The organism is Burkholderia sp. AU45251 (genome assembly GCF_030482905.1).
Lineage (GTDB): Bacteria > Pseudomonadota > Gammaproteobacteria > Burkholderiales > Burkholderiaceae > Burkholderia > Burkholderia aenigmatica.
In genome coordinates, this window is record NZ_JAUJQH010000014.1 from 111,228 (window position 1) to 167,242 (window position 56,015).

At 62.9% G+C, this 56,015-nt stretch carries 52 protein-coding genes and 2 tRNA genes (2 of these 54 cut by a window edge); 26 read left to right on the plus strand and 28 right to left on the minus strand.

The genetic code is table 11. The features are described 5' to 3' along the window. From QZM67_RS25035 to earP, 3 genes are all read right to left on the minus strand, one after another. Positions 1–791, minus strand: the 5' portion of a protein-coding gene (locus tag QZM67_RS25035; RefSeq protein ID WP_301807405.1) for a sigma-54 dependent transcriptional regulator. 595 nt of this gene lie to the left of the window's left edge; the window shows 791 of its 1,386 coding nt (coding positions 1–791); its start codon is at positions 789–791; its stop codon lies beyond the left edge, outside the window. 269 nt (positions 792–1,060) lie between these two features. Next, the gene (efp, locus tag QZM67_RS25040; protein WP_011351421.1) at positions 1,061–1,618 is read right to left on the minus strand and encodes an elongation factor P; all 558 of its coding nucleotides are present in this window, start codon (positions 1,616–1,618) and stop codon (positions 1,061–1,063) included. A 126-nt stretch (positions 1,619–1,744) separates the two neighbouring features. Continuing rightward, complete coding sequence (earP, locus tag QZM67_RS25045) at positions 1,745–2,938, minus strand: elongation factor P maturation arginine rhamnosyltransferase EarP (protein ID WP_301807408.1); 1,194 nt, start codon at positions 2,936–2,938, stop codon at positions 1,745–1,747. A 76-nt stretch (positions 2,939–3,014) separates the two neighbouring features. Between earP and uvrC the strand changes: the two genes are divergently transcribed. The 5 genes from uvrC to QZM67_RS25070 all read left to right on the plus strand — a co-directional run bounded on the left by uvrC (position 3,015) and on the right by QZM67_RS25070 (position 8,246). Continuing rightward, positions 3,015–5,048, plus strand: coding sequence for an excinuclease ABC subunit UvrC (gene uvrC / locus QZM67_RS25050; RefSeq protein ID WP_301769090.1), 2,034 nt, complete (start codon positions 3,015–3,017; stop codon positions 5,046–5,048). Between the two features lie 90 nt (positions 5,049–5,138). Continuing rightward, complete coding sequence (gene pgsA, locus QZM67_RS25055; protein ID WP_011351424.1) at positions 5,139–5,726, plus strand: CDP-diacylglycerol--glycerol-3-phosphate 3-phosphatidyltransferase; 588 nt, start codon at positions 5,139–5,141, stop codon at positions 5,724–5,726. Between the two features lie 145 nt (positions 5,727–5,871). Continuing rightward, a tRNA-Gly gene (locus tag QZM67_RS25060) sits at positions 5,872–5,947 on the plus strand. A 53-nt stretch (positions 5,948–6,000) separates the two neighbouring features. Continuing rightward, a tRNA-Gly gene (locus QZM67_RS25065) sits at positions 6,001–6,076 on the plus strand. A 226-nt stretch (positions 6,077–6,302) separates the two neighbouring features. After that, on the plus strand, positions 6,303–8,246 hold the full coding sequence (locus QZM67_RS25070; RefSeq protein ID WP_009876631.1) for an integrase arm-type DNA-binding domain-containing protein: 1,944 nt from the start codon (positions 6,303–6,305) through the stop codon (positions 8,244–8,246). 37 nt (positions 8,247–8,283) lie between these two features. On the opposite strand, the gene QZM67_RS25075 is transcribed toward QZM67_RS25070, so the two are convergent. Both QZM67_RS25075 and QZM67_RS25080 read right to left on the minus strand, forming a co-directional pair. Then, positions 8,284–9,252, minus strand: a complete 969-nt coding sequence (locus QZM67_RS25075) for a Dyp-type peroxidase (RefSeq protein WP_020924940.1) — start codon at positions 9,250–9,252, stop codon at positions 8,284–8,286. A gap of 118 nt (positions 9,253–9,370) precedes the next feature. Continuing rightward, on the minus strand, positions 9,371–10,024 hold the full coding sequence (locus QZM67_RS25080; RefSeq protein WP_023106332.1) for a substrate-binding domain-containing protein: 654 nt from the start codon (positions 10,022–10,024) through the stop codon (positions 9,371–9,373). A 119-nt stretch (positions 10,025–10,143) separates the two neighbouring features. Here QZM67_RS25080 and QZM67_RS25085 point away from each other — a divergent pair, with 119 nt between their 5' ends. Further along, positions 10,144–10,437: a helix-turn-helix domain-containing protein gene (locus QZM67_RS25085; RefSeq protein ID WP_009459591.1), complete on the plus strand. Its 294-nt coding sequence runs from the start codon at positions 10,144–10,146 to the stop codon at positions 10,435–10,437. 22 nt (positions 10,438–10,459) lie between these two features. On the opposite strand, the gene QZM67_RS25090 is transcribed toward QZM67_RS25085, so the two are convergent. The 3 genes from QZM67_RS25090 to QZM67_RS25100 all read right to left on the minus strand — a co-directional run bounded on the left by QZM67_RS25090 (position 10,460) and on the right by QZM67_RS25100 (position 14,456). Beyond that, positions 10,460–11,350 carry a LysR family transcriptional regulator gene (locus tag QZM67_RS25090; RefSeq protein WP_023103878.1) on the minus strand — a complete coding sequence of 297 codons (891 nt, stop codon included), beginning with the start codon at positions 11,348–11,350 and terminating at the stop codon, positions 10,460–10,462. Positions 11,351–11,833: 483 nt separating this feature from the next. Further along, the gene (locus tag QZM67_RS25095; RefSeq protein ID WP_020924942.1) at positions 11,834–13,000 is read right to left on the minus strand and encodes a glutathione-independent formaldehyde dehydrogenase; all 1,167 of its coding nucleotides are present in this window, start codon (positions 12,998–13,000) and stop codon (positions 11,834–11,836) included. 514 nt (positions 13,001–13,514) lie between these two features. Next, positions 13,515–14,456, minus strand: coding sequence for a LysR family transcriptional regulator (locus QZM67_RS25100; RefSeq protein WP_028698648.1), 942 nt, complete (start codon positions 14,454–14,456; stop codon positions 13,515–13,517). A 448-nt stretch (positions 14,457–14,904) separates the two neighbouring features. Here QZM67_RS25100 and QZM67_RS25105 point away from each other — a divergent pair, with 448 nt between their 5' ends. The 4 genes from QZM67_RS25105 (at position 14,905) to uvrB (ending at position 20,114) form a co-directional block, all read left to right on the plus strand. After that, complete coding sequence (locus QZM67_RS25105) at positions 14,905–15,885, plus strand: IS5-like element ISPa26 family transposase (RefSeq protein WP_024086516.1); 981 nt, start codon at positions 14,905–14,907, stop codon at positions 15,883–15,885. Between the two features lie 94 nt (positions 15,886–15,979). Beyond that, positions 15,980–16,957, plus strand: a complete 978-nt coding sequence (locus QZM67_RS25110) for an IS5 family transposase (protein WP_034072818.1) — start codon at positions 15,980–15,982, stop codon at positions 16,955–16,957. 373 nt (positions 16,958–17,330) lie between these two features. Further along, positions 17,331–17,762, plus strand: coding sequence for a DUF488 family protein (locus QZM67_RS25115; RefSeq protein ID WP_023835768.1), 432 nt, complete (start codon positions 17,331–17,333; stop codon positions 17,760–17,762). 375 nt (positions 17,763–18,137) lie between these two features. After that, complete coding sequence (gene uvrB, locus QZM67_RS25120; RefSeq protein WP_028690943.1) at positions 18,138–20,114, plus strand: excinuclease ABC subunit UvrB; 1,977 nt, start codon at positions 18,138–18,140, stop codon at positions 20,112–20,114. A gap of 150 nt (positions 20,115–20,264) precedes the next feature. Here uvrB and QZM67_RS25125 read toward each other — a convergent pair whose 3' ends face one another. After that, positions 20,265–21,170 carry a LysR family transcriptional regulator gene (locus tag QZM67_RS25125; protein WP_023103881.1) on the minus strand — a complete coding sequence of 302 codons (906 nt, stop codon included), beginning with the start codon at positions 21,168–21,170 and terminating at the stop codon, positions 20,265–20,267. Positions 21,171–21,324: 154 nt separating this feature from the next. Here QZM67_RS25125 and QZM67_RS25130 point away from each other — a divergent pair, with 154 nt between their 5' ends. The 12 genes from QZM67_RS25130 (at position 21,325) to QZM67_RS25185 (ending at position 35,098) form a co-directional block, all read left to right on the plus strand. Further along, complete coding sequence (locus QZM67_RS25130; protein ID WP_023103882.1) at positions 21,325–21,732, plus strand: ketosteroid isomerase-related protein; 408 nt, start codon at positions 21,325–21,327, stop codon at positions 21,730–21,732. A 1-nt stretch (position 21,733) separates the two neighbouring features. Further along, entirely contained in the window at positions 21,734–22,342 is a 609-nt protein-coding gene (locus QZM67_RS25135) for a GNAT family N-acetyltransferase (protein WP_028690944.1), read from the plus strand. After that, complete coding sequence (locus QZM67_RS25140; RefSeq protein ID WP_028690945.1) at positions 22,339–23,229, plus strand: carbon-nitrogen hydrolase family protein; 891 nt, start codon at positions 22,339–22,341, stop codon at positions 23,227–23,229. Before QZM67_RS25135 ends, QZM67_RS25140 begins: the two co-directional genes overlap by 4 nt. Before the next feature lie 282 nt (positions 23,230–23,511). Continuing rightward, positions 23,512–23,787 carry a formaldehyde-responsive transcriptional repressor FrmR gene (gene frmR / locus QZM67_RS25145; protein WP_007182548.1) on the plus strand — a complete coding sequence of 92 codons (276 nt, stop codon included), beginning with the start codon at positions 23,512–23,514 and terminating at the stop codon, positions 23,785–23,787. Positions 23,788–23,846: 59 nt separating this feature from the next. Next, the gene (locus tag QZM67_RS25150; RefSeq protein WP_011871467.1) at positions 23,847–24,956 is read left to right on the plus strand and encodes an S-(hydroxymethyl)glutathione dehydrogenase/class III alcohol dehydrogenase; all 1,110 of its coding nucleotides are present in this window, start codon (positions 23,847–23,849) and stop codon (positions 24,954–24,956) included. A 43-nt stretch (positions 24,957–24,999) separates the two neighbouring features. Beyond that, positions 25,000–25,398, plus strand: a complete 399-nt coding sequence (locus tag QZM67_RS25155; protein ID WP_023103885.1) for a VOC family protein — start codon at positions 25,000–25,002, stop codon at positions 25,396–25,398. Positions 25,399–25,580: 182 nt separating this feature from the next. Beyond that, positions 25,581–26,915, plus strand: a complete 1,335-nt coding sequence (locus QZM67_RS25160; RefSeq protein WP_023464791.1) for a DUF3422 family protein — start codon at positions 25,581–25,583, stop codon at positions 26,913–26,915. 58 nt (positions 26,916–26,973) lie between these two features. Continuing rightward, positions 26,974–27,804, plus strand: coding sequence for an S-formylglutathione hydrolase (gene fghA, locus QZM67_RS25165; RefSeq protein ID WP_023464790.1), 831 nt, complete (start codon positions 26,974–26,976; stop codon positions 27,802–27,804). 18 nt (positions 27,805–27,822) lie between these two features. Continuing rightward, entirely contained in the window at positions 27,823–29,130 is a 1,308-nt protein-coding gene (locus tag QZM67_RS25170) for an NAD(P)/FAD-dependent oxidoreductase (protein WP_028690947.1), read from the plus strand. A 51-nt stretch (positions 29,131–29,181) separates the two neighbouring features. Continuing rightward, positions 29,182–30,495 carry a replication-associated recombination protein A gene (locus QZM67_RS25175; RefSeq protein WP_028690948.1) on the plus strand — a complete coding sequence of 438 codons (1,314 nt, stop codon included), beginning with the start codon at positions 29,182–29,184 and terminating at the stop codon, positions 30,493–30,495. 60 nt (positions 30,496–30,555) lie between these two features. After that, the gene (gene nhaA, locus QZM67_RS25180; protein ID WP_028690949.1) at positions 30,556–32,421 is read left to right on the plus strand and encodes a Na+/H+ antiporter NhaA; all 1,866 of its coding nucleotides are present in this window, start codon (positions 30,556–30,558) and stop codon (positions 32,419–32,421) included. A gap of 25 nt (positions 32,422–32,446) precedes the next feature. Continuing rightward, the gene (locus QZM67_RS25185; protein WP_028690950.1) at positions 32,447–35,098 is read left to right on the plus strand and encodes an excinuclease ABC subunit UvrA; all 2,652 of its coding nucleotides are present in this window, start codon (positions 32,447–32,449) and stop codon (positions 35,096–35,098) included. Positions 35,099–35,178: 80 nt separating this feature from the next. On the opposite strand, the gene mobH is transcribed toward QZM67_RS25185, so the two are convergent. Continuing rightward, complete coding sequence (mobH, locus tag QZM67_RS25190) at positions 35,179–37,023, minus strand: MobH family relaxase (RefSeq protein ID WP_028690951.1); 1,845 nt, start codon at positions 37,021–37,023, stop codon at positions 35,179–35,181. A 319-nt stretch (positions 37,024–37,342) separates the two neighbouring features. On the opposite strand from mobH, the gene QZM67_RS25195 reads away from it, so the two are divergent. The 3 genes from QZM67_RS25195 (at position 37,343) to QZM67_RS25205 (ending at position 39,064) form a co-directional block, all read left to right on the plus strand. Then, a complete protein-coding gene (locus tag QZM67_RS25195; RefSeq protein WP_023657212.1) occupies positions 37,343–37,969 on the plus strand; it encodes a hypothetical protein in 627 nt (208 codons plus the stop codon). Positions 37,970–37,981: 12 nt separating this feature from the next. Next, complete coding sequence (locus tag QZM67_RS25200) at positions 37,982–38,614, plus strand: RES family NAD+ phosphorylase (RefSeq protein WP_028690952.1); 633 nt, start codon at positions 37,982–37,984, stop codon at positions 38,612–38,614. Positions 38,615–38,698: 84 nt separating this feature from the next. Continuing rightward, the gene (locus tag QZM67_RS25205) at positions 38,699–39,064 is read left to right on the plus strand and encodes a DUF3742 family protein (RefSeq protein ID WP_028690953.1); all 366 of its coding nucleotides are present in this window, start codon (positions 38,699–38,701) and stop codon (positions 39,062–39,064) included. A gap of 11 nt (positions 39,065–39,075) precedes the next feature. Here the strand turns inward: QZM67_RS25205 and QZM67_RS25210 are convergent, their stop codons facing one another. From QZM67_RS25210 to QZM67_RS25285, 16 genes are all read right to left on the minus strand, one after another. Continuing rightward, entirely contained in the window at positions 39,076–40,596 is a 1,521-nt protein-coding gene (locus QZM67_RS25210; RefSeq protein ID WP_028698647.1) for a conjugal transfer protein TraG N-terminal domain-containing protein, read from the minus strand. Positions 40,597–40,611: 15 nt separating this feature from the next. After that, positions 40,612–40,968, minus strand: a complete 357-nt coding sequence (locus tag QZM67_RS25215; protein WP_017516006.1) for a hypothetical protein — start codon at positions 40,966–40,968, stop codon at positions 40,612–40,614. Further along, on the minus strand, positions 40,965–42,359 hold the full coding sequence (locus tag QZM67_RS25220; RefSeq protein ID WP_023103896.1) for an integrating conjugative element protein: 1,395 nt from the start codon (positions 42,357–42,359) through the stop codon (positions 40,965–40,967). Before QZM67_RS25220 ends, QZM67_RS25215 begins: the two co-directional genes overlap by 4 nt. Positions 42,360–42,368: 9 nt before the next feature. Continuing rightward, positions 42,369–43,316, minus strand: coding sequence for a TIGR03756 family integrating conjugative element protein (locus tag QZM67_RS25225; protein WP_023103897.1), 948 nt, complete (start codon positions 43,314–43,316; stop codon positions 42,369–42,371). Continuing rightward, positions 43,313–43,759: a TIGR03757 family integrating conjugative element protein gene (locus QZM67_RS25230; protein ID WP_017514119.1), complete on the minus strand. Its 447-nt coding sequence runs from the start codon at positions 43,757–43,759 to the stop codon at positions 43,313–43,315. The genes QZM67_RS25225 and QZM67_RS25230 overlap by 4 nt, the downstream gene beginning before the upstream one ends. A gap of 161 nt (positions 43,760–43,920) precedes the next feature. Beyond that, a complete protein-coding gene (gene radC, locus QZM67_RS25235) occupies positions 43,921–44,415 on the minus strand; it encodes a DNA repair protein RadC (RefSeq protein WP_023103898.1) in 495 nt (164 codons plus the stop codon). 178 nt (positions 44,416–44,593) lie between these two features. Then, positions 44,594–45,358, minus strand: a complete 765-nt coding sequence (locus QZM67_RS25240; protein WP_028690954.1) for a DsbA family protein — start codon at positions 45,356–45,358, stop codon at positions 44,594–44,596. A gap of 13 nt (positions 45,359–45,371) precedes the next feature. Beyond that, positions 45,372–48,251 (minus strand): conjugative transfer ATPase, encoded by a 2,880-nt coding sequence (locus QZM67_RS25245; RefSeq protein ID WP_175840909.1) that lies wholly within the window; start codon positions 48,249–48,251, stop codon positions 45,372–45,374. Then, positions 48,251–48,691, minus strand: coding sequence for a TIGR03751 family conjugal transfer lipoprotein (locus QZM67_RS25250; protein WP_034032881.1), 441 nt, complete (start codon positions 48,689–48,691; stop codon positions 48,251–48,253). Before QZM67_RS25250 ends, QZM67_RS25245 begins: the two co-directional genes overlap by 1 nt. Beyond that, positions 48,672–50,090, minus strand: a complete 1,419-nt coding sequence (locus QZM67_RS25255; protein WP_034032883.1) for a TIGR03752 family integrating conjugative element protein — start codon at positions 50,088–50,090, stop codon at positions 48,672–48,674. The genes QZM67_RS25250 and QZM67_RS25255 overlap by 20 nt, the downstream gene beginning before the upstream one ends. Beyond that, positions 50,080–51,009, minus strand: a complete 930-nt coding sequence (locus tag QZM67_RS25260; protein WP_034032886.1) for a TIGR03749 family integrating conjugative element protein — start codon at positions 51,007–51,009, stop codon at positions 50,080–50,082. Before QZM67_RS25260 ends, QZM67_RS25255 begins: the two co-directional genes overlap by 11 nt. Beyond that, complete coding sequence (locus QZM67_RS25265; RefSeq protein WP_034032889.1) at positions 51,006–51,698, minus strand: PFL_4703 family integrating conjugative element protein; 693 nt, start codon at positions 51,696–51,698, stop codon at positions 51,006–51,008. Before QZM67_RS25265 ends, QZM67_RS25260 begins: the two co-directional genes overlap by 4 nt. Continuing rightward, positions 51,695–52,105 carry a TIGR03750 family conjugal transfer protein gene (locus QZM67_RS25270; RefSeq protein ID WP_034032892.1) on the minus strand — a complete coding sequence of 137 codons (411 nt, stop codon included), beginning with the start codon at positions 52,103–52,105 and terminating at the stop codon, positions 51,695–51,697. Before QZM67_RS25270 ends, QZM67_RS25265 begins: the two co-directional genes overlap by 4 nt. A gap of 12 nt (positions 52,106–52,117) precedes the next feature. Then, a complete protein-coding gene (locus QZM67_RS25275; protein ID WP_033472245.1) occupies positions 52,118–52,477 on the minus strand; it encodes a TIGR03745 family integrating conjugative element membrane protein in 360 nt (119 codons plus the stop codon). Between the two features lie 16 nt (positions 52,478–52,493). After that, complete coding sequence (locus QZM67_RS25280) at positions 52,494–52,727, minus strand: TIGR03758 family integrating conjugative element protein (RefSeq protein ID WP_034032894.1); 234 nt, start codon at positions 52,725–52,727, stop codon at positions 52,494–52,496. Continuing rightward, the gene (locus QZM67_RS25285; protein ID WP_034032896.1) at positions 52,724–53,104 is read right to left on the minus strand and encodes an RAQPRD family integrative conjugative element protein; all 381 of its coding nucleotides are present in this window, start codon (positions 53,102–53,104) and stop codon (positions 52,724–52,726) included. Before QZM67_RS25285 ends, QZM67_RS25280 begins: the two co-directional genes overlap by 4 nt. A gap of 233 nt (positions 53,105–53,337) precedes the next feature. On the opposite strand from QZM67_RS25285, the gene QZM67_RS25290 reads away from it, so the two are divergent. Further along, on the plus strand, positions 53,338–53,706 hold the full coding sequence (locus tag QZM67_RS25290; RefSeq protein WP_175840907.1) for a hypothetical protein: 369 nt from the start codon (positions 53,338–53,340) through the stop codon (positions 53,704–53,706). Between the two features lie 28 nt (positions 53,707–53,734). Here QZM67_RS25290 and QZM67_RS25295 read toward each other — a convergent pair whose 3' ends face one another. Together QZM67_RS25295 and traD are read right to left on the minus strand one after the other, a co-directional pair. Then, positions 53,735–54,484 carry a TIGR03747 family integrating conjugative element membrane protein gene (locus tag QZM67_RS25295; protein ID WP_034032899.1) on the minus strand — a complete coding sequence of 250 codons (750 nt, stop codon included), beginning with the start codon at positions 54,482–54,484 and terminating at the stop codon, positions 53,735–53,737. Further along, positions 54,481–56,015, minus strand: the 3' portion of a protein-coding gene (gene traD / locus QZM67_RS25300; protein WP_050159445.1) for a type IV conjugative transfer system coupling protein TraD. It continues 658 nt past the right edge of the window; 1,535 of the gene's 2,193 nt are visible here — the last part of the coding sequence; the start codon falls outside the window, past its right edge; its stop codon occupies positions 54,481–54,483. The genes QZM67_RS25295 and traD overlap by 4 nt, the downstream gene beginning before the upstream one ends.

A 56,015-nucleotide genomic window follows, 5' to 3' on the forward strand; every position in this document is an offset into this window, starting at 1 on the left:
GCATGCAGCAGTGCTTCCTGCAGCACGAGCGGCAGCGCGGTGATTTCGTCGAGGAACAGCGTGCCGCCGCCGGCCTGTTCGAACAGGCCCGATTCGCGGCGCTCGGCGCCATCGAACGCGCCGCGCTCATGGCCGAACAACACGCTGTCGAGCGATGCGCCGTGGCGGCCGGCCTGCGCGATGGTCCGGCAGTCGAACGACACGAACGGCCCCTTGCGGCGCCGGCTCAGGTCGTGCAGCGTGCGCGCGGCCAGCTTCTTGCCGGTACCGGTTTCGCCCGAGAACAGCACGGCTGTTTCGGTGCGCGCGTTGTGCTCGATCATGTCGTACACGTGCTGCATCGCGTCGCTGCGGCCGACCAGCGCGCCGAAGCGGCCGAGATGGCGCAGCGAGGCGCGCAACGACTGCACTTCGTCGATCAGTTCGTACGGGCGCGGGATCCGCGCGAGCAGGCTGCGCAGGCGCGGAATGTTGATCGGCTTCAGCAGGTAGTCCCAGATACCGTGACGCAGGCCCTCGATGGCGCTTTCGACCGTCGCATTGCCCGTCAGCACGATGACGGGCAGCGAGCCGTTCGGCTGTTGCTGCGGCAGGTGCTGGAGCAGGTCGAACCCGCTGCCGTCCGGCAGGTTCAGGTCGACGAGCACGACGTCGGGAATGGAGCGGCCGAGCGCCGTGCGCGCTTCGGCGAGCGACGTGGCCGTGTCGACCGAGAAGCCGTCCGCGGCGAGCAGCGCGGTGAGGCCGGACAGACTGTTGGGATCGTCTTCGACAATCAGGGCGTGTGGCATGGTGGACGCGAGTCGAGTCAAGAGAGGCGGGCTGTCGGCCAACGGGGCCGCAACCGCATGTCAGATTAAAAACTGATTTTATGCCCCGCTGAACGCGTAACGAGCATTATTTCTCCGGCGCTATAAAACAGTTACCGATGATACAAATTGAATATCTTTACCGGTGGATTTTGTGCTTTACATGAGCCTGACGCCCGCTAGGTTGTTGGCGCCGGACAAACAAAAAGCGCCCCGAAGGGCGCTTTGTTCGATGCGGGTACTGCTGGCGATTACGCGCGGCTGCGGTATTCGTTCGTACGCGTATCGATTTCGATCTTGTCGCCGGTATTGCAGAACAGCGGCACTTGCAGTTCGAAGCCCGTTGCGAGCTTGGCGTTCTTCAGCACCTTGCCCGACGACGTGTCGCCCTTGACTGCCGGTTCCGTGTAGGTGATCTCGCGAACGAGGACCGTCGGCAGTTCGACCGAGATGGCCTTCTCGTTGTAGAACACGACTTCGCAAGCCATGCCGTCTTCAAGGTAGTTCAGCGCTTCGCCCATCATTTCCGCTTCGACTTCGAACTGGTTGTAGTCGGCGTCCATGAACACGTACATCGGATCGGCGAAGTACGAGTACGTCACTTCCTTGCGGTCGAGCACGACGACGTCGAACTTGTCGTCAGCCTTGTAAACCGCTTCCTGGCCTGCGTTCGTCAGCAGGTTCTTCATCTTCATCTTGACGACGGCGGAGTTACGGCCCGACTTGTTGTATTCGGCCTTGGCGATGACCCATGCGTCGCTGCCGATCTGCACGACGTTGCCTACGCGGAGTTCCTGTGCGGTTTTCATAAAAAACTGTCCTGATCAAATCAAATAAATAGGTGCCTGAGCGTTGCGCAACGGCTGACGGTGCAAGCGTGCGTTCCGGTGGACGCCAAAAGCGAGCGCTTGCCTGGTCAGCCGTCGGATAACCGCTTATTTTAACTGAGATTTTGCATATTCCGCCAGCTTTCCAGCGAGATCGCCGACGGCCGCGAGCGCATCGGCCCAGCGGGCCGCGTTGGCGTCCAGTACGGCACGGTGCTGCCAGAAATCGGCCCAGTCGGGCGTGCCGACGCCGTTCCAGGCATGCCAGAACCGCTCGAGTGCCGCGCGCGGCGCGTCGGCGAGGTCGGCCGACAGGTGCGCCAGCGCGGCATCGAGCTTCGGCAGGTGCACGTCGTCGGCCTGCGGGTAGATGTGCCACACGAACGGCTTGCGTGCCCACTGCGCCCGGACGAACGAATCCTCGCCGCGCACGAAATTGATGTCGGCCACCCACAGCAACGGATCGTAGTCGGCCTGGGGGACGAACGCGAGCCCGTGAGCCGTCAGGTTACCGCTGTTCGCATGCGTGCCCGCGCCGAACGACTCGACCCCGAAAAAGCGCGCGACGGCAGGCGACACGCGGCCGGCCGGCACGAGTGCGACGACCGGCGACGAGCCGTCGCGCCACTGCGCGAGCAGCGCGTCGACGGCCGGATTCTCGTAGGCGAACAGGCTGACGACCGTGGTGCCGGGGGCCGGCAGCGGGCCGCCAGTCGCGCGCCGCCACCAGGCGTCTTGCGCCGCGGCGTCGGTTTCGAAGGCCGTGCGGCGCGTATCGAGATCGTGCTCCTTCAGGACGCCGCCGGTGCCGGCCGACAGGCCGGGGAAGAAAAACGTCTTCAGCAGCGGGTAGCGCGGATGCGGCGACGGCCGCAGATGGAAATCGGCGACCCAGTCCTCAGCGCTCAGGTATTCGAGGTTGATCCACACGGGGCGACGGGCGCGGCGCGCCATCGCCGCGAGATACGCGCCGGGCAGCTCGCACGCGAACGCTTCGATCACGACATCGGCGATCTCCAGCGCGTCGCCGACTTCCGCATGCCAGTGCTCGACCACGATCGCGTCGACCGTCTGCCGCCCCGCGTCGGGATCGACCCCGGGCAGCAGGCGCGCGAACGTGCGCAGGTCGTCGACGAACAGGCGAACCTGCCAGCCGTGCTCGTGCGCGAGCTGGCGCGCGACGCGCCAGCAGACGCCGATGTCGCCGAAATTGTCGACCACCGTACAGAAGAGGTCGCAGGCGATCGGTTCGCCCGACGGGAGCGGTGCGGCGGGCAGGGGGGCAGCGGTGGTGCGTGGCATCGAAGCGGGGCGGTGAATGCTCTAAACTGGCGATTCTAATAGACCCGTTCCGCGTTACAAGGCGCCCGGATCACGCATGACATCCCCTGAAGCTTCCGATACCCCGTTCGAACCGAAGAAGATCCTGGCGCAGTTGCCGCACATGCCCGGCGTCTATCGCTATTACGACACGGCGGGCGCCGTGCTCTATGTCGGCAAGGCACGCGATCTGAAGAAGCGCGTATCGAGCTATTTCACGAAGACGCAGCTGTCGCCGCGCATCGCGATGATGGTCACGCGCATCGCGCGCATCGAGACGACCGTTACGCGTTCGGAGGCCGAGGCGCTGCTGCTCGAGAACAACCTGATCAAGGCGCTCGCGCCGCGCTACAACATCCTGTTTCGCGACGACAAGTCGTATCCGTACCTGAAGCTCACCGCGCACCGATTTCCGCGGATGGCCTACTACCGCGGCTCGGTCGACAAGCAGAACCAGTATTTCGGGCCGTTCCCGAGCGCCTGGGCCGTGCGCGAGAGCATCCAGATCCTGCAGCGCGTGTTCCAGTTGCGTACCTGCGAGGATTCGGTTTTCAACAACCGCACACGGCCGTGCCTGCTGCACCAGATCGGGCGCTGCACGGCGCCGTGCGTCGGCGCGATCTCCGACGAGGATTACGCGATCGACGTGTCGAACGCCGCGCGCTTCCTGCTCGGCCGGCAGTCCGAAGTGATGAAGGAGCTCGAGCAGAAGATGCACGCGTTCGCGGCCGAGCTGAAATTCGAGCAGGCGGCGGCCGTGCGCAACCAGATGAGCTCGCTCGCGACGGTGCTGCACCAGCAGGCGATCGAGGTCGGCAGCGACAGCGACGTCGACATCCTGGCCGTGGTCGCGCAGGGTGGGCGCGTGTGCGTGAACCTCGCGATGGTGCGTGGCGGCCGGCATCTCGGCGACAAGGCGTATTTTCCGACGCACGTCGAAAGCGCGCTGACCCTCGCCGAGGGCGGTATCGGCGACGAGTCCGAGCTGGCGGAGGCGGCCGCTGCGGCCGTCGACGTATTGCCCGACCTGCCCGCGGAAGAACCCGGCCGCACGCGCGCCGACGCGGCGGCGTCGGTCGAGGCCGAGGTGCTCGACGCGTTCATCGCGCAGCACTATCTCGGCAATCGCGTGCCGCCGGTGCTCGTCGTGAGCCATGCGCCCGCGAGCCGCGACCTGCTCGAGTTGCTGTCCGAGCAGGCCGGCCACAAGGTGTCGCTGGTGCGGCAGCCGCAGGGGCAGCGGCGCGCGTGGCTGTCGATGGCCGAACAGAATGCGCAGATCGCGCTCATGCGGCTGCTGTCGGAGCAAGGCTCGCAGCAAGCGCGCACGCGTGCGCTCGCGGAGACGCTCAGCTACGAATGCGATGATCTCGCGACGTTGCGGATCGAATGCTTCGACATCAGTCATACGATGGGCGAGGCGACGCAGGCGTCGTGCGTGGTCTACCACCATCACAAGATGCAGTCGGGCGAGTACCGCCGCTACAACATCACCGGGATCACGCCGGGCGACGACTACGCGGCGATGCGGCAGGTGCTCACGCGCCGCTACGAGAAGATGGTCGAGCAGGCCGCGCAGGCGGCTGCCGCCGACGATGCGGCCGGGATCGACGGCGAGTCGACGCGTCAGGCCGAGGCGTCGAGCCTGCTGCCGAACATCGTGCTGATCGACGGCGGCAAGGGTCAGGTCGAAATCGCGCGCCAGGTGTTCACCGAGCTCGGCCTCGACACGTCGATGCTGGTCGGCGTCGCGAAAGGCGAGGGGCGCAAGGTCGGCCTCGAGACGCTCGTGTTCGCGGACGGCCGCACGCCGCTCGAACTCGGCAAGGAGAGCGCGGCGCTGATGCTCGTCGCACAGATCCGCGACGAGGCGCACCGCTTCGCGATCACCGGCATGCGCGCGAAACGCGCGAAGGCGCGCCAGACGTCGCGGCTCGAGGAGCTCGAGGGCGTCGGCGCGAAGCGCCGGCAGCGACTGCTCGCGCGGTTCGGCGGGTTGCGCGGCGTGGTTGCCGCGAGCGTCGAGGAGCTCGCGAGCGTCGAGGGCATCTCGCACGCGCTCGCCGAGCAGATCTACAAGCAGCTTCACTGACGCGGCCGTGCGGCCGGCTGCGTTGCCAGCGTTCTTGTGGCAGGCCGGTCGACACGGCACAATTGCGAATCCTTTACTGTCCCGCATGCCATGCCGTTCAATTTCCCGATTTTCCTGACGTGGGTACGGATCGTGCTGATCCCGCTCGTCGTCGGCGTGTTCTATCTGCCGGACACGGTGATGGGCGGCGCGCACCGCAATCTCGCGGCGGCGGCGATCTTCATACTCGCGGCGCTGACCGACTGGTTCGACGGCTATCTCGCCCGCAAGTGGAACCAGACGTCTTCGTTCGGCGCATTTCTCGATCCGGTGGCGGACAAGCTGATGGTGACGGCCGCGCTGCTGATCCTCGTGCAGATTTCGCGGGTCGACGCGGCGATCGCACTCGTGATCGTCGGCCGCGAGATCGCGATTTCGGCGCTGCGCGAGTGGATGGCACAGATCGGCGCGTCGAAGAGCGTCGCGGTGAACCAGCTCGGCAAGTTCAAGACCGCCTGCCAGATGGTCGCGATTCCGATGCTGCTGTTTTACGGGCCGCTGCCGCTTGGCGTCGCGACGATCGACACGCGGGTGTGGGGCGAATGGCTGATGTATCTCGCCGCGGTGCTGACGATCTGGTCGATGCTGTACTACATGAAGCTCGCATGGCCGCAAATTCGCGAGCGCGGGGGCGCGTGACCTGCACCGCAGATTCTGCGGCGCAGGTTTTTTGGAAAAAGGGCTGGAAAAGCTCTTGACACACGAATGTGCCTTCGACATAATCTCGCTTCTCCGCTGCACGACGAAGTAAGTGTGTGACGGGGAAGCAGTAGCGCAGCAATACGCGGGAGTAGCTCAGTTGGTAGAGCGCAACCTTGCCAAGGTTGAGGTCGCGAGTTCGAGACTCGTCTCCCGCTCCAGATTTTATCTGGCAGCGTGTTGTACGGCAAAGCGCTGCAGATGCAGGACACATGCGGGAGTAGCTCAGTTGGTAGAGCGCAACCTTGCCAAGGTTGAGGTCGCGAGTTCGAGACTCGTCTCCCGCTCCAAATTTTGATCCACAGACTTCTACTGGGGTCTGTAGGTCATTGAAAAAAGGAGCTTCGGCTCCTTTTTTCATTCCAGCGAGTGCCACGGAAATCCACCCACAGCTACCGTTTTTGAGTGACCAAATAAGGCACAAGAATACGGGTGGGTCGGCTACCGGATAGTTGCTGGGGCTGAGCGGGGACCATGACGAGCATAGGGCCTAAGTCATTACTTAGGAGTCTCGAAATGGCGCTCTCTGATCTGACCGTCCGGCAGGCGAAGACCACCGGAAAACGCTACACCCTCTCCGACAACGACTGCCTGGGCCTGATGGTCTCAGCCGCAGGCGGCAAGTCATGGCAATTCCGCTACTACTGGCTGGGCAAGCAAAAGCGCCTGTGCCTGGGCGGCTATCCTGCTCTCAGCCTGCGCGAGGCCCGGATCGAGCGAGACAAGGCCCAGGCCCTGCTCGCCAGGGGGATCGATCCTCAGGTCGAGCGCGACCAGAAACGGCACGCGGCCAAGCTGGCGGGCGAATACACCTTCAAGACCGTCTTCGATGCCTGGGTCGAGCATCGCCGCAAGGAACTCAAGGAAGGCCGTCAAAGCACGCTGTCGCAGATCCTGCGCATCTTCAACAAGGACGTGTTGCCCACCCTGGGAAGAATGTCGATCTACGACATTCGCCGCCCCCAACTCCTGGGCGTCTTGGCGGCGATCGAGAAACGCAAGGCGTTCACCACCGCCGAGAAGGTCCGCACCTGGTTCAACCAGTTGTTCCGCTATGCCCTGGTCATTGCCGAGGGGTTGGAAGTCAACCCGGCCGCCGACCTGGACGTGGTGGCAGAGCCCAAGCCCCCCGTAGCCCACAATCCCTACCTGCACCTGCCCGAGATGCCCGAGTTCCTCCAGAAGCTCCGGCTCTACAACCCCCGTGGCTGGCAGACCCAGCTTGGCGTCCGGCTGCTGTTCCTGACCGGGGTGCGCACCGGCGAACTGCGATTGGCCGAACCCGAACAGTTCGACCTCGACAGGGGCTTGTGGATCATCCCACCGCAGATCGTCAAGCAGCTCCAGGATGAAATGCGCAAGGCAGGGAAGCGGCCGCAGGATGTGCCCCCCTATATCGTGCCGCTATCCCTGCAGGCCATCGAGATCGTGCGCTATCTCCTGGGGGTGATGCGGCCGGCGCAGAAGTACTTGCTGTCACACCGCAGCGAACTCAAGAAGCGCATCAGCGAGAACACCCTCAACAAGGCCGTGCAGCTCATGGGCTATGAGGGGCGCCTGACCGGCCACGGCATCCGCGGCACTATCTCGACGGCGCTCAACGAGATTGGCTACCCGAAGATTTGGGTGGACGCGCAGCTTTCCCATTCCGACCCCAACAAGGTGAGTTCGTCCTACAACCACGCCAAGTACGTTGAGCCGCGCCGTCGGATGATGCAGGACTGGGCCGATCGGCTCGACCTGCTCGAACAGGGCGAAGTGGAAGCCGCGAGCGCGCATCTGACCATCCGTATCGACGGGGTGCCGGCGATGGCAGAAGTGGAGGAAGCGGTGGATGCGACCCTCGCGATGGCCGAGCCCACTCCTCCCGGCGTCCCGCCCGTCGTGGCCACGCCTATTGTCGTAACCCCGAGCAACGGCGGCATCACGTTCCAGCGGCTGTCTCAGGTACCGCCGCCTCCGACGCATGCCCCAGAGCCGGAAGTGTCCGCGATCCAGCGCGAGCGCGAGGAAATGCTGACCATCTACGAGTCTCCAAGCAGCTTGCCGGTCCCGCTGTTCGGCAAGCTGGCCGGAAAGTCCAAGGACCAGATCAACCGCGAACTGAAAGCGGGCAAGTTGCTGTCCATCAGTTTGGGCAATCGGGGGCAGCGTGTTCCCGATTGGCAACTGGTGCCGCTCAAGCACAAGCTGGCCCAGGTGCTCATGAACCAGTGCCCGCACGCGGATTCGTGGGATCTGTACCGCATGCTGACCCAGCCGCACCCTGACCTGGGGGACCGCGCGGCCATTGATGCGGTCACGCCGACCAACGTGCCGGCGATCATCCAGGTCATCATGGGCGACTACCAGCACTATGCGGATATGCCCGAGGCCATTGCCCCGTACCCCATCCCCGAGGATGTGCGGCAAAGCGTTCGTCGGCTGGTGGATAGCGCAGTAGTTCTAGACGGAGCATAGGGCTCTCAAACCTTGCAGGGGCCTTGCGGCCCCTGCATTACGCTTGCACCGCCTCCACGAGTTCGCTCAGCGTGCGCGGTGCGGGAGCGAAGAACACGGCGCCGGTGTGCGCCGTCGAGAAATCGAGCAGGCGGTCGTGCATGCCTGGCGGATCGCCGAGGAACATGCGCTCCAGCATCTTCTGCGTCACCCACAGATGCCTGGAGTAGCCGATGAAGTAGGTGCCATATTCGCCCTGGCCGGGGCGGCCGAAGGGCATGTTGTCGCGCAGGATGTCGTGCTCGGTGCCGTCGTCGTCCACGATCGTGGCGAGGGTCTTGTGCGATTTCTGGCCGCTCGTCGCGTCGGGCAATTCGACATTGCTGACGATCTCCCGGCCGATGATCCGCTCTTGCTCGTCCTTGGCGAGCCGAGCCCACGGCTGCATTTGGTGCAGATACTTCTGCACCACCAAGTAGCTGCCGCCGGCGAACGCCTGATCTTCACTGCCGACCAGCGTCGAGGCGCCGATGTCGTGCCCGGTCGGGTTGGCCGTGCCATCGACAAAGCCAAGCAGGTCGCGGGAGTCGAAGTAGCGAAAACCGACCACCTCGTCGGCCACCGTCACGCTGCTGCCCAGTTGGTCCAGCAGCAGGCGCTCGAATTCAAAACAGAGGTCCTCGCGTTCGGCACGGATGTGAAAGAACAGGTCGCCGGGCGTGGCAGGCGCGGTGTGCTTGGCACCCTCGATGGGCACGAAGGGCCGTAGTTCCTTCGGGCGCTTCCCGGTCTGGAAACGGTCCCATAGCGCCGATCCCAGTGCAGTGATGCACGACAGCCGGCCGTTGAGATCGCGGAAGCCCACCGTTTTGATCAGGTCGTCCAGCCCGTCCAAGACGCCGGCGACCGCCTGAAGGGCCTCGTGGCCCTCGGCGACTGTCAACGTGAGAAACACCGCCGCGCGCGACAGCGGCGCATCGATGCTTTGCGAGTCAATTGGTACTCGATCCCAACCACTTCCAACCATTCGTGCCTCCAAAGACCATGTTAATTCATCATATTGCCAGAGATGGAAGCGCTATCACTGGCGCGCTAACAGGCGCGTGCCGCTGCAATTACCCGCACGCAGCCTCGGCGAGAGCGGGCTATGGGGTATTCGAGCAAGCCGCCCTGTCCCTGGCAACCAACATTGCCCTGTGCTCGAACCGCTCAGAAACAACATTGGCTCGTCCGTGGGGCCGCTGCAGATATGTCACGATCTCGTAGGGGCCGTCTGAAAGCGGTCGCATAGTGATCCCCCACGCATGGGCACGCTCAATGCGCGATTGCGCGGAGAGCCCCACTCCGTAGCCAGCGGTCACCCAAAGCGCCATCATCTCGAACGAAGTCACGTGCTGAATGCTCTGCTGGCTCAACGGAAGAAAGGACAGTCGCTGATCCAGCAGTAGGCAAGCCTCCGCCGGCCAGCGAAACACCGGATAGTCCAGAAGCTCGGCAAGCGTGATCTTCGCCTGGGCAACTAAGGGGGACCCCAGCGGCACTGCAACAGCCACGTTCTCCACCCAGAGCGGTTGGCTTTTCACGGCCGGAGCACCAGCGTTCCGAAGCGTCATTCCAGCGTCGTAGCGGCCTTCCTCAAGGCCCGTCAACAGATCATCGGCTGAGGTCTCAAAGAACGTGATGGTGACTTCTGGTTCCTCCGCGCGCTGTAGGGCAAGAAGCGTTGTGAGGCAAGAGGATGGCACTCCGGGCGCGATAGCAAGCCTGAAATGGGAAAACTGGCTGGTGGCGTCATGCATGAGGGCCCCCAATAAGCGATCTGTCCAGAAAGGCAAACCAGCGTTGCAGGAAAGAGTGAAGTTTAACGTCGTTATCTTTAACGTGGTTAATTGTGGCAGATTGTTTGACGCTTCTGCTAATGCAGAAATCAACAATTCAGCCAGGCCGTCCTTCTGGCACATCGACGTATGAATCCGAGTCGGCGTTAGCCTTCGGACAGGCCGTGCGCGCTGCGCGCGTCGCTCAAGGAGTCGCGCAAGACGAGTTCGCATCTCGGGCAAGCATTTCGCGTTCTCACATGGGTAAGATCGAGCGTGGTGAGCACGTGCCCACGCTTCCGCTCATACTGAAAATTTCTACGGCACTTGGAATAAGCGCGGCTGACCTGATGACGGCGACCGAACGCAATCTGCGTGCCGACACTGATCCCTGAGTGTCTAGCCTGCCAGGCTCCGTCAACCGTCCGAAGAGTCGCGAAGGCGAACGATAAATCGCTCCACCGAAGCCGATAAATTGCCGCCGTCGGGCCGAAGCAGGTAGGTGGTGATCACGGCAGAATCCATCGCCAAGGGGCGGATCACCACATCCGGCCGTTGGGAGATGGGAATCTTGGTCGCCGTCATGAAGCCGATGCCGTAGCCGGCGCCGACCAACGTGAGCATCATGTCCAGCGAGGACACTTCCTCGACAACATTCAGCTTGTGCTCCAACGTGTTGAGCAGCCGCTTGAGTTCGCGGCAATAGCCCTCGCATACCTGCGGGTCGCACAGGACAAGTGGATGGCCTTGAAGTTCTTGAAGTGGCACCTCCTTGTAGGTGAGCAATGAGTGACGAGCTGGCACCGCAATCACCAGCGGGTCGTGCCAGATTGGTTCGGCAGCGATACCGTCGCCGACATCGCCCGTGTGCGCGAACCCGATCATGAAGTCGCCCGAACGCAAGCCACGCACTTGCTCTGCCAGAGGCACTTCTGACAAGCGTATTTCGATCTCCGGCTCCTCGGCGCGGCAACGAGCCAGAAATGCCGACAGCCGTGGATCGATAGCCCCATCTGATACAGCGATGCGCAGGCTACCGCGCAAGCCCGATGCCACAGCCTTGGCATTTTCACGAGCCTGTTCCAGCACTGTGAATAGACGGCGAACATCTTGCAAGAAGACCGCGCCCGCCGCCGTTAGAACTGTTCCTCGTCGGTTTCGGTCGAAGAGCACTACGCCCAACTCGTCCTCAAGTTCCTTGATGGCTCGTGATAGCGGTGGTTGTTCGATATGCAGGCGCTCAGCCGCCCGCGTGAAATGTAGCTCCTCAGCAAGAACTACGAAGCAGCGAAGATGGCGCAGCTCCATAGGCCACCCTCCCGTTCCGACTTATCCAACACTGTGCTATCTCCCTATAGAAGTGACTGCCATTCTGGCGGCGGCGAGTTCGGCCACATCATTGGAAACTTCTGGCTGAATGAGCCAGGGCTGGGTTGACCGTGCGATGGCCCGAGGCAGGCACAACACCAGGCGAGCCTGTCAAGTCCGTGGGGTGATAAGGATCAGACGAAGGCTATCTCCAGCCACGCACGTCAATGGATGCCGTGCATCGTCCCCGTCTGACCCTTGGCCGATTGCGAACCAAGCGCTTGAACACGCTTGCGGTTGATCATCACCTGCGGATTGCTGAGGCTCTGCTCCTGGTCCGAGCCAAGGCAAGTACCCTGGGGCAGACGGCAAATGCCGGCGAAAATATTCGCCGGCTCCAGTTGCTGCCCGGAGACTGGCGGGACCAGAATGCCTCTCACCAGAAAGTGTGAGACATCCTGATGCTTAGCCCGCGCCGGATGCTTAATGCCGCACTGAACCATGCGGGTCGATGACGTACTTGTATGCAGAACCCGCGTCGAACTCTTTGTACGCGGCGGGCGCGTCTTCGAGCTTGATGAACTTAGTGTTCATCATCGGCGAAAGGTAAGGCATGCGATCGTTCAGTATCGCCCGCATTAACGCGTGGTTGTAGTTGGCCGTCGGAGATTGACCAGCCGACATTCGCGGCGACTTGATCCAGGCGTTGGACCATTCCAGATCCATATGGCCTTTCTTGGCTTTCGGGTCTTTCGAGATCGGGTTTGCGCAGTACACACCGACCGTACTGGTCATTCCGCCGAAGCGGACATATTTGAGCATTGCGTTGGTAACAGCGCTCTCCACGATCTTGTCAGCCTCCGCGCCAAACCCGCGGCAGTCCACACCAACATAGTCGATGACGCGATCCACCTCCCTGTGCCCGGTAATGCGTTCGAGATGCTCCTCGATCGGCACGCCGTCGGAAAGGTTGATGGTTTCCACGCCGTGTGGCTTGAGAAGGTCCAGCCGCTCTTGAATGTAATCGGCAACGATGATGGCGCCTGCACCCAGAAGTCTGGCGCAGGCGGCACCCGCTCTGCCGACCGGCCCGGCACCGAAGATCAGGATGTTTTCGCCGACGACGTAGGCCGGCGCGGCTGGCCAGTCTGGGCCAGCGAACCCATGGAAAGCTGTGGGTAATACGTCAGAGAGAAGGGTCAGGTCGCGGATTTTTTCCATGGCGGCATCCTTGTCAGGGAAGCGAAGGAGATTGAAATCCGCATACGGTACGAAGAGATAATCACCTTGCCCCCCCGTCCAGCCACCGAGGTTGAACCCGTAGGCTCCGCAGTCGATTTCGGGGTTGGTGTTCTCGCATACATCGGAGCGCATATGCTTGCAGTTGTAGCAACGCCCACACCCCACATTGAAGGGAACGGAAACGATGTCGCCCTTCTTCACGACTTCGACGTCTGATCCCACTTCGATCACTTCGCCGGTCATTTCATGGCCCATGGTCATTCCCTTGGGAACAGCAAACGAACCGCGATAAATGTGAAGGTCGCTGCCACAGATATTTGTGGTAACTATTTTGAGGATAGCGCCATGGGGTGCGCTTTTCCCTTGAGGGGTTATCAGCTCTGGAAATTTGAAGGTGTTGACCTTCATTTCCAAGGGCTTCTCGAAAGTCACGATTCGGTTACCGGTCGGAGTCATTTCGTCACCTCTGTGCGTTAATGTTTCCATCTTCTAAATCGAAGTGGGAAACGAAATTTACCGCTGTCAAGAAGAACGATCGTGGTACTGCCTAGCCGTTGGCCGCGTCTCCTTCTGCGGTCTTGACAGCATCGGATCAAGCTCAGAAGTGGTCAAACTGGAATAATCTATGTACAGATAGGCACGATCTATCTACGCGGGATCGTCGAGCCGTGCTCGTCTCCTAGCCGGGAGAGGGCAACGATCATCGCTACATCGCGCCTCCTAGCTTGATCTAGGAACAGTCAGCTCGACCCAGCGAGACATGAGGAGGCCGCATGCAGCAGGTACTCCTGTCCCCCGAGTTGCCCCTGGACCTAGTGGCCTTCGATGGGTTGCTCAGCACGTGGCGCCTGTTAGCGGCGCACACGGCATGCCTGCAATCTTCGCCTGGTTGAAGCAATACAGAGTTGCTCTTCAAGACTCGCTATTTCAGGGGGCTTTGAGATGAGTCTGCTTTGGGCTGGAACCGACGATGGATCGATATAACGGATTGAAGAGTGGCGGCGAGTTCGGGGGTGTGCACCATTTCGAGCAATGCACGCGATGACGGTGCCTCGAACGCATTTTTCCCAGCAACGAATCCGACATTTGAGTGCGACATTGGTCCATTGATTGCGATTGCGTGGAGATTTGGAATGTGCGCGAGTTGGCCGGCGAGAGATTGCGGAAGAACTGCCGAATATTTTCCTGTCGCCACGTGTGCCGATAGCACGTCAATTGAATCAGTGCGAATAGTCTGCGCGGTACATTGCATCAGCCTATCTTGAATGGGTTCAGGTACTGCCGAGTTCAGCACGCAGAGTTGTCTATTGAGAACATGGTCCCACGTTGTGCTTCGGGGTTGCTGTGTTCTCGCGGCGTGAAAAAGGAAAATGCGTTCACGGTACAGAAGGTGAGTATCGAAGTCTTCCCCTGGGATATCCTCCAAATGCATGAGTGCGATATCCAAATTGTTTTCTCGAATCGCCTGTAGCAGGGAAGAAGCGCCGGAAACCAGAACTGATTGTTGAAGTAAGGGTGTTTTTTCAGCAAGGGCGATGCTTAATGTGGGCGCTACACCGGCAGTTCCTGGGAGTATCCCTAGCCGGAATTGCCCCTCTATACCTCGCCGTAGTGCGGAGAGTTCTCGCTCCAGCCCTTTGCAGTCGTCATACATCTGCTGAGCCCAAGACAGTACGCGCATCCCTTCAGAAGTGAGGCCGTCATAGCGTCGGCCATGACGCACGATCTCGACACCCATGTCTTCCTCCAATTGCTTAATGCCCGCGGAGAGTGTCGGCTGAGAAACATTGCAGCTTTTGGCCGCGTTGCCAAAATGGCCTTCACGGTGCAAAGCAAGCAAGTATTCAAAGTTTCTTACGATCATATATTTTCTTCTGATAAAGTTGATTAGATTTTATACTTTCACGAAAAACCCTGCGCACGCTTCGATCCGCGTCCAACCTTGGGCACGTAGCTGGCACGCATGAAAGGCTGCCGCGCGCAGTGCCCATACAGTAGGTTCGACTCGTCATCGACGGTCAGCACCACAACGCACGGGACAGCCAATAGCGCGAACACAGGTGCTTTGCGCTGTGGGCGAGTCGTCCTCATGTAGCTTAGCAGTTGGCGCGTTCTGGAAGGGAGTAAGCGTGAGTGGTGAGGCACGCAACCGCAAAAGGCGGTGCTAAGCTCTTGAGCTGTTCGGGTCGTGGCCGTTGAAGCGGGGAGAGAATGGAGCCTGCCATGGCCGTTGTGGCGCAGCTGGGGAAATCCTGAAAAAGACTTCCTGATTTGGCAAAATCCCCGGACACCAATCGCCGAGCTTTTCGATGATGAAACAAATGACCTTCGCCGATGCCGAGTACGCCGGTAAGCGCAAGCAGACCCGCAAGGAGCTGTTCCTGATAGAGATGGATCGGGTCGTACCCTGGGAGGGTTTGATTGCTCTGATCAAACCTCATTACCCAAAGGGCGAAGGGGGCCGTCCAGCCTATCCGCTGATGGCGATGCTGCGGATTCATCTAATGCAGAACTGGTTCGGTTACAGCGATCCGGCGATGGAAGAGGCGCTGTACGAGACGACGATCCTGCGCCAGTTTTCCGGTCTGAGCCTGGAGCGAATCCCGGATGAAACCACCATCCTCAACTTCCGTCGCCTGCTGGAAAAGCATGAGTTGGCCACCGGTATTCTCGGCGTGATCAATGGCTATTTGGGCGACCGTGGCTTGTCACTGCGACAAGGCACCATCGTCGATGCCACTCTGATTCATGCGCCCAGTTCGACCAAGAACAAGGACGGCAAACGCGACCCGGAAATGCATCAGACCAAGAAGGGCAACCAGTATTACTTCGGTGCCAAAGCTCACATTGGTGTCGACGATGAGTCCGGGCTTGTGCACAGCGTGGTGGTCACTGCGGCCAACGTCGCGGACGTAACCCAAGTCGACAAACTGCTGCACGGTGGTGAGAACGTGGTCTGCGCTGATGCGGGCTATACCGGTGTAGAGAAGCGTGAAGAGCATGAGGGGCGCCAAGTCATCTGGCAGATTGCAGCCCGGCGCAGCACTTACAAAAAGCACGGTAACCGCAGCGCGTTATACAAAGCGATACGTAAGATCGAAAGAGCCAAGGCCCAGGTTCGCTCCAAGGTTGAGCATCCATTTCGGGTGATCAAGCGCCAGTTTGGTTATACGAAAGTGCGCTTCCGAGGCTTGGTGAAAAACACTGCTCAGATGGTGACGCTGTTCGCCCTGTCGAACATTTGGATGGCGCGTCGACATTTGCTCTCCAATGCAGGAGAGGTGCGTCCGTGAAGAGTGAAGTGACTGCTGCGAGGTGCTTGGGAAGGTCTGAAAAAGACTTCCTGATTTGGCAAAATCCCCCGACTTCACCTCGCCGAGTTTTCCCATGAAGCAGATGACCTTCGCCGACGCCGAGTACGCAGGCAAGCGCAAGCAGACCCGCAAAGAGCTGTTCCTGATCGAGATGGATCGAGTGGTGCCGTGGAAGGGTTTGATTGCGTTGATCGAGCCGCACTACCCGAAGGGTGAAGGCGGCCGTCCGGCCTATCCGTTGATGGCGATGCTGCGAGTACATCTGATGCAGAACTGGTTTGGCTACAGCGATCCGGCGATGGAAGAGGCGTTGTACGAGACGACCATCCTGCGCCAGTTTGCGGGCTTGAGCCTGGAGCGTATCCCTGACGAAACCACGATCCTCAACTTCCGTCGGTTGCTGGAAAAACACGAACTGGCCGCGGGAATCCTAGCGGTAATCAACGGCTATCTGGGTGACCGCGGCCTGTCGTTGCGCCAAGGCACCATCGTCGACGCGACGCTGATCAACGCGCCGAGCTCGACCAAGAACAAGGATGGCGAGCGTGACCCGGAGATGCACCAAACCAAGAAGGGCAACCAGTACTACTTCGGCATGAAGGCGCACATCGGCGTGGATGACGAGTCAGGGCTGGTGCACAGCGTGGTAGGCACGGCGGCCAACGTGGCGGACGTCACCCAGGTCGACAAGCTGCTGCATGGCGACGAGCAGAGGGTGGGCGGCGACGCGGGTTATACCGGCGTCGACAAACGTCCGGAGCACGCCGACCGGAAGGTCGTCTGGCAGATTGCCGCCCGTCGCAGCACCTACAAGAAGCTGGGCAAGCGCAGCGTGCTGTACAAGGCCAAGCGCAGGATCGAACAAGCCAAAGCTCAGGTGCGCGCGAAGGTCGAACATCCGTTTCGAGTGATCAAACGCCAGTTCGGCTATGTGAAGACGCGCTTCCGTGGTCTGGCGAAAAACACCGCTCAGTTGGTGACACTGTTCGCGCTGTCGAACCTGTGGATGGCGCGAAGACATTTGATGAGTGCAGGAGAGGTGCGCCTGTAATGCGGGGAATAGCCGCCGCGAGAAGCTCGCAGCGGCTAAAAACCAAGAAATGAGCGGGTGATCGGGCGGGTTTTGATCGATTTGCCGCTTTCAAAATCGGCAAGGGCTGAAGTCGGTCAAAAACAGGCGGCTTTTTCAGACCTTCCCTTGCAGCGGCAAAAAAGGCTGAAATAGACGGCAGGTTTGACCGGGATTTGAGCGGCTACCGTTTTTTGAAAGTGTCGATGGCGAAGTAGCCGGAAAACAGGGGCTACTTCAGACCATCCCTAGTACACCATGCCCCCAGCGTTTCCTTAGCTGCGATTGACGGGCATGCCTGGCGGTAGCTCAATAACAGCCATTTATGGATGAAGGAACGAGGGGAATAAGGCAGATGAAGATATTCACGATTGGATTCACTAAGACCTCCGCGCGGTCCTTCTTCACCAAGTTAAGTGCTTCTGGTGCCAAGCGCCTTGTCGATGTTCGCCTGAATAATGTTTCGCAATTGGCCGGGTTCGCTAAACGCGAGGATCTTCGATATTTTTCCGAGGCGTTGTGTGGGATGGAATATGAACATCTACCAGCACTTGCTCCAACCAAAGACATGTTCGAGGAATATAAAATAAAAGGGGGAGATTGGGATATCTACGCCAGTAAATTTCTGGATTTAATGTCGTCCCGAAAGATTGAGTCAATCGATAAAGAAAAGATTGATAACAGTTGCCTGCTTTGCAGCGAAGACAAGCCCCATCACTGCCATCGGAGGCTAGTGGCCGAGTACCTTGCAGGCAAATGGCCGAATGTTGAGATCGTGCATCTTTAGAGGGGCGACGTAGCTCCACGTTTCCAACGCCTCGTCTGGAGGGCTGAGAGAGACAAAGGCGCGTATCGGCGGGAGCCGGCGCCACACATTGGGCGTACAGAGCAACCTCGCCCGCCACGGCTCGATGTCAGCGCTCAACGAGGCGAGTGGCTCCAGGTGCATTGGCAGACGGGCCGCTGGCTGACGTCGTGGCGATCGGCGGATATGCACTGGGAAGCCCGCCCATGTGTTGGGCTATCATGTTGGCGACGCCTACGCCCAGGTGGGGCGCGGCAGGATCGCCGTCATTTACACCCCAGTTTGGTACTGCTATAGGTCTTCTGGAATAGCCGATACATCAGGACAAATTGAAGTAGCTCAATTAGGAGATATCTAATGTCAACCGGTATGTTTATTCTGCACTCCAACTATACGCCGGCGGGGGACCAGCCAGAGGCGATCGCGCGGCTGCTGTCGGACATAGAAGAAGGTGCGACGCACCAGACGCTGAAAGGTATCACCGGCTCAGGTAAGACCTTCACCATGGCCAATGTGATTCATCGTCTGAAGCGGCCCACGTTGATCTTGGCTCCCAACAAGACGTTGACCGCGCAGCTCTATAGTGAAATGAAGCACTTCTTTCCTGAGAATGCGGTCGAGTACTTCGTTTCGTATTACGACTATTTTCAGCCCGAGATCTATATGCCGGGCACCGATCGTTTCATACCGAAGGACTCGGCCATCAATGACCACCTTGAGCGCCTGCGCCTGTCCACGACCAAATCCTTGATTGAGCGTCGTGACGTGATCGTCGTCGCTTCGGTGTCTTCAATCTACGGCCTGGGTGATCCAGATGCATATCGAGCGCTACAGATCGCTCTGTCCCCTGGGGTCAAACTAAACCAGAGAGAGCTAATTCGTCGCTTGGCTTTGCTGCAATATGATCGCACGGAGCGTACGCTCAAGCGTGCAACGTTCCGCGTCCAAGGTGATGTGATTGACATTTTCCCCGCTGATTCCGAGTACAGGGCGGTTCGGGTGGAACTGTTGGATGACACTGTTGCGTCTGTCCAATGGATGGACCCTGTTACTGGCAAGACGTTGGGAGAGATAGACCATTATTTGGTTTCGCCAAAAACGCTTTTCGCACCGCCCACGAACAAAATAGATTCTGCATCCAAAAAGATACTCGCTGATATGGAAGAGCGGGTTGCCGAGCTGAACAGGAATAATCGCTTGGTCGAGGCAAACAGACTGTACGAGCGGATCACGCATGACGTGGAAATGATGCGCGAGGTCGGCTATTGCTCGGGGATGGAGAATTATTCCTGCTACTTCAGCGACCGAGACGCAGCTTCTCCTCCGATCACGTTGCTGGATTATTTGCCGAAAGACGGGCTGCTGTTCGTCGATGAATCTCATGTCATGGTGCCACAGATATCCGCAATGTACCGGGGGGATCAGGCGCGCAAGGACACGCTGATCGATTACGGGTTCCGTTTGCCTTCATCGAAGAACAACCGGCCATTGAACTTTGACGAGTTCGAGAAGGTCAAGCCTCAGACCATCTTTGTTTCCGCTACTCCGGGCGACTACGAGCTGAGGGTGTCGAAAGGCAGGGTTGTCGAACAGGTTATCAGGCCAACGGGACTGCTTGACCCCAAGGTTGAAGTGCGGAAAGCGGATGGATACATAGATGACCTGCTTGCCGAAATATCGAAGTGCGTGAAGAGAAAGAATCGAGTGCTTGTGACTACGCTGACGAAGGTCAGTGCAGAAGAGCTAACGGATTTCTTGACGGACAACGGGATTCGAGCGCGCTACATGCATTCGGACATAAAAGCGGAGGATCGTGTTGAGATCATCAATGGCCTGCGCGCAGGAGAGTTCGATGTTTTGATTGGGATTAGTCTTTTGCGCGAAGGGCTGGATATTCCAGAGGCATCATTGGTTGCCATTCTCGATGCAGACCGTGCAGGGTTCTTGCGTTCGGCCCATGCGCTCATTCAGATGATCGGTCGAGTCGCTCGGAATGAAAACGGCAAGGCGATCTTGTACGCCGACGCGGTGACGCCGGCGATGAAGCAGGCGATCGATGAGACCAATAGGCGCAGGCAGCTTCAAATTGCCTTTAACGAGGAAAATGGGATTTCTCCAGCCTCGTCTGTGCGAAAACTAGCAGGGGAAGAGACGAATACGGAGGAGCCCACCGTTCATTCCGAGGCTTTCTGCGAGAACTTGTCCGACCTTTGCGATCAGATCACTGCCAAGGAACAGCAGCTACTCGAATTTACCGATACCGGTGACGAGCAGCGCGTCGAAGACATTCGTCATCAGTTGGATGGGTTGTACCGGCAATTCATTTACATCTAATCGTTCGCCGGCATTGAGTTGCATGGCCGACCGATCTGCACCTGGGGCAAGCGGGCAGACGGTCGGCTCATCATTCAACCGGAGGGGTGAGCCGCCGAGGCTCAGTGCCCCGCTTTCCAAGGTGTGTGCCCTACAGCGTCTTGCGACGTGTCAGCGCAAAGCTGGCAACGATCCAACGGCGACCAGCATTTCATCAAATACCGCTCGAACCCTTCCCGGAATGGGGCCACGCTGAGGCCGATAGACGTACAACCCCCATGCCGGAGGTTCTTCGTTCTCCAGCACTCGCACGAGCTTCCCGCTGGCAATGTAGGGGGCGGCCATGTAGTCCGCCAGTTGCGCGAACGCGATCCCGGCCAGCGCCGCTCCCATTTCCATGTCGGCATTGTCTGCGACGAGAGTGGGTGCGGTAGGTGTCCACTGGCGTCCCGCCTTGAAGTGCCAAGGCCAGGGACGGCCGGTATTGATATCCAAGGCCACGGTAACTGGCAGGCTGCTTAGCGCATCGATGTTTGCAGGTACGCCCACTTTCTTGATCAGGCGCGGAGCGGCAACGATGGGGAGTCTCATGTCGGCGGCCTTGCGTGCGACGAAGCGGCTATCGCGCATGAATCCGACCCTGATCCCGACGTCAATCCCTTCGTCAACCGTATTGCTGATGCGATCGGACAGGCGCACATCCAGCGTGATGCCGGGATGGCGCGCGGCCACGCGCTCCAGTGCCGGTAGCACCGCTCTGGTGCCCAAGCTGTGCGGTGCGGTGATGCGAACCGTACCGGACAGAGAGGCCTGCTGGTCGGAGCCAGGCGTTCGCCACAGATCCTCGAACCGCTCCAATGCGGGGCGCACTTGGTCTAGCAGCCCTTCGCCGAAGGCGGTGATGCGCACCTGGCGCGTGCTTCGATGAAACAACACCTCGCCGTAGTGTTGCTCCAGTTGCTGGATGGCACGGGTTACACCTTGCGGAGAAGTCCCCAGCCGGACGGCCGCATCGCGAAAACTGCTGCTTTCGGCCGCCACCCGAAAGATGCGCAGTAGTTCCATTTCCTTGTTCATGACGCACGCCTTATGGCCGATTTCGCTGCTCGTTGATTGTTCCAGATTGTGGAATTATAAAATCGCAACAATTCCATATACAAGGGAGGCGCGGTTGCCCAGACTGACAACACCCCGGAATGCTCCGCTCCGAACAACCCAATAAGGAACGCGAATGAACGCTGCGACTCTCATCACTGCCTACTACGACGCCTTCAACCGCGGTGACCGCGAGGCCATGCTGTCAATGTTGACCGATGACGTCGCGCACGACTTGAACCAGGGCGCTCGTGAGGTCGGTCGCGAAGCCTTCCGCGCCTTCCTGCAGCGCATGGACCGCTGCTATGGCGAGCAACTGCGCGGGATCGTGGTGATGGTCAGCGCCGACGGCCTGTGTGCAGGCGCGGAGTACGTGGTGCATGGCGAATACAAGGTCACGGACGACGGGCTGCCGGAAGCCCAGGGCCAGCGCTACGTGCTGCCGGGCGGCGCGTTCTTCGAGATCCGCGATGGCAAGATCGCTCGTGTCACCAACTACTACAACCTCGGCGACTGGATCGCACAGGTTGGAGGGGACGCCTGAAATGACCAGCGACGTGCAGGTGCTGGTTCATCGTGGTCCGGACATTGCCGAATGGTTCGATGCCGTGGCAGGCCTGCGGGCGAGCGTCTTCCGCAGCTTTCCTTACCTGTACGAGGGCGACACCGAATACGAGAAGCACTACCTCGCTATGTACGCCCGTTCGGCAGACAGCCTGCTGGTACTCGCGCTCGCTGATGACGTGGTCGTGGGTGCGTCCACGGGATTGCCGCTCGGCGATGCGGAGCCGGCCTTCCAGGTGCCGTTCGCCGATCGAGGAATCCCGATGGAGGCAGTGTTTTACTGCGGCGAATCAGTCCTGCTCCCGGCCTTCCGGGGCCTTGGCCTGGGCCATCGCTTCTTTGACGAACGCGAAGCGCATGCCCGTTCGTTGGGCGGCATGCAGTGGACATCGTTCGCGTCGGTGGATCGAGCAGACGACGATCCCCGGCGTCCTTCCAACTACCGCAGTAATGATCCCTTCTGGATCCGTCGTGGCTACGTGCGGCAGTCGGACATGAAGGTTACGCTGCCCTGGAAACAGGTGGGTGAGCCGAGCGAAACCGAGCAGACGCTCACGATGTGGCTGCGCTCCCTGGAGAACGCGAAATGAAAGTAGCAGTTGCGAAATACGCAGTGGGTCAGCCCACGGGCTTCGAGGCATTCGCAGCGCGGCAGCGGCGGGTTCTGGAGGAGGCGAGCCGTGCCGGAGCGGAACTGGCCGTGTTGCCAGAATATCTGTCCCTCGAACTGGCTGCGATGTTCGAGCCTGGCATCCGCCAGGATTTCAACGCCTCGCTGGCCGCGCTGCAGGCCTTGCAGCCTGCGTGGCTGGCCCTGTACACCGACCTGGCGCGCGAGCTGCGCATGACCATTCAGGCCGGTACGTTCTTGACCCGGGTTGGACCGGATCGCTATCGCAACCGGGCGTGGTGGTTTGCGCCGGACGGCACGCGTGACTACCAGGACAAATTGCAGTTGACGGGGTTCGAGAAAGACACTGGCGTCATCGAGGGGGGCGACGAACTCAAAGTGTTCGACCTGAATGGCGTGCGTGCCGGCATCGCTGTCTGCTACGACAGTGAGTTTCCATTGCCCGTGCGAGCCCAGCGAGAGGCGGGTGCACGCCTGCTGTTGGTCCCGAGCTGTACGGACACGAGGGCAGGTGCAACCCGGGTTCGTGTGGGCTGCATGGCGCGGGCACTGGAGAACCGGATGTTCGTCGCACAGGCCGTGACGACCGGAGCTGCTGACTGGAGTCCGGCGCTGGACACGAACACTGGCGAGGCCACGATCTATGCACCCATGGATCGTGGATTCCCCGAGGATGGCATTCTCGCGACTACTTGCGGCACGCAGACATGGGCGATCGGTGATCTTGACGTTGAAGCACTCGAACGAAACCAAGAACAGGCCCAGGTTGCGGTCGATCGTGACTGGGACGGACAGATGTTGCCTGCACTGCGGAAAGCTCGACACTCGGGTCATCAGGTCGCCTAGCCGGTCTCATCTTGATAGCTTCAACTCGATGAGTCGGCTTAGATAGGTCATATCTATCTGCGCATAGATTTTTCCAGTTTGACCAGTTTTGAACTTGCCCCGATGCTGTCGATACATGCAAGAAATATTCATTGATTTGAATGTTTTGCGCTTCTTGGGAACAAACCTGTACTAGCCTGTAAGAGTGCTCGAAGAGCACAGAATTTGTGGCAAAGTTCGGCCGCATATACTATGGGGGAGTATTGTATAATGCGGCGGTGTACCCAAGTAGAGAGGTGTTCGATGCCACACAGTCCGGAAGAAAAGAAGCAAGCACTGACGCGCATCCGGCGCATCAAAGGTCAGGTAGCGACTCTTGAGCAAGCGCTTGATGCAGGTGCGGAATGCCCTGCAATTCTTCAGCAGCTTGCGGCCGTTCGTGGGGCAGTCAACGGATTGATGGCAACCGTTCTGGAGAGCTATCTGCGGGAAGAATTTCCCAGTAGCGAAATCAGGAGCGATTCGCAGAACAAGTCCATTGACGAGACCATCTCTATCGTCCGCTCCTATCTGCGATAGAGGCACCAGGGTGCCCTCGGTGAGGGCAAATTTAGTTAGCTAGTAAAGGAAGCGACATCATGAAATCACGTGCAGCAGTTGCCTTCGGGCCAGGAAAGCCGCTGGAAATCGTCGAGATCGACGTCGAGCCGCCGCGCAAGGGCGAGGTGCTCATCAAGATCACGAATACCGGCGTTTGCCATACCGACGCCTTCACCCTGTCGGGCGACGACCCCGAAGGTCTCTTCCCGGTCGTGCTGGGTCATGAAGGTGCGGGTATCGTCGTGGAGGTGGGTGAAGGTGTGACCAGCGTGAAGCCTGGCGATCACGTCATTCCGCTCTACACCGCCGAATGCGGCGAGTGCCTGTTCTGCAAGTCCGGCAAGACCAACCTGTGTGTCGCGGTTCGCGCAACCCAGGGCAAGGGGCTGATGCCCGATGGTACGACTCGCTTCTCGTACAACGGTCAGCCGCTTTACCACTACATGGGCTGCTCGACCTTCAGCGAATACACGGTCGTCGCCGAAGTCTCGCTGGCCAAGATCAACCCGGACGCCAACCCCGAGCACGTCTGCCTGCTGGGCTGCGGCGTGACCACCGGCATCGGCGCCGTGCACAACACGGCCAAGGTACAGCCCGGCGACTCGGTGGCCATCTTCGGCCTCGGCGGCATCGGTCTCGCTGCGATTCAAGGTGCACGCCAGGCCAAAGCGGGCCGCATCATCGCCATCGATACCAATCCGGCGAAGTTCGAACTGGCTCGTACCTTCGGCGCGACCGAATGTCTCAACCCGAAGGACTTCGACAAGCCGATTCACGAGGTTCTGATCGAGATGACTGGCTGGGGTGTCGATCACACCTTCGAGTGCATCGGCAACGTCAACGTGATGCGTTCGGCTCTGGAAGCTGCCCACCGCGGCTGGGGCCAGTCGATCGTCATCGGCGTCGCCGGGGCCGGCAAGGAAATCTCGACCCGTCCGTTCCAGTTGGTCACCGGCCGGACCTGGAAGGGGTCGGCTTTCGGCGGGGTCAAGGGGCGCACCCAACTCCCGGGCATGGTGGAAGACGCAATGAAAGGCGAGATCGATCTCGCCCCGTTCGTCACTCACACCATGGGTCTCGACGAGATCAACCACGCCTTCGACCTGATGCATGAAGGCAAGTCGATTCGCACGGTGATCCACTACTGATCACTCACTATCCATTCAACACCAACCACCAAGGAAATTAACCATGTCCAATCCTGTCATTTCCGGCGACGGCATCTTCTCGCACGTCTTCATCGGCGCCGCCGACGTCCAGAAGTCGGCCGCGTTCTATGACGCCGCTCTGGGTGCTCTCGGCATCAAGAACCTCGGTCCTTTCGGCAACGGATGGGTGCTTTTCGGTCGCGAAAAGCCGGCTTTCATCATCGCCCGTCCGGGCAATGGTGAAGCGCCTTCCAGCAACGGCGTGACGGTCGGCTTTGCGGCCGCCACTCCCGCCGAAGTGGATGCCTTCCACGCCGCCGGCCTTGCCGCAGGCGGCACCGACGAGGGCCAGCCTGGCCCGCGTGGCCACCTGCCGGGTGCCTATGCGGCCTACCTGCGTGATCCGGCGGGCAACAAGGTTTGCTCGTACACCTTCGTCTGAAAGCTAGGAAGCTGAGGGCGTTCTGAAAGGGCCAGCACAAGCCTCTACACGGCGAGCCTATTAGACGGACCGTGTAGAGCGGTGCCCGCTCATGAAGATCGGCCCGCAGCCATGTGCGAAACGCATGGCTGCGGGCATTTGCTTTGAAGCGTGTTTTTCAACCAAGAAGAAATGAGGTCGTTATGAAAGAGCCGGCCAACATCAATACGACGACCGTACAACCCACCCCGACCGCCACCGTGTACGGCATGCCGGCCTATACCGATCGTGCTGCCGCCGTGGGTGAAGTGCACGCGCGCCCGCATCTCTTGATTCAGGCCCCCCGCGGCATATTGCAGCTCGCTTTCATGACCGAAGGCGACCAGGCCAGGGATCAGATGGCGATGAGCGAGTTGTCTCATCGCTTCGGCGTTGCCGAACCCGACCATACTACGCCGCTCCACGGCGTGACATGGGATGAAGGAGACCTGCACTGCGAAAAGCACACCGAGTTCTCGACGTATCTCTGGTGCGCTTCGCTGGATTCCGAGACGGGAGAGCCGTGCGGCGAAAATCCGTTCAAGCATGGATTTGTTCCTCCCGGCCCGGTCGTATCCGGCATCCGTTTGAGACTTCTTCCGTGGACGCCGGAAACGGAGAAGGAGGTCGATCGCTTCGATCCTGCCAGCCTGTGCTACTCGCTGGTGGAGAACGGCTCTGCCGCCATCCTGACCGACTTTCGACAGGATGAGGATGGCCTGACGCAGATCCTCGTCCTGGCCCGCGATTTGACCCCGGCGCGGGCGGGTGCGCTGGCTCAACGTCTGCTGGAGATCGAGACTTACCGCACCTTGGCGTTGCTGTCCCTGCCGTTGACACGATCGATGACGTCGGAACTGCGACGCATGGAGTCGCGCCTTGCGGCGATCACCGACGAGATGTGTACGAGCTTGGTGGAACGGCGCGACAGCGACGTGCTGCTGTCCGAATTGACCGGCCTGGCTGCCGAGCTGGAAGCTGGCGTTGCGGCGAATCTCTATCGCTTCGGCGCCAGCCGTGCCTACTACGAGATCGTCGAGGAAAGGCTGGCAGCGCTTTCGGAAGAGGCCGTATCCGGGTACTGCACCTGGGCGGATTTCCTGCAGCGTCGCATCGCTCCCGCCATGCGGACATGCCAATCCGTAAAGGAGCGCCAGACCAAGCTCTCCGACAAGCTGACCCGGGCCATCGCGTTGCTGCGTTCCTGGATCGACGTCGAGCTTGAACGCCAGAACCGCGATCTGCTTGCGTCGATGAACAACCGGGCCAAGATGCAATTGCGCCTTCAGCAAACCGTCGAAGGCCTGTCGGTCGCGGCAATTTCTTATTACGTCGTGAGTCTTCTCGGCTATTTGCTCAAGGGCATTCCGATGGTTCACGACAGCGTGGCGCCGGTGATGGCGGTTCTGGTGCCTGCGGTGATGCTGACGATCTGGTGGATCGTGCGCAGGATCAGACACGCCCACGGCGACACGGCAGCGGAAGAGAAATCTTCCTGACGAGCTGCCGTCCTGGCGCGCGAGAGCTGCGCCGTTCCTTTGAACATAGGAGAACACCATGGAACGCATCGAACATCACGCCAGCTTTGATGGTTGGCAGGACGTTTATCAGCATGAATCCACGACGCTCGGTTGCACGATGAAAGTCGGCGTCTATCTGCCTCCGCAGGCACAGCACGGCAAGGTGCCGGTGCTGTACTGGCTTTCAGGCCTCACCTGCACCGAGCAGAACTTCATCACCAAGTCCGCCGTCCAGCGCTACGCAGCCGAACATGGCATTGCCGTCGTCGCGCCCGATAGCAGCGCTCGCGGCGAAGGCGTTGCCGACGATCCCGCCTATGACCTCGGACAGGGGGCAGGTTTCTACGTCAACGCCACGCAGGAACCCTGGGCTGCGAATCATCGGATGTATGACTACGTGGTGCAGGAACTACCGGCGCTGATCGAGGCCCACTTTCCCGTGACAGCGGAGCGGAGCATCAGCGGCCATTCCATGGGGGGACACGGTGCTCTGGTCATCGCCCTGCGCAACCCGGGCCGTTATCGAAGCGTCTCGGCCTTCTCGCCCATCGTCGCGCCCACCCAGGTTCCCTGGGGACACAAGGCCTTCGAGGCGTACCTGGGCAGCGACCGGGAGGCGTGGAAGCAGTACGACACCGTGGAGCTGATTCGCACCGTGCAGGAGCGTCTGCCGCTGCTGGTGGATCAGGGTTTGGGCGACGAGTTCCTGGAGAGTCAGCTTCAGCCCGATCTGCTGCGCAAGGCCTGCGACGAGACGGGGCACCCGCTCACGTTGAATCTGCGCCCAGGCTACGACCACAGCTACTACTTCATTGCCAGTTTCATTGGCGAGCATATGGCACACCACGCATCGGCGCTGAAACGCTGAGAGAGAGGAGATCAGGTCATGACAAAGACCTCCAAAAACCGACATCACGTCGTCATTATCGGAGCGGGCTTCGGCGGGATCGAGGTTGCCAACCAGCTTGCTGGTGCCGAGGTCGATGTGACGATCATCGACCGGCGCAATCATCACCTGTTCCAGCCGCTGCTTTACCAGGTCGCAGGGGCATCTCTCTCGACATCCGAGATCGCCTGGCCTATTCGCTATCTATTCCGAAATCGCCCGGAAGTGAACACCTTGATGGCGGAAGTGGAAGGTATCGACCAGGACGCGCGTCAGGTCATTCTCAACAATGGCTCGCGCCAAACCTACGACACGCTCGTACTCGCGACAGGTGCTACCCATGCCTATTTCGGACACGACGAATGGGGGGCTTTCGCGCCGGGGTTGAAGACGCTGGAAGATGCCACGACCATTCGAGGCCGAATCCTCGCGGCTTTCGAGGAGGCCGAGCGCACGAGCGATCCTCAGCAGCGTGCCGCGCTGCAGACGTTCGTCATCATCGGTGGTGGTCCCACCGGGGTTGAATTGGCCGGGACCATCGCCGAGCTTGCACGAGACACGCTGGCGCGTGACTTCCGCTCGATCGACCCGAGCACGTCCCGGGTTGTACTGATCGAGGCGGGCCCGCGTCTGTTGTCCGTCTTTCCAGAGGATCTTTCGGCCTATACGCGCCAGGCACTCGAAAAGCTCGGGGTCGAGGTCGTGCTGGGTACGCCGGTCACCGAATGCTCGGCCGACGGCGTGGTGTATGGCGGCAAGCCTCTTTCGGCCAAGACCATCGTTTGGGCCGCCGGCGTCCAGGCGTCTCCCGCGGCTCGCTGGTTGGGTGCTGCGTCTGATCGTGCGGGTCGAGTGGTCGTTGGTCCCGACCTGACGGTGGCCGGTCGCCCGGAGGTCTTCGCCATCGGCGATACCGCCTCGTGCACCATGGCTGATGGGAAGCCCGTACCGGGCATCGCCCCCGCCGCCAAACAGCAAGGCAAGTACGTCGCCAACCTCATTGGACGGCGTTTGAAAGGCAAGCCCGCTGACGGGCCTTTCAAATACCGGCATCAGGGGAACCTGGCCACCATCGGCCGCAGCCTGGCCGTAATTGACATGGGGCGGGTTAAGCTGCGTGGAGCCTTTGCGTGGTGGATCTGGAAGCTCGCGCATATCTACTTTCTGATCGGTACGCGAAATCGTCTCAGCGTCGCGTTGAGCTGGGTATGGAACCATAGCATCGGCTACCGCGGCTCTCGCATCATCATGCATGCGATTAGCGACAAAGAGCCCACGGCGTTGGATAAATCCGGCTCTCTGGATTGAGGTGCACACCTTATCGGAACGTCAACTATCAGAAATACCAGGGAGAGGAACTTGACCGATCTATTCACGACAAAGCCCAAGCCTCCCTTGGCCGAACTCCTGCGGCCCAAGACGCTGGATGAATTCGTCGGGCAACGGCACTTGCTCGGCCCCGGCAAGCCGCTTCGTCTCGCGTTCGAGGCGGGCAAGTTGCACTCGTTCATCCTCTGGGGGCCGCCAGGCGTGGGCAAGACCACCCTGGGGCGCCTGGCCGCCAGTGCGACCGACAGCCGATTCATCGCCATCTCGGCCGTGCTTGCCGGGGTGAAGGACATCCGGCAAGCCATCGACGAGGCCCAGGCAGAACTGGGCAACCATGGTCGATCGACGGTGCTTTTCGTCGATGAGATCCATCGCTTCAACAAGGCGCAGCAGGATGCCCTACTGCCCCATGTCGAGTCGGGGCTCCTGACCCTGGTGGGGGGAACGACCGAGCATCCGGGGCTGGCGGTCAATTCCGCTCTGCTCTCACGCGCGCAGGTCTATACCCTCGAACCGCTGTCCGGCGACGAACTGAACCAGCTCTACGAACGCGCACTGCCGCATCTCCAGGGCGTCACGTTGGACGCGGACGCGCTGGATCTGCTCAAGGGCTTTGCCGATGGCGATGGCAGGCGCTTCCTCAATCTGCTTGAGCAGGTGACGAATGCTGCGTCGGGCGCGGGCAAGGCCGTGGTCGATGGCGAGTTTGCCAAACTGTCCACCAGCCCATCACTGCGCAGGTTCGACAAGGGCGGCGACGAGTTCTACTGGCAGCTCTCCGCCTTCCACAAGTCGCTGCGGGGCTCCGACCCCGACGCGGCCCTGTACTGGCTGGCCCGCATCCTCGACGGCAGCGGCGACGTCAGCCAGGTGACGCGCCGCATGATCGTGGTGGCCAGCGAAGACATCGGCAATGCCGACCCGCAGGCGCTGCAACTGGCGCTCAATGCCGCGCTGGCTTATGAGAGGCTGGGTTCCCCCGAAGGCGAAATACCGATTGCCCACGCGGCGACCTACCTTGCTGCCGCCCCCAAGTCGAACGCTGCCTATGCCGCCTGGAACAAGGCGAAGGCCTTCGTCAAGAACAGCGGCTCCCTGCCTGTGCCTCTCCATCTTCGCAATGCGCCGACGAAGCTGATGCAGCAGATGGGGTATCACGAAGGCTACCGCTATGCCCATGACGAGCCCAACGGCTATGCCGCTGGGCAAAGCTACTTTCCCGAGGGCGTGGCGCGGCCGGGCTGGTATCAGCCAACGGACAGAGGTGTTGAGCGCAGGCTGGGAGAAAGGCTTACTTGGCTGCGCTCGCTGGATGATGGGACGCTGCCAGAGGCGGACGCCTGACCGGTCGCCTCCGAAACCGGCTCATCGCGACTTCACGAACTACAGGAACAGGATAAGAACATGTCAGCCACTTCTTTCGGTGCATCCTCGGCGAATATCAGCCGGGGACGCGTTGCCCGCTATCTGCGCACGGAGTCTGGTGCTGCGGTGCTGCTGGTGATCGTCACGGTCGTGGCGCTGGCGTGGGCGAACTCGCCGCTATCCGATGCCTATTTCGCGTTGTGGCACCTGGACGTCGGGTTTGACTTCGGGCCGCTGGGCATGCACATGGATCTGCATCACTGGGTCAACGACGGCCTGATGGTGGTCTTCTTCTTCCTGATCGGCCTGGAGGTGCGTCAGGAGTTCGCCCACGGATCGCTCAGGGACCGCAGCCGTGCCCGTCTCGCTCTGATCGCGGGTGTCGCAGGTGTCGTGCTTCCCGCGCTGGTGTATGTCCTGATCGTGGGGCTGGCCGGAAGTGAAGGCCTGCACGGGTGGGGGGCGGTGGTCGGCACCGATACGGCATTCATGCTGGGCACCCTGGCGATCGTCGGCCCGCGGCTATCCGGTCAGTTGCGCGTGTTCCTGCTCACCCTGACCGTGGTCGATGACTTCCTCGCCGTGTCCATCATCGGCATCGTCTATAGCGAGGAGATTCGGATCGTCCCGTTGTTGATCGCCCTCGCCAGTCTCGTTGCGTTGTGGTGGCTAGGGCGCACCCGCCAGTGGCGGGCAATGCCGTATGTGCTGATCGTGATCGTGCTGTGGCTCGCAACCGTGTACTCCGGCATCCATGCCTCTCTCGCCGGGATGGCCGCGGGGCTGCTGATCCCCGCCTACGCGACGCAACGTCACAAGGTCGTCGCGGCAAAACAACTGTTCCGCGACTTCTGGCAGTCTCCGAGTGCCGCATCGGCCCGCGCGGTGGACTGCGGGCTGTCCCGGGGTATCTCGGTGAACGAGCGATTGCACGAGTTCCTGCGGCTGCCGACGGCGCTGCTGATCGTGCCGGTGTTCGCCTTGGCGAACGCCGGAGTGGACGTGCGTGGCGGGCTGCTCGCCGAGGCCTTCGGCTCGCCAGTCACGTGGGGCGTCATCGCAGGGCTCGTGCTCGGCAAGCTCGTGGGCATCGGGCTCATCACGCTCGTCGCCGTCCGTCTCGGCCTGGGCCGGCTGCCCGAGGGCGTCGGGGTGGGGAGCGTGTTCGGTGGTGCGGCACTGTCCGGGATCGGCTTCACCGTGTCGCTGCTGATCATCGGGCTCGCGTTCGGCACGACCTCCGACCTGGGCCGCCAGGCGACGGTCGGCGTGCTCGTGTCGATGGTGTTCGCCACGTTGCTCGGGTGGCTGATCTTCAAGGTCGCCGCCAAGCGGTGGGGTGAGAAGACCGCTGACCTGCCGATGGTGCTTGAGCCACCGGTCGATCCGGAGATCGATCACATCCGCGGGCCGGAGGACGCCCAGCTCACACTCGTCGAGTACGTGGACTTCGAGTGCGCGTACTGTGCGCACGCGACCGGTTCTTGGGACGATCTGCGTGCCCACTTCGGGGACGACCTGCGGTATGTGGTGCGCCATCTGCCGCACCACCCGCACGGGCCGATCGCCGCGCGGGCGTCCGAGGCAGCGGCGAACCAGGGGATGTTCTGGCCGTGGCTGGACTTCGTGTTCACCCGTCAGCATGCGCTGGAGCGCGAGCATCTGATCGGCTACGCCGCCGAGCTTGGGCTCGACGTCGAACGGTTCATCGCGGATCTCGACAGCACCGCGGTGATCGAGCGTGTCGAGCGCGACCTCGCCAGTGCGGTCGCCAGCGGTGCGCACGCCACGCCGACGTTCTTCGTCGAGGGTCGTCGTCTGCGCGGCAGCTACGACGCCCGCACTGTCACCGCGGCGCTCGAAGCCAGTCGCCGCGGCCCACGAACTCAGGAAGTCCCGTCCTGAGCGGGACGAACTACAGGATAAGAACATGCCAAACAATTCTTTCGGTGAATCCTCTTGTACCGCTGCGGCCAGCGGCCTCGTGCAGGTGCGCGGGGCGCGCGAGAACAACCTCAAAGAGGTGGACGTTTCCATCCCGCGTAACGCGCTCGTGGTGTTCTCGGGAGTCTCCGGCTCCGGGAAGTCCTCGCTGGCCTTCGGCACCATCTATGCCGAGGCTCAGCGACGTTACTTCGAGTCGGTGGCCCCCTATGCGCGGCGATTGATCGACCAGGCCGGCGTGCCCGACGTCGATGCGATCGACGGCCTCCCGCCGGCGGTGGCGCTGCAGCAGCAGCGTGGCTCCAGCAACGCGCGTTCCTCCGTGGGCAGTGTGACCACCCTGTCCAGCCTGGTGCGGATGATGTATTCGCGCGCCGGCGCCTACCCAGCCAACCAGCCGATGCTGTACGCCGAGGATTTTTCGCCCAACACGCCGCAGGGAGCGTGCCCGACCTGCCACGGCCTGGGCCATGTGTACGAGGTGACCGAGGCCATCATGGTGCCCGATCCCTCCCTGAGCATCCGCGAGCGGGCGATCGCCTCCTGGCCCCCCGCCTGGCAAGGCCAGAACCTGCGCGACATCCTGGTCAGCATGGGCTACGACGTTGACCGACCGTGGAAGGACCTGCCGAAGAAGGATCGCGACTGGATTCTGTTCACCGAGGAAACACCGACGGTGCCGGTGTACGCCGGCTTCACGCCCGCCGAGACCCGCGCCGCGCTCAAGCGCAAGATGGAGCCGAGCTACATGGGCACCTTCACCGGTGCTCGCCGGTATGTGCTGCACACCTTTGCCAACACCCAGAGCGCGCTGATGAGAAAGCGCGTGTCCCGGTTCATGGAGGGCAAGCCGTGCCCCACCTGCCACGGCAAGCGGCTCAAGCCCGAGGCGTTGTCGGTCACCTTCGCCGGCGTGGACATCGGCGCGTTCATGCAGATGCCGCTGGACCAGTTGGCGGCCTTGCTCGAACCCATTGCCCAGGGTGATTTCCGCGCCCATGCAGCGGGGGCGGCTACGGACAAGGAAGCGACCCGGCGCGACCGTGCCCAACGCGCGGCCTCCGGTCGTGCCGTACACGCGGTATCGCCCGACGTGCGCCGCACCTCCGCGCTGTCGGAAGAAAAGCGCCTCGCCGCGCAGCGCCTGGCCGGTGGCGTGATGGCACGCCTGCGCCAACTGCGCGGGCTGGGCTTGGGCTACCTGACGCTGGACCGGGCCACGCCGACGCTTTCGGCTGGCGAGTTGCAACGCCTGCGGCTGGCTACGCAATTGAGTTCCCTGCTGTTCGGCGTCGTGTACGTGCTCGACGAGCCCTCGGCGGGGCTGCACCCCTCCGACAGCCAGGCCCTGTACGACGCACTCGATCGGCTGCGCGACGCAGGCAACTCGGTGTTCGTGGTGGAGCACGACCTGGAACTGATGCGCCGCGCGCAATGGCTAGTGGATGTCGGGCCGGATGCCGGGGAGCGTGGCGGCCGCGTGCTCTACAGTGGCGAGCCGGATGGCCTGCGCAAGATTGCCGAATCGCGCACCGCCCGTTACCTGTTCGACGAGATCCCCGCGCCGGGGAGCCGGGCACGCGAAGCGATCGGCTGGCTGGAGCTGCAGGGCGTCCACCGCCACAACCTGCATGGCGTGGACGCACGCATTCCGCTGGGCGTGCTGACGGCCGTCACCGGCATCTCCGGCTCGGGCAAGTCCAGCCTCGTCGCGCAGGCCCTGCCGGAGCTGGTGCTGCTGCACCTGGGCCACGAGCCGGAAGACGATGTAGCCGAAAGCGCCACCAGCGAAGGGCCGGCAGTGATCGAAGCGACCGGCGGCCATCTGGCGGGCGACGTGGACGCCGTACAGCGTCTGGTGCAGGTGGACCAGAAACCGATCGGGCGCACGCCGCGGTCGAACCTAGCCACCTACACGGGCCTGTTCGACCATGTGCGCAAGCTGTTCGCTGCCACGCCCGATGCGCGACGCCGCCGCTACGATGCCGGACGGTTCTCGTTCAACGTCGCCAAGGGGCGCTGCGAGACCTGCGAGGGCGAGGGCTTCGTCAGCGTGGAACTGCTGTTCATGCCCAGCGTGTACGCGCCGTGCCCGACGTGCCATGGCGCACGCTACAACGAGGCCACGCTGAAGGTGCAATGGAACGGGCGCAACATCGCCGAGGTGCTGCAGATGACCGTGGACGAAGCCAGCGAATTCTTCGCGGGTGAAGACGCTGTGGCAAGGCCACTGCAACTGCTGCGCGATATCGGACTGGGCTACCTGCGCCTGGGGCAACCGGCCACCGAGCTTTCCGGTGGCGAGGCGCAGCGTATCAAGCTGGCGACCGAGCTTCAGCGCAGCCAGCGCGGCCGAAGCCTGTACGTGCTCGACGAGCCGACTACCGGGCTGCATGCGTCGGACGCCGACCGGCTGCTGGTGCAGTTGCAGCGCCTGGTCGATGCCGGCAATACCGTAGTGATGATCGAACACGATATGCGCGCGGTGGCCCAGGCCGATTGGGTGATCGACGTGGGGCCTGGTGCAGGCGCTGCCGGCGGCAGCATCGTGGTGGCGGGCTCCCCTCAGCAGGTGGCCCGAACGTCTGGCAGCAGAACCGCTCCGTTCCTTGCACAGGAGTTGGCGCGGGCCGAGTAGCTCAGTTCGCCAAATGTTGCCAGTTTTCGCGGGGCATTGATCGTCGCCACACGACGGTGGCGATCAATGCCCGAATCGCGTCATCCTTCCTGAGTCAGAGCAAGATAGGGATTGTTGGGCGGTATTTCGGCGAGTGCCAAGGACCCATCTTCGAGGAGGTAGCCATGCAGTCGGCGGGACTTCCTCGGGCCCGTGACTTCACAGGTCCAAATGTTCAGGCCATTGGGCTGCTTTCGATGTAGCTGCAGCTTCTCGAAGCGCTTCTGCACCCACTGCCAATCCTGTTGACTCTCCTGCTTGGCGAGTGCGGCCACTTCGGGATGCTCCTGCGCATAGCGTTGGAACACACCCGGGCTGACCAGGTAGGCCGTGTCATTCACCGTATGCACGAGTGCCTTCGCGTCGTTGATGATGAGCCGTCGTGAGGCGATTCCCTGCTTCAGCCAAACCATGAACTGTTCCCCGGATGGCTTCGTTGCCGATGACCCAGGCGTAGGCGCGGGTGCAGGTGCAGGCGATGGAATGGACGTCGCGGCTGTTGCTGGCGCGGGGGTGTGGAGGAACTCCTCGGCATCCTGGCCAACGCCGGCCGACTCACCCAAGCCCACCATCGCGAGCAAATCCTCCATGACGTCGGGCACGGGCTGGGCTGCGGGCGGTGAAACGATGGTGGTGCTGTCGCCCTCCCAAATCGGAGGCTCTTGACCTCCCTGCGCTGGGTTCACCGAGACGGTAGGCGCGGGAGCCGACATGCTGGCGTCGTTTTCCGCGGGCGTCGCGTCGATCTCTACCGTGCCCGCGAAAGGTGCTGGTCGCTCGCCAGACTCCCAGATCAGCGCGGGAGCGAGACGCAACAGGGTGAACGAATGGGACCAGCCGGTCGTGCTGGTCACGGTCGCGCGCCAGACCGCCTTGCCGTCCGGTGTGGGCTGCAGCATGCCGTGGTCCTGCAGCACATTGAACACGGCGGTGTTGTTCGCAGGAATGCCATCGATCCCCTGAGACAGGAGGTGTGCGCGCAGTTTGTCCGAAACCGTCTTGCTCACCAGCCACAAACCATCCTCGGTGAGCCAGCCATCGGAGGCTTCCGGCTGGTTCAGCTTCAACTGTTCCTTGAGCAGGTAGCGCAACCCGTCCAGCAGCTTGCGTTGCAGTGCGTGCTTGGGCGCGGCCATGGCGCGCGCCGGATCGCCGCCCAGCTCCTGGGCCACCGACGCCCGGTCTGCTTGCACGACGAGTTCCCCCAGTACACCGGCATGTTCGTACTGACCGGCCAGCACATAGAGCAGCGGTGCCCAGAGAGCCGGATAGTCGCTGAGCCAGTCCAGGACGTGGCGGTCGAGCAGTTGGCGATAGAGCAAGCCTGTTGCGGCGCTGTGCAGGCGGTATTCGCGGTCGTCACGGTAGCGAAATCGGTACGCCTGGTGCAGCGGGCCATGCCACGGATGCCAAGTACTGCCGTCGGCCAGTTCGACGTGTAGATCGACGGCGATCTTGCCAATATCGTGGAGCAGCGCAGCATAGGCAACGGCGGCGGTCCAGGCTTCGGACTGGGCCGCCTGGTCTTCGGGACTGGCACCGATGGGCAGCAGATGGGACTGCCGCAGTTTCAGGCTGTAGGCGACGATCTCCAGGCCGTGGTCGAGCATGCCGCCCGGGTAGGCATGGTGATGCGCCTCGGAGGCCGGGAAGGCCTGGACCAGTTCGGCATAGCGTTCCAGGGGCGTGCGATACAGGGTGGCGAATTGCCTACGCGAGAGCGAGGTACGCTGCCAGATGTGCTCCAGCAGCTTCTGCCGGCGTGGGGTGGCCAGCAGCGATGCGGCCGACTCAGGACGCAGCAGCCCTTTCGGGAGGGCGGTGACGGGTGGTGGCGTCGGTGCGGCAGCGACCGGGGGCCGTTTTCGCTGGAACAGGGAAAGCATGTGGGTGTCCTGATGACGGGCCGACCGGGAGGCCTTTTGGCCTTTTCGAGGTAGGGCCTTTCCCCTTGCACCCCATTCCCTTGCCATTTCGGCCCTTTGGCCTTTAACCGTTTCGGTATAGCGAGGCCTGGGTTGCGGCTCCAGCGTCAATGTGGAACCCGCTCGAATGCATTGGACGGCGACCCGGCGCTGGCCTCTGCCTATGCTGTGGGAACGCTGCTTCCGCCAGGTAGGTTGTTCTCACTCAGGCGACTAAGTTGACAGACGCGACAAAGGCGACTAGAGTGAATCCTGTCCCAAACCTACTCGGGAGATGACCATGCCCACTGCCATTGAATTCATTGCCGACCGTCTGCCGCGCGTCACGGTGGAAGATGTACGCCGCTTCGCGGATACCGTCGAAATCCGGGATGCCACGGCTTTCGCGGCCGAGTTGCAGGCGTTCGTCCACGAGCGTGTGGAAGCGGTGACACTGCCCGCCAACTTGGAGGGGGAGACCGTTGGGCAGGCCCTTGCACGCAAGGCGGCCGCGCTGCGCGCCGACACGCGCTGGGCACCGAATGAAACCGACGTCCAGCGAGGCCGCGCCGTGCTGCTGGAAACCTTCAACCAGCCGCACAACCTGCCGCCCGCGGAGTTCGCCAAGCTGGCGGACAAGTCGCGCCAGCAGATCTACAAGGACATCCTCGCGCGTCGGCTGCTGGCGCTGAACGTGGGGCCGCGCGGTCAGAAGCTGCCCGACTGGCAGCTCGACCCGGTGAAACAGCAGTTGACCCAAACCGTGCTTCAGGAGGTCGAGGGTATCGATCACTGGACGATCTACCGCGCACTGTCCGAACCGCTCGAAGGCTTGGGTGGGCGCTCGCCGGTGGATGCGGTGACGCATGGCACGATCGATGACGTGGCCGAGGCCGTGTTCAACGTGCTGGGCGTCCAGGTGCATTGAAGCGAGATCGCCATGAGCCACGAGCTGCCTTCGTTCCTGATCGATGCCGGTGAACTGCTCCAGCATGTGAGCCGCGTCGTCTATCGGGGCAGCCCGCTGTACTATGGTCGCAGCAGCACGAATCGCTACGATGACCCGGCGGGGGCCTACGGCGTGCTCTACCTGGGGCGCGACCTGCCCACGGCGCTGATGGAGTCGGTGTTTCACAAGCACCAGTGGCTTGAAGACACGAAGCGCTCCATCGCCCTGAAGGAGGTCCACGCCCGGATGGTCCGCGCCGTGGGCGTGCTGGACGACGTGCTCCTGGCCGACCTCACGGCGCCGGGCGTCATGGCGGGCTACTTCGGCCTGAATCTGGAGCAGTTGGCGAGCCGCGACTACACGCACACGCAGCAGGTGTCCGCTCAGGTGCATGCGATGGTCGGCGACGACGGCCAGCCGCTGTTCGACGGGGTGCTCTATCCGTCGCGCAACAACTATCCCGCCGCGAGCATCGCCCTGTTCGAGCGTGCGGGAACGAAGGTCAGCGTTGTCGAGGACATCGACCTGGTTGACCATGTGGACTGGCCGCGTTTCGTTGCCACCTACCGCATCGGCGTGGAGCCCGACCCCGGCCCGGTGGAACCGGATGACGAAGCGTCCTGAAGCAGCAAGAAAACACATTGAAGCCCGAAACGGAATGAAGTGGAGCAAACAGGAATAGGCATTCCTCAGTAGCAGGAGACGACCATGAACACGACGACCCGCACCAGTACCGCAGAACGCCTCGGCCGTACCTTTGGCCGCGGATGGCGCGTCTATGCGCGTGGCGAACGGCGGGTATCGAATTGGTTGGTGGCCAAAGGGGTGCCTTCGGTTGGTGCCACAGTGCTGCTGTGGGTGGTCAAGCTGGCTGTGCTGGGCGCGCTGCTCTACGCCGCCTTCTGGTTCGCACTCGTGTTGCTGGGAGTCGTGGTGGCGGGATGGGCGGCGGCTGCCAATACATCGGAAGAAGACGAGTGGCCGTTCACCGACCTCACCGAACTGCGCAAGACACCCGGCTACGATCCCAATCTGTACAACGATACGTCGCACGAGTTGTACACCGACGACTGATCGGCACCGCGCTACTTCAGCTTACCTCCGGTAAGGGCCCCAGCGCCCTTACCGCCTGCTTGGCCGGCGCTCTTGCTGCCATCTGAAAGCCCCTGGATGACGTGCCCGGCCCGAATCCCAACCCAGGTAAGGCTCGCAAGCCAAAAGCCCGGCAAGACCAGGAACATCGTGCCCATGACGAACATCAGGAGCAGGTCGCCAAAGGCATTGTTCAACCCCACCAGCGGATCGAAGTTAGTGTGTGGCCGGTTCCAGCCGAAGCCCCACCCATAGAGCGCATCGAGGATGGTGCTGTCGATCCAGCGTGCGAGTTGGAACCAGAAATCGGTGAAGAACAGCGCGAATTGCACGACGCTGACGGTGACGACCGTCTTCAGGTCATAGGTTCCGACGACCAGTACGAGCGGGATGCAGATGACCAGTGCCATCTTGAGCAAGGCAAGCACCATGGGCAGCGCCTGGCGCACCACGTCCATGGCGGGAAATGCGGCAAGTGCCCCGACCGCCATTCCTACATCCCCCGTGGCCCGCGTCACGATGTTCGGCAGGGTCTTGTCGATCTGGCCGCCGTAGTCGGTATAGACCGAACCCTGGTTGAGCTTCTGCTGTCGCGGTGACGCGATGGTACGGACCACCGAATCGTCCACCTCGGTACGGCTCAGGAACCCGGCCCAGCCCGCCAAGCGATTCAACAGGCTGGGGTCCACCTGGCCCAGCAGCCGTGCCCGCAGGCCGTTGCTGCCATCGGCCCACCACTGCCTGCAGGTCGGGTAGCCGCCGCCACTGGCCACCTGCGCAAGCCCTGCGTCGCGGGTGTCGTCATAGGGCCATGACTCGCGCGCCGTGCTGGAACGGTAGCTGTCGTAGTAGCCGCCGGTATCCGTGAAAAACCTCGAACCGATCCAGGTCACGTCGTTCATTTGAGCGTCGTCCAGCTCCGGCCGCGCCATGAACAATTTAGCGCGTGCAGGTCCGTAGCAGTCGTGTGTGAAATCGGCCACTTCCTGAGCCAGAACCGGGTCATTGATGCGGGTAGCGTCGATCTCCATGCGCATCTGTCGCAGGTCTGTCCCGCACGGGATTGCCGCCACCGAGGCGCTGGTGACGGCGCGCGAGAGCGCGTGCATGAAGGCCCACCAGACCGGCACCTTGGCACTCTGGTTGTTGATGGTGCTGAAGGACTGGGACCAGCCGGTATCCGTGGGCTGCGGCACGTTGACCTGGCACTGGGCCGAGCGCGAGCTGTCGTACTGAATTGTGTTGAGGTCCACGTCGATGAAGGGGATGCCGGCGAACATCACCACCACGATGGCGACGAACACCCGGTTCTCGATGCGTGCGGCCGAGAGCACGCCCTTGTTGCCTTCGTCGGCACCTTCCGCACGGGCCTTAAGCCATTCCTGCACGATGATCGCCACGAAGGGCAGTGCGAATACCCCGCTGGATACCAGTACCGCCCAGATGCCGTTGTTGACGATCCAGGACACCAAGGTCAGGTAGTACTCCAGGTAGTCGGTTGTGAAAAGCGTCATGGCTCGGACCTCCCCTCAGCCCTGCATCAACAGGCTGGCTTCAAGCGCCACGATGGCAACGACGCCGGCGATCTCGCTGCGTACCAGGCGGCGCCGCGCTTGCGCGTCGTCCTCACGCGCAAGCAGCCGGCGACGCATCCAGACCCAGCCGTAGGCCGTCGCGCCATACAGGCACAGCCGCCAGACCAGGAAGTAGCCCGCTGCTGCCGCCAGCCAACGCTCCCAGCCCGCGACACTTCCGACGAGGTAGATGCCAACGATGTTGGCACCCACGGCGACGGCCGCGAGTACCATCGTCCACAGCAGCGCCTTCGCTGCGCGCCGGTTGAACAGCCAGCGCGGGCGCAGCCAGGCCGCACGCATCAGGCTCATGGCCGGCCTCCCGGATTGCCCTTCTGCAACTGATCGAGGCGGTCAGGCACCGGATCGCCTTCGTAGATGCCACGCGAGCCCGCCGCGCGCGTGCCGTGGCGCTGGATGATCGCCATGGGCGAGTTGTTCGCCAGCTCCCGGCGCAGCTCCAGCTCGGTCTTGAGGTTGCGAATCTCGCGATCGAGCGTGTCGCTCTCGTGGTTCACCGCCTCCACGGCGAGCTGGTTGGCCGCCACGTTGGGCTCCTTCTTGCCGGTCAGCAGCGTGCGTTGCAGCAGTAGCGCCTTCTCCAGCACCGACGCCAGCGCAACCTCGGACGCCAGGCGCTGCGACAGCAGGTGCTGGTCCGGTTCGTCGCGCAGTGCCTCGACCACGCCGCGCGTGATGGGCAGCGACGCGCTGCCGGCCTCCCGCAGGTTTTCGGGCGTCGTGTTCTTCGCCTTGGAGACCAGGTCCTGGAGCGCCTGCAGCTTGGCGTCGTACTCCTCCTGGATCAGGGGCGTCAGCCCGACGCCGGGCACCGTCTCCGTCTTGGTGCAGGCGTCGCAGGTGCGCTGCTCCTTCTCGCCGAGCACCCGTGTTGCCCACTCGATGGCCGCCTGCGGCGTGGTCCAGGTTTGGCACGACAGGCTCGTGCAACTGGCCGGAGCGATTGCCGACGTGTCGGTCACCCCGCGGCCATTGACCAGGTTGTAGCCCGCGCGGGTGACGTCACCGACCACCTTGATCGCGGGCTGACCGGAGCCGCCGGCATTGCTTCCCCCGACCCAGGGCACGCCATCGTTGCCACGGCGCGTCTCGGCCTGCTCGATGGCCGAGACGGCATCCGTGCTCGAAACAGCGTCACGCAGCGCCAACCCCTCTGCCATCTGGCTCCAGCCGAGTTGGCCGCCAGCCGTTTCGGCCATCTTTTCGGCCATGGCGCGGCACGTCAGCTTCGAGCGGTCGAAATCCAGCCGCGCTTGCAGAACGCCGTTGGTGAGCAGGTTGTAGAGGCCTGGATCTGCACGCTGGATGATCAACGCCGGCAGGGACGCCACAGCACTCGTAGCACTCTGGATCACCGAGGACATGATCTGCTGAAAGCCATTGGTGACACCGTTGAGTTGATTCTTCAACGTGGTCTGGATGCTCATGTCGCCGCAGATCAGATTGCTGTTCCAGCCGACACCCACGCCGAGCGAGCGCATGCCGGCTGCGCGGCCCATCGAAACGGCGCTGCCGCCGCCGATGGAGTACATGACGTCATCGCCGATGACGTTGCCGCTGGTCTGGTAGCCCAGTTGGCCCCAGGCCACGCCGCTTGCCAGAACCAACGCGCCGGTAAGCGCCAAACAGATCCTCTTGCCACGAGCCGGTGGGGAGAACTGCATAGAGTCGGAACGCTTCATCGCGGCACCTCAAAGGAAATCAACGCTGCCAAGGAACACCTGTCCACGGCGTTCGCAGCAGGCATACGGCCGCCACAGCGCCCAGGCGTAGTCGCCTTGCTGGGCCTGAGTCAGGAAGCCGGTGCGTGGGAAAACCGTGCAGGACGAGGACAGGACGGGCGTGAGTTCCTGCCACTTGCCAGTCGAGGCATCACCCTCCATCAGCGCGCTGGCGGGCCAGTAGCCATCGCGGGCATTGGCAAGCAGCGGCTGGTACACGTGCAACTGCCCGCGGCGCGTGACGACATCGCCCGCACGCTGGGCCACCACGGCTCCCGATTTGTGGTCGTCGGTCTGGTGCAGGAAGCCGCCGCGGGGATACACGTTGCCCCAAAGGTTCATCGTGGTGCGTGCGCCGACCTCGCGCATGCCGGGAATCAATGCCTCCGGGTAGGCCATCTCGGGCACGTTGTAGCGCCAGGCAAGCGTGTCCAAGGTGCTGAGCAGATACGGCATGAATGCCGTTCCCGCGCCCTCGCAGAAGTAGCCCGAGGACGAAACAAACTGGTTGAACACCTCGACGCCGGGATGGCCGATCACGTCGGCGTTCTTGAATTTCGCGAGATTGTTTTCGTGATCCTCGTTCGTCGTTCCATCGCCGCCCGCTTGGGCGGACGGGTTGGCCGTACTCATCGCCCGGACTTCGACCCACGGGTTCTCGCCCGTGTTGCTGTAGCTGGAGACGACCGCATCGGGGATGTAGTGGCGCACCTTGACAGAGGTGCGCACCGTGCAGCCTCCCCAGGTGCAGTAGAGCCAGTAGCAGATACCCACCACCCGGTACTCCAAGCAATCGGGCGAGGCCACCGAGGCAACGATGGCGGTGGTGTTCAAGGCGTAGCTACCCGTGGCGCTGAGCAGCAGCAAGGAAGCCACGCCAGCCCGCATGCGGCGCATAAGGTCGAATGGCCTCGTCATGGCTGGGTCCTCCGACGCTGCTCGATGCGCGCGACAGCGCGGGCCACATCCGGCTCGCCATAGACCACGTAGCGCTGATCCACCACGACAGCCGGGATGCTGGTGATGCCCAGGCTCCATGCGTCGGTGACGCCCTGGTATGCGGAAGCGATGCGGCGCTGTAGGTCGGCGCCGCCTTGGTTCAGCCGACGCTTGACGGTGGCCGCCGCCTGTTCGGGGGCGGCGGGCAGTTCCGCAGAAAGCTCCGCTTCAATCCGGCGGGCTTCGTCCAGCTCGATCAGCCGCTCGCCGCCCATGGTCTTGACCGGGTGGTGGCTGTCGGTGACGACCAGTACGTCGGCTGCGAAGGTGACGGGGCTGAACACGGCCAGGGACGCCGGCAGCGCCACGACGAGACCAAGGGTTCGCCAGCCCGACGCGAACGTGGAAAAGGATGCCGGCATGTCGCGTGCCCCGAAAGTTGATCAGGGCCATAGTCAAACGCGAACCCGATGCCACCCCAACAAACAATGCGCATCGCGGGCTGCCCGCATACCTGCTTGTCCCGGGCCATAAAAAAACGGAGGCCGAAGCCTCCGCGAGGATCAATGAAGCAATGCGACCGTTACAGCAGGCCTGACTCCGCAAAGGAGAACGGGGAACCTTGGCCTACGATGATGTGATCCAGTACCCGTACATCGATGAGCGCCAGCGCGGCCTGCAGTTGCTGGGTCAGCACACGATCCGCGCTCGACGGCTCGGAGATGCCCGAGGGGTGCTGGTGCGCGAAGATCACCGCGGCGGCGTTCAACTCCAGCACACGCTGTACGACGACACGTGGATAAACAGAAGTCGAGTTGATCGTGCCCCTGAACAATGGCTCGTAGGCCAGCACCTGGTGCATGCTATCCAGGAACACAGCGGCGAATATCTCGTTGGGTTCAGCGACCAGTTTCACGCGCAGATAGTCCCGCACGGCGGCCGGCTGGCTGAGGCATGGTCCAGCTTTGAAGATCCGTTTTTCCAGCAGCACGATGGCCTGCTGGATGATCCAGTCTTCGTGCTGGGCAGCTACGGCGGAAAGCGACTCCACACAGGAGTCATTGATGGCGAAAGACATGGCGAACCTCCAGACGGTGAGATCGGAGGGCGCGCGCCCCCGAGGGCAAGCCCTCCTGGGGATGAGAATGAAAAGATGCATCCATCACCGCGATTGCGGTGACCGTTCGCGGCCAGGATGCAAGGCGAACGAGTCGCGGTCAGCGCAGAGGACTGCGCCGTAGCCTTGAAGACCGGGGCTACCTGGGCATGTCGCCGACGACGTCGGCAGGCATTTCGGATGTGGGTGTGCTGGTCGGACCCTCAGCCGCCAGCATGTCCATGGCTGACAGCAAGGCATCGCCCTCGATCGGCCCCTGCAGCAGGATGGCCTGGCCCGTTTGGCGATCGAGCAGGCGCAGCGACGGCGTGGCGGTTACGCCGCTCTTGGTGGCTTCCGCAGCCTGGGCGCGGATAGCCGCACTGGGCCTTTCGCTTGCCATGCACTGCTCGCTGGCTGGCGTCGATTCGGGGTACCGCAAGCCATCGGGCAAGCCCTGGCCGCCGCTGCGCGTGTGGGCATAGACCCATTCGATCGCCTGCCAGAACGCGACATGCCCACCTGCTTCGGCAGCGCATTCCACTAGGCGTGCCTCGGCTGACGCGGCCGGCTCGTGCTCGGCCAGCGGCTGGTGGTGCCATTGCAGCGCCACGTCGGTGTTGTTGCCGATCCACCGCTTGAGCTGCGGGAAATACTCCCGGCAGAACGGGCACTCCAGGTCGGCATAGAGCGTCAGCGTGAAACGGCCTTTGGGGTTGCCCATTAGCCAGGGCGGCCCGGCCACCGGTGCCATGCTGACCGGCGTGGGCGGCTGCGGCGGGGATTCGCCGGGCGACCTTGACACAAGCCAGATCAGCAGCAGCGCGACCAGCACAGCAGCCAATGCCCAGGGCCAGCGGGGCCGCCCGTTGCGGCGGCGGAACGCCTGGACCTGCATCGGAATGGAAGGACGTTTCTGTTCCATGGCGTTCTCCGTCTTACGACAGTTCCAAGGCCGGCGACTCGATGCCGCGCGCCTGGTCGATCTTCTCGGCCACCTTGAAGGCCGCTTCCAGTTCGGTGCAGCCGTAGTGCTGCATGAGCTGGTAGCGCTCGGCCTTCTCTTCGGGTTCGGTCTGCGCCAACGCCAAGTACAGGCTGGGCGGCACGGCGCGGAACAGCACTTCCATGCTCTTGGAAAGGATGACGCCCTCGGTGAACTTGCCCGCTTCTTTGCGCGCCGAGAGCATCAGCGCTTTCTGCGCGGGCGAGAGTTCGCGGAAGCGTGCAATCTTCTCGACCTCATCGGGCGGCATCGACAGGCAGATCCACCACTCAATCATGTTGAGCATGGGCTCCGCGGCACGCGGCAGATCGTCGATATTTTGTGTAGCCAGCCAGAACCAGGCCCCTAGCTTGCGCCACATTTTTGTGATCTTGACCACGTAGGGAGCGAGCAGCGGGTTCTTGGTGATCACGTGACCTTCGTCGGTCACGTTGATGATCGGGCGCCCCAAATACTGGTCGCGCTCAGCGATGTTGTTCACCGTGCTGATCAAGCTGATGTAGGCGATGGAGAGCTGCGCGTTGTAGCCTTCGCGGGCGTATGTCGCCAGATCGACCAGGGTGATGTCGGCCTCGGGCCACGGCGTGCCGTCGCGGTCGAACATCTCGCCGTCCGTGCCTTGGCAGAACATGTCCATTGCGTCCGCCATCTCCAGCAGCCGCACGCGGCGCATCTCGGGCAGCGTCGGGTCCTGGCCGCGGGTGCGCAGCGCGTTGCGCACGTCGCGCGTGAGAACGGTGCGCTTCTCGCTACCACCTCCACCGTGGCAGTGCTCGGCGGCGTCGAGGATGCACTGCCGGATTAACGAGCGGTCGGCCCGCGTCATCCGGGCTTCTTCCTTGTCTTCGCCGCCCGTGATCATCAGCCTGGCCGTGATCTCCAGTTCGCCCAGCACGTCGCGCTGCTCGTCCGCTTCCATGGCTGAGGCGTCGGGGGGTACGTCCTCGTCCAGCGCATCGGCATCGAGTGTCTGCACGTCGCTCGGCGTTTCGATCAGCCGGCGCGCATCGGCGAACGGTGCCAGGCTGATGCCCGAGCCAGGGGCCAGCTTGACCCGGTTCACCGTCAGCCCGAGCTTGCGTGCGAAGTCGCTGAACAGACCGAAGCTGTTGCCGGCCTCCACGATGAACAGCCGCGGGCGGTATATCGCCGTGACTTGGTTCAAGAGGTTGTTAAGCGTTGCGGACTTCCCCGAGCCCGTAGGGCCGAACAGAAACAGATGGGCGTTCATCTGCCGATCCAATCTGTTCAAGGGGTCAAACGTAATCGGGCCGCCACCGCGATTGAACATCGTGATGCCGGGGTGCCCCGTACCTTGGGCGCGGCCCCACACCGGCGACACGTTCGCGATGTGCTGCGCGAACATCAGTTGGGTGTACCACTTGCGCCGATCCTGGCCAGGGTTGTAGCAGCACGGCAGCCAGCGCAAGTAGCTGTTGAGCGGTGCCACCTCGTCGTCCTCGCGCACCGGCTGCAAGCCGGCGTTGAGCATGACGTTCGCCAGGTCCAGGCCGCGCCGGTCCAGTTCCGCTTCGTCGCGTCCGCGCAGGTAGAACGCCAGCGTTCCCCGGTAGAGCTTGTGCGCGCTGCCGATCAGGGACCGTGCCTCCTGCACGTCCTTGAGCGTCTGCTCCGACGCCAGCGTCTCGCCCACCGCCTTCTTCGCCAGGTGGTTGAGGTCCGCTTCCAGCACATCCTGCGGCGTGGCGACCATCGTGAGACACATCAGGGTGTCTTCCGGCATCTGGTCGAACAGCGTGTTGATCGCATCCCCTTTGCGGGTTTCGCCTGTCAGGTGTCCGGTGCCGGGCGGCATACGCAGGCGGTCGGTGATTAACACGCGATGCGGCATGCCGTCGAAGTACCAGGTGCCGTGCTCCACGTCGGAGCGTGGCTGACCGAAGAACAGCCGCTGGCTGAAATCCCGACCGCTCGCCAGCTCGATTTCGCCGTCCTCGGCCTCGTCGGGGTAGCGCGCCAGCGCGTAGAAGCGCTCCCGATCCTCTGCACTCGGCCCGAGCATCGCCGGGCGCGGATTGAACCACCGCAGCAGCCAGTCGTGGACGTCGGCTGCGACCATGCGCCGTGCCTGGATGCCGGCGTTCGCCAAGCCGCCGCACAGGCGGTCGCAGACGATGTTCAACATCTGCTCGGGCGTCTGGCCGCGGCGGTTCGCCTGCCCGGTGGCACGCCGATAGACGACCATGCGAACCCGCCGCGTCTGGCCGCGCCAGCGAAGGCGAGTCACTACCGTGTCCTCGAAAAGTCCACCGGGCTTGGCGACCGCGCGCAGGTGGTGGCTGAAGAAGCGAAGGTAGAACTCGGTGAACGCGGTGCCGCGGGCGCGCGGCTGCACGTAGTTGCGCAGGTTCTCCATGTACTGGTCGAAGCTGGGTTCGTCCTGGGCGTAGAGCTGGAGCACCCAGGGGTTTTCGTCCAGCTCATCGAACGAGTCCTGGAGCGCGTTCTCCAAGGCGTCGCGGGCATGCGCGAGCCAGCCGGGTTCCCGGCCCTCGGTGCCCAGCGGCACCAGCTCGTAGAAGGCAGCGACCGACTGCCCATCCTCCAGCAGCATGGACTTCGACTGCGGCAGGAACTCCACCCAAGGCAGCAGTTCCGCGAACGACGGCGCGACGTCGTACAGCGCCTGCTCGTTGGCTACCGTCGCCGGCCTGCGGCCTTGGAGTGCTGCACCGGGTTCGGGGATGCCGGCCTGGTGCAAGGCGTCGACGTGGCGCTGCCAGCCGTCCGGCTGCTCGTCATCGCCGGCGCCGGATGCGGCAAACTTCGACCAGGGTAGTTTCCAGCGCATCAGTAGTCCTCCACGCGCTCGCCCGGCATGGCGTACTGCACCCGTTGGTACAGGGGGAAGACCGTCGTGTAGCCCGGCACGGGTACGGGGTCCGTGCCCGCCAAGTGCGGGTACACGTACATCACCAGGTCGGGATTGGGCAGGCGGTGAAACTGGCGATAGACCTCGTTGCGTGCCGTGCGCGTGTAGCGCATCTGTTCGGCGGGCGCGGCCTGCACGTCGGCCTCGGTCAGCGGCCGGCGCAGGCTCTGGCGCGCGTCGAGCAACTGCCGGCGCGCGACCTGGCCGGTGCCACCGCCGCCGCCACCCGTTTCCTGCTGCCAGATGTCCATCATGGTGCGGTCGCTATGGGTCAGCAGTTCTTCCTTGCTGGTGGCGCAGCCGCCGAGCACAGCGACGGCGAGGGCCAGCGCCAGGCCCTTAATCGAGTTCGAGCGCATGGCTTTCTCCTGCACGGTGATCGACCTTGCGGCCTTCGGGGTCGTGATCGATGGCCAGCGGTTTTTCGAGGTGGACAGCGACCTTGGCGCCGGGCTGCACATAGACGGCGGCGAAGGCCTGGCCGTAGAGCTTGTTGACCCAGGCCGACATGTCACGGACGCCGCCCGCGAGGATCTGGCCGACTGCTTCCTGGCCGCTGATGCCCACGGTGCCGATGGAACCGTCCGAGCCGACATAGGACATGCGGCCGCTGTCGCTCTCGATGAGCGAGGCCACGCCGGCACCGGCCGCCGTGATCAGGGCCTGCGAGCCGAGGTATTGCTGGGCATTGCTGCGCCGCTCGCCGCTGACGCAGGGGATGCCGTGCGGATCGCTGATCCAGCCTAGGCCGTCGCGCTGCTGGTTGTTCTGCTGATTGCCTTCGCGGTCTTCGGGGATGGTGCGAATCGTGCCGTCGTTGAAGACGAAGGTGATACTGCGCACCTGGCCGCGCACGCATGAGAGCGTCCAGTCGCCCGAGGCGGTTCCGCTGAACACAGCGCCGGCCACGTCGGGAATATCAATCCCATTGGCCGTGAGGTTGTCCGGCCCGACCAGCACCTTGAAGGGGTACGGATCGTTCACCGTCCCGTCGATCGGTACGCGGCCGATCAGCGCCGTCATCGCCACGGAGCCCATCAGCGTGGAGTTGGTCGGCACGGTATAGACCGGCTTGGCGCTCTTGACGCCTGCTGCACGTGCGCCGGCGTTCGCCACGTTCTCCATGGTGGTTTCCAGCGTGCTTTGCGCGGGGCCGAAGCTCGTCGGGAAGCTCATGCCGCTGCCCGTGCCACGACCGTTGTTGCGGCCCTCGGCCTTCTTCGCGTCGTCCGGTTCGACCCACCGCACGCCGCCTTCCATGCCGGCTTCGTCGCCATCGCGCAGCCCCAGGCCCACAGGCAGATCGGCATGGCCGCCGCCACGCCCGCCGATGCTGTCCAGACGCCGCTGCAGGTCGGCGAGCAGCCCTTCAGTCTGCTGGCGCGCACTGGTCGCCTGTTCCTGGTCGCGGCGCAGGTTCGAGCGCTCGGATTCGAGGGCCGAATTGATGCGTTGATCGATGGAGTTCTCGCGCTGGCGCAGCCGCTGGTTTTCCTCGCGCTGCGACTTGTTGTCGGTTAGCGCGGTCTGAAGCTCGGTACGCAACTGCTTTACCTGGGCGACGAGCGTTGCCACGGTATCGCGGGGGGTATCGCCTTCGATGCCCAATGCCTTCATTTCCTCGGGCGTGAGCTTGGAGCCGGCATCCGCAGCGGGCGGTGCCGACGTGCTTCCGCCGGAGAACAGCCGGATGGCAACGAACAGCACCAGCAAGGCGACCGGGATCATCAGCCACTTGAGCAGGCCGTTACTGCGCATGGCGGGCCCCCTTGCCGTCGTCGGCTTCAGCTTCCGGCTGCGCCAGGTGCGCAGCGGGGTCGAAGCGGTGGATCGCCGGCAGCAGCGATTGCGCGAGGCCGTGCCCACGCGTCACCAGGTACAGGACGGTCGTGTCCTCGGGAGATCCGCGCGGACCCAATGATTCGTGCTGGAAGGTTGCGGTGAGGAAGTCGCCTTGCAGCACGCGCGGGTCGAGCGTGACCCAGCCGCTGCTGCTGTTGGTCAGACGCACGGCGGTGACCCACTGGTCTTCCAGACGCCACGACGCGAGCGCGACCGCGCGCACCGGCAGCGTCGGCATCAGCGTGCCGAGGTCGAGGTCACGGCGCAGGTTCACCCGCATGACGCCTGGCAGCGGCTCCACGGTGCGCAGGGGCGCGTAAAGGTTCTGAGCGGCGAAGCGCGTCAGGACGACCGAAACCGGGGTTTCGCGCCGCGCCGCATGAGCGCCTGTCTGATTCTGGGCGCGTGCCGGGGCCTCATCGGCACCGCCTGCCTGATCGCCATAGCGCGCCGGGGTGCTGCTGCCCTCGACGATGCGCACCGGCTCCAGCTCGGCCTCGCCGTCCTTGGGCGGCTCGGCCGCGATGTCGAGCAGGAACAGCGCGCCCGTGTCGGCGTCCTGCAATTGCAGCCGCGTGGGCTCGATCGGCTCGCTGGCGCGCAGGTACACCGCGCCACCCGCGCTCTGCACGCGCAGGCGTTCGCCCACGCCCGCCGGCACGCCCACGCGGACGTTCCGGTCGATGAACACGATGCGCTCCTGGCCTACCTTCAGCGGCAGCGCGAGCGGCATGCGTTCCCAGCGCAGGATTTCGACCGCGCGGGCGGCGGGGGACATGACCACTGTGGTGGCCACGGCCAACAGCCCCAGCAGCGTGAATGCAGGATGCTTCATGGGGTGTTTCCTCCTTGGGGCGCTTGCGAAGACAGGCCGCCAGGCGCCGGGCGCGTCGGCTCCGGGGCGCTGATGCGTTGGGGCGCGCCGTCGTAGCAGTCCAGCGCCAGGCCGAACGGGTTGCGGGCTGGATCGACGTCCACCCGCGTGACCTTCACCGGGTAGCGCACGAGCGCGCGCTTAACCTGCTCGGCGCCGTAGTACTCGTCGGCGGTGATGTCGAGCGTCACCACCCAGTCGCGGTCGGAGACCACGCGCACGCGCGCCGTGGGGTCGTCGCCATAGCCGCGGCCGGGGATTTCGTAGATACCGCGCACGCGCTGGCGCAGCTCGCCCGTGCTGCGGCGGTAGTCGTAGTCCGCGCGCAGGAAGGCCTGGCAGGACGGGGTGAGGTACGGCGAGAGCGTGTGGAGGTTGCGCGGATAGTCCTCTTCGCCGTTCGTCGGCCAGCGGTTGAGGGTCTGGAACACGTAGAACGTGAACGCATAGACCGATTCGGGCGGCACTTCCCACCACTTGCGGGTGCTGCCGGAGCGCAGGTCGGGCGGGACGTGGATGGTCAGGTCGCGCGGCGCGCTCCACCAGCCCCCGCCCATGACCAGGGCGACGATGACCAGCGCGCCAGCCCCCAGGCGAAGCGTCTTGATGTGCGCCTGCAGGTGGGTGATCTCGTTCTTGAACCGGCTCATCGTGCCCCCCTTGCGGCAGACCTTCGGGTGGACCAGAAGCCGGAGCGCGAGATCAGCACGTGGCCGCCTACCCATCCCGCCATCAGCGGATGGCGCGTGGCGATGCGCCATTGCAGTTGCCGGTACAGCCAGGTATCGGGACGCCCGCGCTTGAGCCGGCGCAGGATGCCGCCGCCGATGAAGACGCCCAGGGCCACGCCCAGGACGACGAACGTCGGCGCGATGGCGATCGTGCGGAACACCCAGGACAGCGGCGCACCGACCAGCAGGCCGGCGGCGCCGGACAGGCCGCAGCAGATCCACAGTTCGTCGGCGGTGAGGCCGCGCACGACAACGGGATGGCGGTTGAGCCGGTGCGGAAGGAACGTGACCGTCCCGTCCGCACGGACGTGCTGCTGCTCGGACATACCGGCCTCGCCTTACAGGATGCCGGTGGCTTCGGTGAGCAGCCAGATGCCGATCACGAGCAGCACGGCACCGATCGCGACGGTGAGGCCGAACTGGCCCCAGGTCTTGCGGCCGGTGTGGATTTCCGCGTAGGTGCCGTAGGCGTGGTAGCAGACGCCGATAAACATCGACGCCACGACCAGGAGCGCCACGAGCATGATGATGTCGTAGCCGTAGTTCCTGATCGTTTCCATGATGCCGTTGCCGGTGCCGCGGGTCGGGTTCTCCAACTGGGGAAGCCCCTGCGCGAACGACAGCGCGGGCAGCGTGGCGGCGCCCAGTGCCACGGCGGCGCGCTGGGCAAGACGGGAATGGAGGATGCGGTTTTGCATGGTCGTGCCTTTCGGTTCAGGAGAGAAGGAAGAAGCTCAGGACGAGGTACATCGCGACGAAGCGGATGCAGACGCCGAGGAACTGGCGCTGGTTGAGGCGGCTCTCTGCCCACCCCACGTAGGCCGTTCGGATGGCCCAGACGCCCCAGGCGAGCAGGACCGCGAACACGGCGCCGACCAGGACGGTCGCCATCACCGAAGGCGCGATGCCGCTGTTGGCTTGAAATGCCGAGACCTGGGCGCCGTTCATTGCTTGGCTTCCGTAGTCCTCGGCGATGGCGAAGCGGACCGCTCGGTGCGGTAGTCGCCGGCCAGTTCGGAGGGGTCGCGCGGCTGGGCACGCGACGGTGTGAGATGGGTCCGGATGCCGGCGCGCACGCGCGCCAGGTCAGCCAGCAACCGCGGGTAATCGAAGTGGTAGCGCTCGCCCGGCTGGATGGGGGCACGCGCGGCGCTGTCGGCGACGGTGCGCTCCAGCGCGTCGAGCTGGCGCAGCGCGGCGACCAGCTCCTGGCGCTGTGCGGGGGACTCGGCCAACGCCATCGGGCACTGACCCAGCAGCAGGGCCGTCACGAGAAAAATGGGCACGCCGCGATGCGCGGCGCGCTGCCAGATCGGAGCCAACATCGCGCCATTCCTGTGTGATCAGCAATGGCTTGATCGTGGGCAGCGAGGGGCTTTTAGGCCGCAAACAATAGGAATTCGCGCATGCCCGGATTGATGGACTTGCGCTCGGTCTCAGGGTCTGGAGAGCGGGAAAGAACGCCGCGTCAGCGTGGCGAGAAACTGGCGTCGGCTTTGGGAGCGCAAGCGCCTTCGGGTACTCTTTCAGTATGCCGCTTCCCCAATTCCCTTGCCACATGCACTACACGCTGGACGGTCGTCGTGCCGTGCCGTGCCGTGCCGTGCCGTGCGAGAGCATTGCCGAGTGGGGCGCCTGGTTTTCAGTAGCTGATCGGCGCGTGGTGGAGACCTGGATCGATGACGTCTGTATCTTCACGGTCTTTCTTGGGCTGGACCACAACCACGGACTTGGTGGCGATCCACTCCTGTTCGAGACGATGGTCTTTGTGGATGGTGTGACGCACCAGATGCGCCGGTACTTCATCTGGGAGGAAGCGGAAGCCGGCCACGCCGAGATGACCGAGTTGATCCGAGCCGAAATGCAGGAAGCGCAGGTGCGCGCTGCGCAGGCCTGGGAGCAGGTGCATGCGCGGATGAAGGCCTGAGCATCAGCGCTGCGCGGCGTGCTCTACTTCAGAGGTACTTCTTGAAGCTCCCCGCGGTCAGGGATACCGCCAGCCCCAGCAAGGCGGCGCTCGGCAACAGGATTAGCAGTGGATGCACCGAGATCGGCAAGGCCAGATAGGTGACCCACGGCAGCACGGCCAGCGGCATCAGGCTCGCCTTCGCGCGGTGGTAGATGAAGCCCGATTCCCGGCCTGCGCCGAACCGGCGCACGTCCCGCCGCACAAGACCGTCGATCAGGCCAACGAACGCCGCAGTGAAGATCAGTGGCAACGTGAGCACCAGGACCAGCAGGCGCACGAGGAACGTGAGCGTCGTGAAAGCCGCGGCGATCAGGTAGCTCTCGGTCCAGACATAGACCTGGCTGATGTAGTAGCGGAAGTTGCGTGTCTGCCCGTGGCTGGGTGCGCGGGCGCGCTCGGCGGTCTGGCTCATGCGCTCCAGCAGCCCAGAGCGAACGAATACCCATTCGTAGCCGGTGTCCACCAACTCGTGCGCCGTGCGCCCCGGTTCCTGCACGACCACGCTGCGCGTGAAGTGGCTGGACAGGTGCCCCAGTTCGTACTGCAACATCTGCTGCGAGTGCCGCCAGCCCTGGTCCTTCCAGAACAGGTGCATGCCGACGCACTCCACGACGATCGAGAACAGCAGTGAGCCGATCAGCACCCCGAGCAGCCGAAACGGCAAGGTGATGGTGCCGACGATCAGGCCCTGACGCTGGTTCTGCTCCCGTTGCGCAGTCGAGGCGGCGTCCTTCATGGCGAGGCCTCGTTGCCGGAGCCATCGCCGGTGGTGGTGGTCACCGCGGGAGGTTCGGCCGCAGCGGCGTCATCCAGCAGGTCGTCGGGCAGGCGCGTGTCCTGCAGGGCCGGGGAACTGGTGAACTCCCACCACTGCGTCGCTTCGCTGTAGCTCTGGCGCATGTACCCGGCCAGTTGCTGCAAGTCTGCCGGCATCACTTCGTCCGGGTCCGGCGCCGGCAGCGGCATGCGCACTTTCCAAAGCTGGCCGCCCTGCAGCAGCGCGAAGCACTGGCCTTTCGGCAGGCCGACGACGTGCGACGGCTCGATCATCGGCACGCTGGACATGCTGATGCGGTCCTGGGTGTTCGACGTGAAATCCGTCGCCCCGCGAATGTCCGAGCTGTCGGTCGCACCGCTGACGATGGTGGTCGTATAGACCTCGACCTTCGGCAATTGCCGGGTCAGCAGTTCGGCGGTCGCGGTCTCGCGCACGCGCAGCATGAACAGGTTGTTGAAATTCCCGATCACCTGACCAGCTTTCGCGCGGTTGCCGATGCGGGCCTCAATGTCCGAGAGGGTCTGCGTGTAGGCGGTGACTTGCAGGCCGGCACCGCCGCCCTTGTTGATCAGCGGGATGAATTCGTCGCCCATCAACTCGTTGAATTCGTCGGCGTGGACATTGATCGGCACGCGCGCACCGGCCGATGCGCCCGGCAGCCCGTCATCGATCTCATGCTTGTAGATATGCCCGGCGACCGACACGAGATCGCTGAACATCGAGTTGCCGACCGCTGCGGCAACCTCGGCATCGGAGAGCGCATCCAGGCCCACATAGACGATGGCCCTCTTACGGATGATCTGCATCCAGTCGAAGATCGGGCGCGGGTCGGCCAGGTCGGAGTAGTTCGGGGCCAGGAGCTGCGCGATCTTGCCGCTGGTGAGCTTCTCCAGCAGCGGCAAGAGGCTGGCTACGATCTTGTCGAAGTACGTCTTGTCGTAGCGAACCGCCGAGCGCAGGCCATCCAGCACCGGGTCGTAGTTGCGCGCCTGCGAGAGGTACTGCTCCAGCGCCACCACGCGCTTCTCGCGCCCGATCATGTTGCGCGGGATGTTCTTCTCGTTGAGCTTGGCCTCGATCTGGACGATCACCTCCCAGGCCTTGGGCTCGGTCTTGGCGAAGTAGTGCTGGGCGTACTCGATGAACAGCGCGTCGATGTTGATGACGTGCCGCTGGATCAGCATGTAGTCGGGCCGCTGTCCCAGCTCCACCAGGGCGCGGGCGATGATGTTGACGAATCGCCACGCAAACTCTCGGAAGGCGGCTGAGTTGCCTTCGCCGGAAAGCTGCCCCGCGACGCGGGTGGCCACCTCGCTGATGCGGCCGAAGCGGCCCACGGCGTTGTAGCGTGCGGAGATGTCCGGCCAACCCAGGTGGAAGACGTAGAACTCGCCTTCGCGGCCCGCGCGCAGGGCTTCGACGTACATCCGCTTCAGGAGATCGGCATCGCCCTTGGGGTCAATGACGATCACCACCTCGTGCTCGCCCG

Excerpts from the sequence above, each read along its gene's own strand:
- QZM67_RS25200 (WP_028690952.1), top strand. The coding sequence starts at position 37,982 with ATGAGCCACGAGCTGCCTTCGTTCCTGATCGATGCCGGTGAACTGCTC.
- earP (WP_301807408.1), bottom strand. The coding sequence starts at position 2,938 with ATGCCACGCACCACCGCTGCCCCCCTGCCCGCCGCACCGCTCCCGTCG.
- QZM67_RS25215 (WP_017516006.1), bottom strand. The coding sequence starts at position 40,968 with ATGAGCCTGATGCGTGCGGCCTGGCTGCGCCCGCGCTGGCTGTTCAAC.
- QZM67_RS25110 (WP_034072818.1), top strand. The coding sequence starts at position 15,980 with ATGAAGCAGATGACCTTCGCCGACGCCGAGTACGCAGGCAAGCGCAAG.
- QZM67_RS25100 (WP_028698648.1), bottom strand. The coding sequence starts at position 14,456 with ATGATCGTAAGAAACTTTGAATACTTGCTTGCTTTGCACCGTGAAGGC.
- QZM67_RS25090 (WP_023103878.1), bottom strand. The coding sequence starts at position 11,350 with ATGGAGCTGCGCCATCTTCGCTGCTTCGTAGTTCTTGCTGAGGAGCTA.
- QZM67_RS25240 (WP_028690954.1), bottom strand. The coding sequence starts at position 45,358 with ATGGAACAGAAACGTCCTTCCATTCCGATGCAGGTCCAGGCGTTCCGC.
- QZM67_RS25280 (WP_034032894.1), bottom strand. The coding sequence starts at position 52,727 with ATGAACGGCGCCCAGGTCTCGGCATTTCAAGCCAACAGCGGCATCGCG.
- QZM67_RS25260 (WP_034032886.1), bottom strand. The coding sequence starts at position 51,009 with ATGAAGCATCCTGCATTCACGCTGCTGGGGCTGTTGGCCGTGGCCACC.
- QZM67_RS25185 (WP_028690950.1), top strand. The coding sequence starts at position 32,447 with ATGCCAAACAATTCTTTCGGTGAATCCTCTTGTACCGCTGCGGCCAGC.
- QZM67_RS25170 (WP_028690947.1), top strand. The coding sequence starts at position 27,823 with ATGACAAAGACCTCCAAAAACCGACATCACGTCGTCATTATCGGAGCG.
- QZM67_RS25285 (WP_034032896.1), bottom strand. The coding sequence starts at position 53,104 with ATGTTGGCTCCGATCTGGCAGCGCGCCGCGCATCGCGGCGTGCCCATT.
- QZM67_RS25140 (WP_028690945.1), top strand. The coding sequence starts at position 22,339 with ATGAAAGTAGCAGTTGCGAAATACGCAGTGGGTCAGCCCACGGGCTTC.
- QZM67_RS25270 (WP_034032892.1), bottom strand. The coding sequence starts at position 52,105 with ATGTCCGAGCAGCAGCACGTCCGTGCGGACGGGACGGTCACGTTCCTT.
- QZM67_RS25150 (WP_011871467.1), top strand. The coding sequence starts at position 23,847 with ATGAAATCACGTGCAGCAGTTGCCTTCGGGCCAGGAAAGCCGCTGGAA.
- QZM67_RS25095 (WP_020924942.1), bottom strand. The coding sequence starts at position 13,000 with ATGAAGGTCAACACCTTCAAATTTCCAGAGCTGATAACCCCTCAAGGG.
- QZM67_RS25230 (WP_017514119.1), bottom strand. The coding sequence starts at position 43,759 with ATGCCGGCATCCTTTTCCACGTTCGCGTCGGGCTGGCGAACCCTTGGT.
- QZM67_RS25275 (WP_033472245.1), bottom strand. The coding sequence starts at position 52,477 with ATGCAAAACCGCATCCTCCATTCCCGTCTTGCCCAGCGCGCCGCCGTG.
- QZM67_RS25135 (WP_028690944.1), top strand. The coding sequence starts at position 21,734 with ATGACCAGCGACGTGCAGGTGCTGGTTCATCGTGGTCCGGACATTGCC.
- radC (WP_023103898.1), bottom strand. The coding sequence starts at position 44,415 with ATGTCTTTCGCCATCAATGACTCCTGTGTGGAGTCGCTTTCCGCCGTA.
- frmR (WP_007182548.1), top strand. The coding sequence starts at position 23,512 with ATGCCACACAGTCCGGAAGAAAAGAAGCAAGCACTGACGCGCATCCGG.
- QZM67_RS25115 (WP_023835768.1), top strand. The coding sequence starts at position 17,331 with ATGAAGATATTCACGATTGGATTCACTAAGACCTCCGCGCGGTCCTTC.
- uvrB (WP_028690943.1), top strand. The coding sequence starts at position 18,138 with ATGTCAACCGGTATGTTTATTCTGCACTCCAACTATACGCCGGCGGGG.
- QZM67_RS25155 (WP_023103885.1), top strand. The coding sequence starts at position 25,000 with ATGTCCAATCCTGTCATTTCCGGCGACGGCATCTTCTCGCACGTCTTC.
- pgsA (WP_011351424.1), top strand. The coding sequence starts at position 5,139 with ATGCCGTTCAATTTCCCGATTTTCCTGACGTGGGTACGGATCGTGCTG.
- QZM67_RS25265 (WP_034032889.1), bottom strand. The coding sequence starts at position 51,698 with ATGAGCCGGTTCAAGAACGAGATCACCCACCTGCAGGCGCACATCAAG.
- QZM67_RS25295 (WP_034032899.1), bottom strand. The coding sequence starts at position 54,484 with ATGAAGGACGCCGCCTCGACTGCGCAACGGGAGCAGAACCAGCGTCAG.
- QZM67_RS25210 (WP_028698647.1), bottom strand. The coding sequence starts at position 40,596 with ATGACGCTTTTCACAACCGACTACCTGGAGTACTACCTGACCTTGGTG.
- uvrC (WP_301769090.1), top strand. The coding sequence starts at position 3,015 with ATGACATCCCCTGAAGCTTCCGATACCCCGTTCGAACCGAAGAAGATC.
- QZM67_RS25195 (WP_023657212.1), top strand. The coding sequence starts at position 37,343 with ATGCCCACTGCCATTGAATTCATTGCCGACCGTCTGCCGCGCGTCACG.
- QZM67_RS25125 (WP_023103881.1), bottom strand. The coding sequence starts at position 21,170 with ATGAACAAGGAAATGGAACTACTGCGCATCTTTCGGGTGGCGGCCGAA.
- efp (WP_011351421.1), bottom strand. The coding sequence starts at position 1,618 with ATGAAAACCGCACAGGAACTCCGCGTAGGCAACGTCGTGCAGATCGGC.
- QZM67_RS25130 (WP_023103882.1), top strand. The coding sequence starts at position 21,325 with ATGAACGCTGCGACTCTCATCACTGCCTACTACGACGCCTTCAACCGC.
- QZM67_RS25080 (WP_023106332.1), bottom strand. The coding sequence starts at position 10,024 with ATGCATGACGCCACCAGCCAGTTTTCCCATTTCAGGCTTGCTATCGCG.
- QZM67_RS25085 (WP_009459591.1), top strand. The coding sequence starts at position 10,144 with ATGCAGAAATCAACAATTCAGCCAGGCCGTCCTTCTGGCACATCGACG.
- QZM67_RS25255 (WP_034032883.1), bottom strand. The coding sequence starts at position 50,090 with ATGCGCAGTAACGGCCTGCTCAAGTGGCTGATGATCCCGGTCGCCTTG.
- QZM67_RS25225 (WP_023103897.1), bottom strand. The coding sequence starts at position 43,316 with ATGACGAGGCCATTCGACCTTATGCGCCGCATGCGGGCTGGCGTGGCT.
- QZM67_RS25205 (WP_028690953.1), top strand. The coding sequence starts at position 38,699 with ATGAACACGACGACCCGCACCAGTACCGCAGAACGCCTCGGCCGTACC.
- fghA (WP_023464790.1), top strand. The coding sequence starts at position 26,974 with ATGGAACGCATCGAACATCACGCCAGCTTTGATGGTTGGCAGGACGTT.
- QZM67_RS25105 (WP_024086516.1), top strand. The coding sequence starts at position 14,905 with ATGAAACAAATGACCTTCGCCGATGCCGAGTACGCCGGTAAGCGCAAG.
- mobH (WP_028690951.1), bottom strand. The coding sequence starts at position 37,023 with ATGCTTTCCCTGTTCCAGCGAAAACGGCCCCCGGTCGCTGCCGCACCG.
- QZM67_RS25250 (WP_034032881.1), bottom strand. The coding sequence starts at position 48,691 with ATGCGCTCGAACTCGATTAAGGGCCTGGCGCTGGCCCTCGCCGTCGCT.
- QZM67_RS25070 (WP_009876631.1), top strand. The coding sequence starts at position 6,303 with ATGGCGCTCTCTGATCTGACCGTCCGGCAGGCGAAGACCACCGGAAAA.
- nhaA (WP_028690949.1), top strand. The coding sequence starts at position 30,556 with ATGTCAGCCACTTCTTTCGGTGCATCCTCGGCGAATATCAGCCGGGGA.
- QZM67_RS25220 (WP_023103896.1), bottom strand. The coding sequence starts at position 42,359 with ATGAAGCGTTCCGACTCTATGCAGTTCTCCCCACCGGCTCGTGGCAAG.
- QZM67_RS25075 (WP_020924940.1), bottom strand. The coding sequence starts at position 9,252 with ATGGTTGGAAGTGGTTGGGATCGAGTACCAATTGACTCGCAAAGCATC.
- QZM67_RS25245 (WP_175840909.1), bottom strand. The coding sequence starts at position 48,251 with ATGCGCTGGAAACTACCCTGGTCGAAGTTTGCCGCATCCGGCGCCGGC.
- QZM67_RS25290 (WP_175840907.1), top strand. The coding sequence starts at position 53,338 with ATGCACTACACGCTGGACGGTCGTCGTGCCGTGCCGTGCCGTGCCGTG.
- QZM67_RS25160 (WP_023464791.1), top strand. The coding sequence starts at position 25,581 with ATGAAAGAGCCGGCCAACATCAATACGACGACCGTACAACCCACCCCG.